Origin of the sequence: Paenibacillus doosanensis (genome assembly GCF_025060755.1) — a bacterium.
Taxonomy (GTDB): domain Bacteria; phylum Bacillota; class Bacilli; order Paenibacillales; family NBRC-103111; genus Paenibacillus_S; species Paenibacillus_S doosanensis.
Map to the genome: position 1 here is coordinate 346,030 of NZ_JANYUY010000001.1, position 57,671 is coordinate 403,700.

A 57,671-nucleotide genomic window follows, 5' to 3' on the forward strand; every position below is an offset into this window, starting at 1 on the left:
ATTGCCTATAGAGTATACATAATTGGAATCGATAAGAGCGCCATCCGTTATTAAAGTTTTCTTATTGAGGCCCATATTTTCGCTCCCCATCGGCAATGAGTAATAGGAAGGGCCTTTTAAGCTATCTTGAGATCGTTTACTGCTCACCAATTCCCCATTCGGACCTACCGACCACGAATTGTACATATAGGACTTGTCCAAGCTGGTATTCGTCCAGTTGACTAAATCGGTCGCTCTAAACCCTGCCACATTAACGGGCATTGGTTCACTGGCCGTCCCGGTTACGGTAAATTCAACATTCGGGTTATCGTTGATAACCTGAACCGTGTAATCCCGGTACGCCGACTTGCCGTACCATTCTGGCTCTTTCGCATAAACGCGGAAGCAGTAATTCCCTACGCGGCTCGGGTTAAACGTAAATTCTTGATTACCGTTGGAGTAGCTTGTCTCATTGACATTGCAAATGCCATTGTTCGACCAATCATACCCGCCTGTTACTTTATAAATTTCAATGCCGTCGCCGTCCGGACTGTACGACTTGTTTTTAAACTGCTGCGGCCCGCGGCTCATCGTGTTTATGTATTGGAAGTCAATGATCGGCGGATCGTCCGGCGTGACCGTAATATAGTGATAATCCGGTGCGATTGACTTGAGCCCCGTATTATCAAAAACATGAAGTGTGACCGTTACTTTCCCTGTCTTTGCGAAGGAGCTGCTGATGCCGTCCCAGGAAGAGGTCGTTCCATCAGTCCACTCAGCGGAGTTCTTCCACTCGTCACGGGCATGATCAATGGTACGTCCCGTCACCGGGGAGTAACTGGCTAACGAATCGAGCGGCGGATTCAGCGGCCGATTCTCTTTGACTACCGTCGCTCCGTTGATAACCGGTATGGGCGTCGGCCCTTTCACTTCCAGAAAGGCGCAAGAAGGTCTTTCGGCCTCATTTCCTCGTATATCTTTAATAGTGGCACATACTTTATGATAACCTTCCACGCTTGCCGTAATATTGCGATACGAATTTGCGTTGTAAGGCTCTTTCCATCCGGATGCTGCCGGAAGCCCTTTAATCCAATCCGTATTCCCTTCACTGAATAACCATGTCCGGAACGTTTCATCGCCGTCCGGGTCTTCTTCTTTTTTGACCTTCAAATCAACGAGATCGCCCACCACTACAGGATCGACAACTTCTTTCCCGTTTTTATACCATGCAATCTCGATGGTCGGCGGTTTGTTATTCGGATCGGTTTTAATTTCGAACGTTTTCGGTCCGATCGGATCGGATGAACCGCAGGTCGTGTTGATTATCATATACACGGTGACAGTCCCTTTCCCGATGCCGCCGCCGTACGTCATATATCCCGAATCGTAGACAAACCAATAATTGGCGTCCTTCGGACTTAACGCCCGCGGATAAAACCTTGAGCTGCCCTGAGTAAAGGTAAATTCGTGAGAAACGTAAGCGCAGCCGTTGCCTCCGGTTACGGAAATATTTTCTGGCTGCACCAGGTTATCGTCGCCAAAGTAAATGATCGGATTCATGATCGTGAAATCCCCGGTGATTTTCAAGTCGGGCGGTTTGGGCTGTGACGAGCCGCAGCCGCCCGCAGGCTTGGCTTGGAAGGTCTCGGTACGAGAGTTGTTGCTTTCGTCATCTTCAGCTATCGCATTGTCGCTATCGACATAGACGGTGATTTGCTTTTCAACTTCGGAGTTGAAGGTGTAGTTGAAGGTTCCTGTTTTCTGTTGTGACCCGAGTCCAGAAAAGGTTTCGTTTTTTATTTCAGTACCATCAACGCGGATGCTTACTTTAAAGGAGCTACTGGTAGAAGGCCCATTATTAACGATGGTATATTCAAAAGGAATGGACTGTCCTACAGTAATACAAACATTTTTGGATATTAAGCTAGTCACTTCAAGGTCGGGTTTACTCGGTGGCGGACTGTCATCGGTATAAGCCACAATTTTCATTTTGGAGTTAAATAGGTACACCTTACCAACGATGTTCATAATCCACTCGTTGTCCCAGCGCAAAACAACACCATTCATTGAATCAGATACTTTATCGTCATACGGAACATCAAAGATTGCTTCATAATCAAATCTATAGTGTAAAGTCACTGGATCAATTGTTTGTGTCTTCATATCAAGGATGTTTCTTTTGCTTAATCCCTGACCATTTGACTTGAATGTAAAATTATCATCAAACTTTAAAGCATCTACGTTTTTAATGTCCACAAGAGGAGTTCCTGGCAGCCCAGGTACCTCTAAAGTATTTGTCCATAGAGTTCCTTCGCGATGGTCTTTGGCTACGTTACAAACAACTCCTTTACCTGTGACTTCATTATCTTTTGGTCCATTGGCCACTTTACAAAAGTCACCGCTGGGTGGCTGGTCATATACATTTGGTCTTGTGCTAATATAATGTCTTTCAGCTTCTCCATCCATATCTTCATCGTAATCATACATCCAAACCAATTTATTTGGATCTCGAAACCAATCGTAGTATCCTTTCGGAATCGCTACTTCCTTTCTAATGGCATCGTATGCAACTCCTTGTATCGATAACCCGTACTTATTGCCGCCTTTATTCGGTAACTCTTGAAGCTTATTACCATTTGAATCTTGCAGTTCAACTCTTGTAATTTTTCCGAGTAAATTCACCTCATAATCAGGGTAGTCCAGCGACTTATACTTCGACAAAAATTTGCCTAATTCTGGCGTATTGTCATTTCCTATCATGTTTGGATCAATGTAAACCTCTCCTAAATCATGTTTGATTTCAGCAGCACTCGCTTGTAAAGGATTAAAATGAGCGGGAAGACTCACAATAATAAAAATGAAAATAATAAAAAGTAATCGCCTCATTTATTCATACCTACTTCAACGTGTAGTCTATATGGGAAGAAAAGACTTCAACTACGTGCGATTCACCAAGTTCCTGGGCCGGATCTCTATAGAGATAAAACTGATCCCCTTGCTTTCTCACTTGTGCTTTAGGTAATAACTGACCTGTTACAAATCTCAAATCGTTTTCTCCAACATTTAGTTTTATACTTGAACCTAAATAAGTTTTATTTCTCTCGTCATAAGAAGAGAACCGAGTTACATCAATAAGGTTTCCTTCCTCATCAACCGTATTTTCACTAAAGAAAGGATTAATATTTAATTGAGCAAAACGAAACGAAATTGGTTCTACCACGCTCACATCAATATGATTGAAAGAAAGTAATGCATAGCTGTTATTTGGATTATCTTGACGCGGGGTACGTTCCGCACCAAAAGCAGCACTCCATCTAAAATCCGTTGGGATTAGTTTTCTGTTTGGGTCCTTCACATTATCCATATCAACTACAATATACTTTTCAATCTCTGAATACCCATTCTCCCCCACATATTTCAATGAACTTTCTTCCAGCTTTTGCCCCCTTTTTAAGTATCCATCCGCAAAATACTGCGGCAGCATAGTAATGATATTCGTCTTATGCCAATAAATCTCCGCCGCCGAAGTAGCATACTTATCCGCCGGCAGGCTGGCCCCTTCCCGAATCTTCATGATCCGCCGGATGACCGTCACGGCTTGAGCTCGCGTCGTCGGCTGATCTTCCCCGAGCGTGCCGGCTTCGTCCATGCCGGTAATGATGCCTTTCGATGTGGCCAGGTACATCCACTTCTTTGCGTCATAGTTCGCTTCCCCTGTAGCGCGGACGGCGATCCGGGCCATTTCCTCGCGGGTAATCGGCTCGTTCAGCTGGTCGGCGGCGAATTCGCCCGTTTGGTGAATCCCGTTCACTTCGGCCGTCTTCACATAAGGCTGGAACCATTCCCCCGCGGCGTCCTGCTTTTTAAACTTGAGCGCATCGACGACCAGCTTCAGAAACTCGACGCGGCTGACGTTCTGATCCGGCCGGAACGTGCCGTCCGGGTACCCGTCGACGAATCCGTCCTTCAAGGCGAATTCGATTTGATCCTTGGCCCAATGGCCGTTAACATCGCTTAATGCCGGAGCGGCGTTTGCGCTGGATATGGATATGAATAGGGATAAGCCGACGATCATACCTGCAATTGTTTTTTTCACTATAGTTCTCTCCTTTTTTATAACAAGCTGTTAGATGGTTATTTGCTCTTTGCGTTTCCTGCGTAGATGATATGGGTCGGGCCCTCCGCTCCGATGCCCTTGAAGACCACTCTGACTTGACGGTTAGGATCCGGGGAAGCCAGCTGCCCTTTGGGCAGCACCTCATAGCTTGTGAACGGACGGATGACCTGCTCCCCTGCATTGCCTGTTACCGCTCCGCCGTATTTTAAGGAAAACCGGTTGTTCCCGATAGGCGTGTAGTGATCGGCCGGAGCCACTTGATACGGATGGCCTTGTGCCTGAAGTTCTCCTGTATCGTCATACAGTTTATCCATGAAAGAAGCATAGCAAGGCTTAACGGCATTAGACTGAGCCGGAAAGCTTTGAATCCGCAGCGTCTGCTCCGATACAAGCACATAGATGCCGCTTTCGCCGACATCTTTTATTTTTTTCTCAGCGGTATCCGCCCATTGCAGGTCATCCGGCACAAGGAAACGGTTCGGATCATGAGGATTGTCCATATCTACGACAACATAGCGGTCGAGGGAGCAGGTCATATTCCCGTTCATGATGGAATGTGTCGACAGCTCTTCGCGGTAATCCGCACCGCCCGTCTCGTCGAAATATTGCGGCAGCGCGGATAACAGATTCGTTCGATGCCAATACATCTCCGCTTCCGCTATGACGTATGCATCCGCAGGGAGGCTGATCCCGGCGCGGAGCTGCTTGATTCTCCCTATTACCGTCACCGCCTGCGCGCGTGTCGTAGGCTCGTCCGGCGCCAATGTTCCCGTTTGATCCAAACCGTTAATAATCCCCTTCAAGGCGGCAAGGTACAGCCACTTTCGAGTATCCGTCTGATCAATCCCTATCGCCCGCACCGCCATCCGGGCCATTTCTTCGCGGGAGATCGGATCTTCGAGCCGATCCTCCGGAAATTCCCCGCTCTTGTAAATCCCTCGAGCCAAAGATGCGTTGAGGTACGGGGTATACCATGCGCCGGTGGCTGCCTCCGGTTGATCCCACTGGAGCGCATCCGCCACCAGTTTAATAAACTCCGCCCGGCTCACATTCTGTTCCGGTTTGAACGTGCCGTCCGGATAACCGTCCACATAGCCCTCCTGAACCGCCGCCGTAATCTGCGGCTCTCCCCAATGATCATGGATGTCGTCGAGACTGCTCGCCTCAGCCGTTCCGCTCCCCGCTTCCTGCAACAAGGCCGCCGCGACGAGCACGGACAAGGTTAGTTTCATCAACCGGTTCAAATGATCTCTCTCCCTTACACTTTGGTGTCTGCTTTTACTGAAAAAAACAAATACAAAAAGCACCTCCAGACATAGGAAAATTCCCTTTGAATGGCGGTGCTTCCGGCTTCTATTATTATGAAATTATAACACATCAATGCCAAAACTTTCCTATGCAGTTCGATTATACTAGATACCCTCCGTTTTTGGCAACCACTATCCGAATAAGTAGTTCTTAAGAACTATTATCATCAAAAATCATAACTGCTGCAATAAAATCAGCCCTACCAAATGATCGGCGCTGTCGTTGATACCGTAGAAAAACAAATCCCTTACCTTCGGACTCGGGGTCAGCAAGTAAGTATCGCGGTACTGCCGGATGGTTTCCCGCTCCCAGCGAATCATTTGCCGTAATCCGTCCGGATATGTGTTGTGAACAAACGGCTCCGGCTGCACAAGCGGTTCCGTGCCTTTAAGCTCGATGTATAACGCCTCCAGCAAAGCAAAATATTTCTTCTCTTCCGCCAGCATCCGCTCCAAGTCCAAGGCGGTCTCCTCGTCAGGAGACATCTTGACCAGCGACGCATAAGCCCGAATTAATGTAGCCGTGCGATTAACGCTCCATTGCAGTTGGGACATAAAACGGCGCACGTCCCGGTACTGCAGCTTCGCAGATAAGGAAAAACTGTCATCGGCAGAGGGGGATTTGATCATCATCCGGCTTCCTCCATTCCCAATCAAAGGTAGGCAAAACGCCATACTATAGCCTATTCACTACAGCTCGCCCATGTGCGCCCCCCTATTATTTATTTGCCGGATTCGCGTTTTCCGCTTCGTTTCTCCGCGCTCAGCAAAGTACGGTTAAGCCAGAGCGCTCCCGGATGTCCGCGACGAAATTTGCGGATTCGGATGCCAGTGAGTTTGACGGCCAGCTGCTTTTGGTAGCGACTGATTGCGTCGATCTGTTCTGCCACGCGTTCGGCGGATGCCGCCGGGATTTCCGAGACATCCGCCATGCTTTCGATGATTCGGGCCAGCGCTCTTTGACTGCGGGCAAGAGAATGCAAAATGTGCAGCTTCAATTTATTTTCTTCATAATGCCAGTTCATTTGGAGCCGCCTCCGAACGGAAACAAATCTCCGACGCCCGCTTCCCCGCCTGAATCTGAGCTTTCTTCGTCGTCTCCTAATAAGACGGACATATTTTTCGACAATGCTTGCTCCATCCTCGTCAGACCCTCGATCACTTCGATCAATTGCTCATGAACTTCGATCGCCCGTCTGACCTGCTTGCTGTGATCGTCAAACTGCTGGGGAGAAACATGGTTGCAAATCCATTGGCAGGAACGGGTCGCTTCCGCCGCTTTGGCTTCCAGAATCAAGGCGATGTTGTGATGAAATTTAACCGCAGCCTGCATCATTTTATAATAGGAATCGCTTCTGCTCAATGTTAGTCCTCTTTTCCGTTAAAAGATGTTCATTCTTCCCCGTCCGGCATGTCAACTTCCTTCATCACATAAGACAAGTTTTCGGCTAAGGCTTCCTCCAAATCGGCCAGACTGCTTAAATAGACTGCGATATTTTTGGCTACGTCCAAGGAATGCTCCGTAAGCATTTCGACGCCATCGACATTTGGATACTGCTCGGCAATATTATGAACCAATTGCGACATATGAACGGCGACATGCCGCTTGGCTTCGAGGATATTGGCCATCTCCATTTGCGAGGAGGCGATATGTTCCAACATTTTCGTAATTTGCTTATGCATCCGATCAACCTCCCGGAGGTATAAAGCTGCTCTCTCACAACATATGCAGCCGAAGATTGAAAGACCACAGCATTAGCCTATACAGACCGTATTGAAGGGGCGTCCGACGCTAAATATGCGCTTGCGGCTCCATGCCCCATTTCTCGATAAACTTTTGGCGATTTTGCAAAATGAGATGCTTAACGGATTGTTCGTCTTCTTTGCGGAAGCTCGCGCTGCCATGATGATAAATAAAGCAATCTCCGGCAATCATCAGCCGGTAACCCGCTTGGCGGGCTCGGTGGCAATAGTCGTCATCCTCATAATGCCCCGGGGAAAAACGCTCATCCAGCAGACCGACCTTATGCAGCAGCTCCCGGCGCAGCAAAAAGCACAGCCCTACAAGCCTTTCCACCTCCATCCATTTCCCGGGGTCCGTCTGATTCATCCGCTCCGTCATATCTTCTACCGTGGTAAAAGTCTCCCCAAGCATCTGCTTGCCGCTTGCATAATTGGTCATCGGCCCGACGATGCCGATATTTTCGCTGCTGTACAAGCATCGCAGCATGTTGGAAAGCCCGTTCTTCGTCATCAGCGTATCGTTATTGAGCAATAGCAGCGCGTCTCCCGTAGCGATGCGCAGCCCCATATTGCAAGCGATCGGGAAGCCGCGATTCCAAGGAAGCGAGATCAGCTTCACATCGTTCTTCAAGCAATAGTCGACCGAGCCGTCGGACGAACCGTTATCGACTACAATGATCTCATAAGGCGTTAGAGTATGCTGGCGGATGGATTGCAAGCACGGCTTCAGCCAGGGGAGACCGTTATAGTTAGGTATAATGAAGCTCGTCTTCTGCATTCCCTTCTACCTCCAAGCATAGGATCGTTTACGCATCGTGTCGGCAAAAGCCATTCGTTCTCCCTTCAAATCGCCGATCAGTTTAAGGGCTTCGAGATGGTCGCCGACGATCAGTTCAGCCACATGGTTCATGGGTCCTATATTGTTGTTCCTCACCCGGTTGCGGCGCACGACATCCACGCTGCACGCCGATCTGATTTGTAGACCGTGATGAACAGCCAAGGCTTGGGCTTTGGGAGGGACCATTAACGATGCAATGCCTATCGTTTCCACTGCCCTCCGGGACAGAGCATGCGGCACCGCCGTCATGGAATTGGCTTGCAAATCATTGCGCCCCAGGGCGACGTTCAAAAACTGCTTCATATACGTAACCTGGTCTCTGTTATAAAACAGCCCCAAAAACGGGGAAATATCGTTCAAGGCCACATCCGTTCCGCGATCGACGGCGCTGATGAAAGGAAGCAGCCGCTCTGCGGACAGCTGAATGTCGCCGTCCAAAAAAAGCAATATTTCGGACTGCGCCATCTTAGCCCCTACGGCGCGGCCTACGTCATGACCGAGCGGTTCGGGATAGAACAGCACGGTTGCGCTAGGATGCTCGCGAGCCTTCTCGAAGCTGCGGTCGCTTGAACCGTTGACAATGACGTAAATCTCTTCGAGCGGAAGCCGCTTCAGCTCGCTCATCACGCTGCCGATCGTCCTTTCCTCGTTCATCACCGTCACTATAGCGGCAACGGATTTGCCCGTCGGCATCATCAGCCAATCCCGCGGAGGCTTTCTCTTGCCCCGGAAATAGCCGTTCACATACCCTTTGGCCGCCTCTTCATAGCGTCTCCAGCCCGCTCCGATCCGGCCCACGCCGTTTGCCCTGCGCAGCCAAAGCCGATTCAGCGCTTGGATCGGATTCGGTTCGTTCTCGACCGTATAATCGGCTGCGTCTTTCCGCCCCGCCCGAAATCCCGCCTGAAAGGCTTGAGAGAATATGCGGGGCCTGAACGGACGGCGCCGCCGCTTTCCCGTTCGCTGGAACCGCAGCGGCTGCGGGTGGGCTTTCGGCTTGCCGCGCTTCCGGTTGCCCGGGCCGGCGACTGGCAAACGCCTTGAAGGAGCCGGCTTCTTCACTATTGCTTTTGAACGCTGCACAAGCAGATCACCTCACCATATTCCGGTTTCTATTCAAATCAGTATGCAGCCCGCGATCGTTCGTAGACTGCGTATACCAGCGCAGCGCCTCCAAGTGATCGCCTACGATCAATCTGCCGAGCGGGTCCGCCCGGTTGCCCCGCCGGCGAACCGGGTTCAGCAAGCCAACGTGAATAAAGTGGACGGCCTCCACCCGCAGCTGCTTTTGCACGGCCATCGCTTGCGCTTTGGGCGGGACCGCAAGATTCTCGATCCCTATGGCGTCTAGCGCTTTGCGGCTTACAGCGTGGGGAATCGTCGTCATCGACGCTCCTCGAAGATCGGCTCTGCCGATGGCCGTATTCAAAGCATGCTTCGCCAGCACTACCGGATGAGCAGAGGAGCGTAAACGAGTCGGGCCTATATATCGGTTTAAGGCAACGTCGACGCCGCGCTCTACCGCATAAATAAAGGGGCGCAGCTTCTGTGCAGGTATGACCATATCTCCATCCAAAAATAGCAGCACGTCGCCGCTGGCATACCGCGCCCCCACGCTTCTGCCGACGTCATGACCGAGCGGCTGTTCATAGAAAATGACGCGGGCGCCCGATACCCGGGCTATGTTCTCCGAGCCGTCGGTAGATCCGTTGACGACGGCTATAATTTCTACGCCGGGCTGCAGCTTCTTCGCTTCCCGGATGACGCGAGCCAGCGTTCTTCGTTCGTTCATGACGGGGATGATGACGGACACTTTCAAGCGGGGCCGCTTGAATCTGGGGGAAGAGGGAGTACGTACTGGTCGCATTCTATGACTCAACTCCAATCGCTGCATTTGTTGTGCAAAACAACTCCACATTATTTTATGTACATTTATTATGAGAGCGAGGGCTAGTGCACATAGCGAAGAAAATTGAGGCTGCGGAACATATGAAAAAGAGAGCCGAGATTTATCGGCCCCCGCGATTCACTATCTTCTGCACATATATTCAAACGCCGCCCGTTCGAAAAGCTCTACGCTTCGCTCCCATGTCCACTTCTCCGCTTCCTTAAGCCCGTTGGAAGCCAGTCTGCGGCGCAGCCCGGAATCGTCGACCAAACGTATAATGTCCTCTCCCAGACGGTTGTCTGTGGCGTAAGAGAGCAGGCAATTGTGCTCATGCCGGCAATATTCCATATTGCCGCCCGAATAGACGGCGGCGAGCGGCGTACCGCATTTCATCGCCTCCAGCGCCGGCAGAGGACACGCTTCGTGCACGGAAGACGTTACGAAGATATGCATTTGATTATAGTGATAGCACAGCTCGGCATCACTGGCCGGCGTGTAGAACCGGAATTGCCCCGTTTCGCGCAATTTCATAAGCGCAGGCGAGGTGAATACGTCGCGCGGAGGACCGATCAGATTTAACTCCACCTGCGGCCGCTGCGCTTTAACGAACAGCATATGGCTAATCAGCGCCTCCTGCTGCCGATGCCAGGCATCCCCCCCGTCCGGCTTGCGAATGACGGCGCCGATCTGCAGCGGCCCGCCGTGATCTCTAATACTGTACGGACGGAAGATTTTGCTTACTCCGATAGGGATGACTTTCGCTTCGACGCCGTGATTCAAGTAGACCAACTCCTGCTGATACCGGGATAACACTAGAAGATTCGGCGTCATCTGATAAGTTGGGAAAGAAACGGCCTGATCCGGCAAAAATAACGGTTCGTAGCATAAACTCAAACGCATATGAATTCCCTTCCCCTGCTCCGACGCTCTCTGCACGGCTTCCACCGTCGTGTAAAAATTTGAGACGAGCACATCCGCATAGGGAAAGTCGTGCTCCGTCATCGTATCGCCGGCGGTACGAATCAACCGGGCGTTCAGCGCAAAATCGATGATTCCGGCAGAAGGCATCACAACCGTCACTTCATGTCCTTTGCGGATCAAGCCCTGCATGATCTCCACAAGCATCCTCTGGGCTCCGCCTTTGGTTAGGGTCATAATCGCAAATGCAAATCTCATCAGGTTACCCTTCTTCCCTATGGTCTGATTATATTCATCCAAAATCCGCTGCAGCAAAGCCTTAGCGGGTATATTGCAGCAGCGGGGGCTCATTGCAGCAAAATTTCGATGTTCGCCCGTCCGGCCGAAGATATTCTAACCGCCCGGGTCTTGAAACCGTAAGCCTCGCTGAAGCAGCCCAGCTCGTAGGCGCCCGGCTGTACGCCCGGCAGCGCGAATTCCCCGTTAGCTCCGCAATGCATGCTTCGGAGAACGACGCCGGATGCGTCCAGCAAATGTACGCGGGCATCGGAGACGGCGTATCCGGAGCTTGCGTCCTTAATGGTTCCTTGCAAAGTCATCGTAGGTACGACAAGAGCTTCCTTCGTTTCCAAGAGCATATCGCGGTAACCGCACTCCATTTTATCGATAAATGGTTCCGCTGCCTTAGGTGCGCGTTTGCCGCCGGCTGCGTCCATGTATGCCCGCACAGTCCGATCGATCATGACCGCATCGTTCCAACGCTGCTTCGAATGCTCTCTGGCCGTCCTTGACAGACGCTCCCGCAAGGCGCAATCGTCGGCGAGGAGCAGCAGCTTCTCGTACAGCGCCTCGGCGTTTCCCGGCTCGACCAAGTAGCCCGTCACCCCCTCTTCGATCATTTCGACGATGCCGCCGACGCTGCTCGCCACCACAGGCTTACCCAGACTTTGCGCCTCGATAACGGAGAAAGGCAGATTATCCTGCAAAGAGGGAAGCGCCACAACATCTGCGCAAGACAGGAGGTTGGGAACATCCGTCCGTTTTCCCAGCAGCTTCACATGATCCCCGAGCCTCATCTGCCTGATTTGCCTTTCGAGCTCTCCTCGCATCACCCCGTCTCCAATAAGCCAGCATACGGCGTCCTTTCTCCGCTCGATCAGCCGTTTCATCGCTTGCAGGAGATGCGTTTGTCCTTTGATCGCAACGAGGCGGGCCGGGCAAGCTATAATGAATCGATGGCCTTCGCGCTCGGGAGAGCGTTCCTGGGCATCTTCCTTCGGCAGCGGATGAAAGTCATGCTGGCTTAACCCGTAAGGAACGATATAAGTATTCGGATGAGCGACCTGAAACGTCGACAAGCACCGGGACAGCCAGCGGCTCGGCAAAATGAGACAGTCCGGCGTCATGGCCCCGTAGTACTCCTCCAGCGCCAAATGATGGCGTTCCAGCCTGGAACGGACCCGAATTTCTTTATTCGCTACCCATTCCGTCGCCAGACATCCGTGAATGGTGGCAACCAGCGGTACGCCGGAAGGCTTCGCTCTGGCGAGCGCGAAGGTCGAAATAATATCCTGGGAGTGAATCACATCGTACCGATCCAACCGCAGCTGCCGGCATGCCAGCTCGAAGGCGCGCTTCTCGCTCTCCCTCCACAGCATCCACGGCGAAAGCACGATATCCCGGTCCTTGTATTGCCCTGCCGTCTGCGCCTCCGCTGCGGCCAAAAGCGGCGCTTTTTCCACTTCCTGGCCGTCCTTGATCAAATAATATTTTGTTAAATCCGGATGCTGGGCGAATATGTCTACTTCATACCCTCTTCTCTCCAGGCCGTCCCGTAAAATCTCAAGATAGGTCCATACGCCTCCAATATGAGGAAGGGGCCAGTAGGTTGCCAACAAGATTTTCATCCGAGTCTCTTCCTTTCATCTCTAATCGTGTCTAAAGGTTGAAGCGCTGCCTTTCAAGCTCTTGATTTACTATATTCCGTTTCTCGCGTCTTGCTTTCCGCTCATTGCTAGAGCCGCTCTCCTATTGCCGATGAAACTTCGGAGGCGCCGGTTGAGAAAACCGCGTTCAAACTTAAAGTTTCCCCTGCGATAAAAAAATAGCCACTAGACTAAAGGTCCGGTGGCTAAAACAAGCTATTTATTTATCTTCCTTCGGCAAGTCGGCGTCGTCATGCTCTTCATCATCCGTATCGTCCAGGGAAGGACCGAATTCGGGCACATCGAGCGAATAGTCATAACCCGCCGGCAAATAAGGAGTTATGTTGTCTCCTAACAATCCGGTTCCCGGGCCGGTTCCAGGACCCGTTCCGGGGCCTGTATACAAGCCGGAGCCGGGAGCTTTGTTCAGCCATCTGAAGTACGGGGCCGTTGCGAAGATCCCTTTCTTCTCTTGTTCCAGTATCCATGCCAGCTTCTCTTCGTCGGTCAAGTCGGAAGGGACCATGCTGTGATAGATAGGAGGAATTTTGGCCATCTTGGCTTCAAGCCGGTTTGCATTATCGTTTTTTTTCACGCGGGACAACTCCTTTGTAATATATTACGATCTTAGTATATTCCCGCCGCAAGAATCGGTATGGACAACTGTTCGAAGGCAATCGTCCGTTTTCTGTCTACTCACACAAAAAATCTCTTATTCGCCGCTTCCTTCCGCCTTCGGCTGTACTTGCTGCGCTTGCGGCATGGGCGGCGTCTCCGGCGGCGACATCGGCTCATAAGACGGAGGAGTGACCTCCTGCGCGATAAAAGAAATCAAACTGGCATCGAGCAGCGGGCCTACGGCCTCATCCGCTTCGACCTGCTGCATCGCAGGGGATGACTCCGGCATCGTCTGCATGTCCATTGCACCGGACAACACATTAATAAATGCCGGGTCGGGTATCAAATAATCTGAGGGCAGATTCTCCCTTACGGCGTCCCATACTTGCGGTTCAACTTTAATTTCCGGCTTGGGAATATCGAAGGAAAAGATCGGATCGTACAATTCTCCCGGCACAAGGCCGTCGCTCTCGACCGGTTGTTCCGGCGGCGCTTGAACGGGAGGATCGGGTATCGCAGGGATTGCCGGCGGCAAGATCAGCGGCGTAATAGCTTTCCGCACACGGCGAACTTTTCGTTTGCCCGCCCTTCTAGCCGGAAGAAGCGATGCTCTTTTCCGCAGTACGGTAGATCTGCTTTTGCGTCTTTTTTTCAATACTCTCTTTTGCGGAGCCTTCCCTAACGCGGTTTTGTTCCTTTTCCGTTTTTTAAATGGCAGCACATTCTTTTTGGCAGTCTTTTTCCCGCTTTTTTTTAGAGCGCCGTTCTTTCCCTCCACAACGCCTTTCTTCACGGCAGCTTGACTGTTGAGAAGAACCGTTCCGCCCGCCGCTCCGGCTTTGCCGCCTTGCTTTCGGAGCTTTCCGTTCTGGAGCTTTCCGTTTCGGATCTTTCCGGCAGGCGGGGCAGCCGCATATCCGTTTCCTTTTCGCAGTGAAAGTTTATCTGCCATGGGTGTTACCTCCTCGTTTTAATATGCGTCCATGGGTCGCCGATTCGTAAACGTCCAATGTCGCATCCATCATAACCGGCAGCGACCAATGATGCAGAGCCCACCGCTTAGCCTGTTCGCCCAGCCGCCTTCTCAGCACATCGTCTCCGAGAATCAGGTGCAGATTGTTGAACATGGCCTCGCTCTGGCCAGCCGGAGAAACGAGCCCCGTCTTGCCGTGAGCCACCATTTCGGGTATTCCCCCGGCATCGGAGACGACAACGGCTTTCCCCGCAATTTGTGCCTCCATGACCGAGAAGGGCAGATTGTCCTGCAAGCTGGGCAGCACGAAGACATGAGCCTGTTTGAGCAGCGCAGGCACGTCGGATCGGGAGCCCAGAAACTGGACATACGGGTCCAGACTCAAGCTGCTGCTTTGCTGCCGCAGCTCATGCATTAACGGTCCGTCGCCCACAATCCAGCATACCCAGTCGCTGCGGACTTGCTTCAGCCTTGCCAAAGCCGTCAGCAAATGCTTATGCCCTTTTACCGGCACCAGGCGCGCGGGACATATGATCACCTTTTTATCCTGCGGTCCCCTAAAGGCCGTCCACTGCTCCATCCGCTCTTGAAACGCCCCGATATCGATGCCGTACGGAATGATTCGCAAATGCTCGCCCGGCACTTTAAATTCGCTCATGGACAATCGTTTCAGCCATCGGGTCGGAACGATCGTAGCGTCGCTCGATATCGCCCCGTACAGCTCCTCGGCAGCTGCATATTTCCAGGGCAGGCTTTGCTTGCTCGTAATCTCCCCGGAATAAATGAATTCCGTCGCCAGACATCCGTGAATGGTTGCAACGAGAGGAGTTCCCTTCGGCTTGGCGCGCCAGAGCGCCCTGGCGGATACGATATCCTGAGCATGGATCAGATCGTACTTATTTAATCCGAAGGCGGCGGCGGCAGTTTCGAAGCAGTACCGTTCGATGTCTCTCCACCGAATCCAGGGATCTACATGGGGCATGTACTGTTCGTAATAAGCGTATACCTTCTCGTAAATCAGATTTTTGATCTTGCTTTTTTCCAAAACCCTGCCGTTATTCGGCATATAGTACTTTTCCATGTCCGGATGATGAGCAAACACATCGACCTGATGCCCCATCCGCTCCAGCTCTTTCTTCAAATTGTCAACATACGTCGACACCCCTCCCACATGCGGGAGATAAAAATAAGTGGTTAGCAGTATATTCATATCCCCATCCCTTCCTCACGAAGAAGCCCGATGTATTCTATGTTCCGGCCCCTGTATTCGAAAGGTACAAACATCCAATGCGCTAGGATAATATCTTTGCCTGCCGGGTAACAGGCGAAACACTATGCTGCGACGCTGCCGGCGCATAGACATTCTACTATTTTTTCATCTAGGAGATATTAATCTATTACCGGAAGAAGCTCATATACGTATGCTATACAAGAAATGACGAAAGGAGTACAGAGATGAATCAGAAGCGATTTCATATTGCCATTGTCGGATTAGGCTACGTCGGACTTCCTCTGGCGCAATTGTTTTTGGAAAAGGGGCATACCGTCTACGGTATCGATGTCGACTCAAGCAAGATTCAGAAGCTGCAGCATCGGCAAAGCTATTTATCCGATTTTTCCGCAAAAGAGATTCGAAGGTTATTTGCCGACGGTACCTTTCACGTAAGCGAATCTTTCGATGCGGTCGGCCAAGCGGATGCGGTCATCATTTGCGTTCCTACCCCGCTGGATCAAGACAGCAAACCCGATTTAACCTATGTCAAACATGCGGTCCGCAACATTATGCCCCATTTGCATAAAGGACATTTGGTCGTGTTGGAAAGCTCGACTTATCCGGGAACGACGGAGGAAGAATTGCAGCCCCTGATAGAATCGACAGGAATGGTTGTCGGGGTGGACGTGCACTTGGCCTACTCGCCGGAGCGTATCGATCCGGGAGCTCGCCGGAGTCCCCTGCATGAAATCCCCAAAGTGCTAGGAGGCGTATCCGGCCAATGTACTTCTTACGCCAAACAAATCTATGAGAGTGTTTTCCAAAATGTTGTCGTCGTCTCCTCTCCGAGGGTCGCCGAATTTACGAAAATACTTGAAAACTGCCAAAGACTCGTCAATATTTCTTTCATGAACGAGCTGGCGATGATGTGCGAAAAAATGAACATTAACCTGTGGGAAGCCATCGACGCCGCAAGCACCAAGCCGTACGGCTTTACCCCCTATTATCCGGGCCCCGGAATCGGCGGTCACTGCATACCGGTCGACCCGCTCTATTTGCTGTGGAAGGCTAAGCAATATGATGTGGACCTGCAGTTTATCGAAGTGGCGCATAAGGTGAACGAAGGGATGCCCGAATATGTCGTGCAGCGGGTGACGCACAGCCTTGCAGGTAAACCGCTAAATGAGTGCGGCGTCTTGGTTATCGGAGTAACTTATAAAAAAGACGTCAACGACCTGCGCGAATCCACGGCGATTCCGATTATAGAGAAGCTTATGAAGCTAGGGATCAAGGTCAGCTTCCACGATCCGTATATTCAGGAGATTCGCGTCGGCGGACAGCTCTTGAAAGGAAGTTCGCTGACCAAACGAAATATCGAGCAGCAGGATTGCGTCCTGATTCTAACCGATCACTCGGCCATTCCTTATGAAGGGGTTGCGGCTCACGCCAATCTGGTTATCGATACCCGCAATGCGATGAAGCATGTCAGCGAACGCGATCATATCGTCACAATCTAAGAAGAAAGCAAACGGAAGAGGTGATAGAGCGAAATGAATATTCTTGTAACGGGAGGGGCCGGATTTATAGGTTCTCATCTAGTGCATCGTTTAATAGAGTTAGGGCATCATGTATGGACATTAGACGATATGTCGACAGGCCGGCTGCATTTTTTGGACGAAGCGACGGAAAGCAATCGGCACTCGATGATCCACGGCTCGGTCACCGACAAAGAGCTGCTTAAGGGACTGATCGAACGCTGCGATGTCGTCTTCCATTTGGCCGCCGTTCTCGGGGTCAAAAACACCGTCGAAAATCCGTTGAAGGTCATTGAAGGCAATATCGACGGTACGCGGAACGTTCTTGAGCTGGCCATGAAATACGGCGCGAAGGTCGTCTTTGCTTCGACATCGGAAATTTACGGCAAAAACAGCAAGCTGCCGTTCAAGGAAGATTCGGACCGGGTGCTTGGCGACCCTTCGATTCACCGCTGGTGCTATGCGACGGCCAAAGCGATCGACGAGCATCTGTGCTTCGCCTACGCGGAGCAAGGGCTTCCGGTCACCGTCGTCCGCTATTTCAACGCGTACGGCCCGCGGCAAACCTCCTCGCAGTACGGGGGCGTCGTGCCGCGGTTTATTAAAGCAGCTCTCGCGAATGAGCCTTTGGAGGTTCACGGCGACGGATCGCAAATCCGCTGCTTTACCTTTATCCGGGATACCGTCGAAGGGACTGTCGCCGCAATGGAACCTGCAGCTAACGGCCTGGCGTTTAATATCGGCTCGGAACGCCCGATCGCGATCGTCGATTTGGCGCACCGCATCGTGAAGCTGGCAGGCTCGTCTTCTCCCGTCGTATTTATTCCTCATGCCCAAGCATACGGTCCCGGCTTCGAGGATATGGCCGCCCGCATTCCGGATATATCGCGGGCCAGACGAATACTTCAGTACGAACCGTCCGTATCGCTGGAGGAAGGTCTGCAGCTGTCGATCGATTGGTACAAACGGCAACAGAAAGCGGGAGGATGAGCTATGAAGGCTATCGTTACCGGCGGAGCCGGGTTCATCGGTTCTCATCTGGTCGAAGCGCTACTCGCGGAAGGGATCAACGTGCAGGTCATCGATAATTTAAGTACCGGGAATGCCGATTATTTGCCCGCCGGCGTTCCCTTGCATCGCATGGATATTCGGAGCGAAGAAGTGCGGGAGCTCTTGCTGCGCGAGCGCCCCGACGTCGTCTTTCATCACGCGGCCCAAGTCGACGTCCAGCGTTCCGTATCCGACCCCGGAGCGGACGCCTCGGTCAACATCGCAGGAACCGCCAATCTGGTTCACGCCTGCGCGCAGGCATCCGTGCAAAAAATCATCTACGCTTCCTCCTGCGCCGTCTATGGAGATTTGCAAACGGTGCTCGTTCATGAAGACGACCCTACGCAGCCGATTTCCTTCTACGGCATATCCAAGCTGACGCCCGAATCGTATTTGCGCGTATTTCACAGGCTGTACGGATTAAACTATACGATCCTTCGGTATGCCAACGTGTACGGCCCGCGGCAAACCCCCAAAGGAGAGGGCGGCGTCGTTGCGATCTGCCTCGACCGTCTCCGTAAGGGGCTTCCTCTTATCGTCTACGGAGACGGAGAGCAAACGCGCGATTTCGTGTATGTCAAGGATGTAGTTAAGGCCAATCTGGCCGCCATGCATCGGGGAGATTGGCAAACCGTTCAAATCGGAACCGCTGCGAGCGTCTCGGTAAACCGGCTGGTGGAGCAGCTGCAAGTTTTGCACGGGGCTCCGATCGCCGTTGTGCACAGGCCGGAGCGAGCCGGAGATATCCGGCACAGCTGCCTGAGCAATGCGAAAGCGTATGAGCAGCTGGGCTGGACGGCCGATTACGATCTTGTTCAAGGTCTCAAGAGCACGTACGAATATGAAATGCGTTCCGCAGAATAACACGCTAAGCCCGGTCCCGTCAGTAAAACCTCCTGACAGTGCCGGGCTTAGATCGTTCTGCCGCTTAGCTAGACTTGCCCGCCAAGCTTATGAATATAGTCGGTCATCGAGCGGCGATAGCGCTCGCGGGTCTGCTCGATCTCCAATTGGATGCTCGGCCAATGCCGCACCGTCCCCATCTGGGGATGCCACCGGTAACCGATCAGCGGTTCGTCTACAAAAGCAAACCGGTAACCGGCCAGCATGATGCGAAACCACAGATCGTAATCGTGTGTATATGGCAGCGCTTCGTTGAATAAACCGATCTCCTCCAATAATCGGACAGACATGACGACCGTGCAGCCGTTAATCGGATTCAAGGTCAGCATGGCAGAGCACAATGCGGCTTCATCCGCAAAACGCGGCGTGACATCGGTCTGTGTCACCAGACCGTTCTCATCCATCAAGTCGAACGAGCAGAAGCTGATCTCCGCTTGGCGTTCAAGCATAAAAGGGATTTGCACGGCCAGTTTATGCGGATAGAACAGATCGTCCGAGCTCAGCCAGGCGATATAGTCTCCGGAAGCCCGGCGAATGCCGTAATTTAATGCGCTGGCCGTGCCTCCGTTCGGCTTGCGCATATACAGGACGCGGTTCATCAAAGGGACAATTTTTCCGATCTCGCCGTACCGGTTCGACCCGTCGTCCACGACGATGATTTCGACGTTCGGATATGTCTGCGCAAGCGCGCTGGATATGGCCTGATAAGCGTACGGATCGTTGTAGAAAGGAATGACGATCGTCACTTTGGGATTCATCGGGCCCATTCCCCTTCCTGCGCATGCCCGTCGATCCAGTCGCGCAGTTCCTTCAGCATTTCGGGATAACCCGGAACCGGGTACTCCAGATCGGCGCGTGTGCTGCGCAGCGTCCGGTCCAGCGATTTGGCGCCGCGAGGCTCAAGGCAAACATCCCTCTTGCCGAAGACGTCTTGGATCAGCTTCAGCAAACCGTACTTGCTGATTTCGTACGGAGCGGTCAAATGCACAAGTCCGGTCAAGCGATCTCCGCGCTCCAGCGCATGGCGGATGAATTTGGCAAGCTCCAGCGTCGTCACGCCGTTCCAGCGCACCCGAACGAAGCCTTGTACCGTCCCGCGCTGCTTCATAAACCATTGCATCAGCCCGATCCCGTTCCGGCGAATTTCCGGTCCGATGATCGACGTGCGCACGGTCAGATGCGGAGCCCGCAGCACCTCGCCGAGCGCCTTCGTTCTCGCGTATACCGTCGTGCCGTCGGGCACGCGGTCTTCCTCGTAGGCCCCGGCCCCGGAAGCATCGCCGGAAAATACGCAGTCCGTGCTTATATGAATCAGACGCCCGCCAACCCGCTCCGCAGCTTCCGCGAGCAAATGCGGCAGAAGACCGTTAATACGGTACGCTTCCGTCACCTTTTGCTCGGCGTTATCGTTCAATATGCCGATGCAGTTGACGACGACATCGGGCCGCACGGCTTCTATCAGCCTTTTTACGGCTTCGTCGTCGCTCGCTTCCAAGTACAAACCGCTCCCCGGCCTATCCCGCAAAAGCTGTTCCCGGATCGTATAGAACACGTCGCAGCCGGTACGCTCGGATAAATATCGAACGAGCATATGGCCGGCCATTCCGCCGCCTCCGGTCACAAGAACTCTCATGGCAAAAAACCTCCCTTCAGCAGCATCCGTTCAATCTCGTGAAGGTTCATCAGACTTTGTCCCGAAGCGTAGCTTCCCGCAGCCGCCCGCGGAAATCGGGAGTAATATTTCTGAAGCCCCGGGATATCCAGCGGCGGCAAAATGACCATGTATTCGTCATCGTATAAAACCGTGTTATGCGACTCGTATTCGGAATACAAAATTTCTTCTATTTTCTCCCCCGGGCGCACCCCCAGCTCAACCATATCGACGTCCTTTTTGCCCAAAGCCTCGGAGAGCACCGCAGCTAAATCGACAATCCGGCAGCTGGGCATCTTCATCACGAACGTTTCCCCTCCGAGACCTTTTTCCGCGGCATGCAGCAGCATCGCTATCGCTTCCTGCAGCGTCAGGAAAAAGCGGGTCATCGCCTTGTCGGTGATGCCGATTTGATTTTTCTCCACGATCTGCTTGCGGAACACATGAATAACGCTGCCGTTCGTGCCGAGCACATTGCCCCCGCGGACGCAGACGAATTTCGTATCGGCGCTCGACAAATTCGCCTGCGTTATCAGCTTCTCGCCGATCGCCTTGGTCATGCCGTAGAAATTGACCGGGCTCGCCGCTTTATCCGAGGACACATAGATTACTTTCTTCACTTTCGCTTCGATAGCCGCCTCGATGACGTTTTGCGTCCCGGTCACATTCGTCTTCAGCGCTTCGAACGGCTGGTCCTCGCAAACCGGTACATGCTTGAGCGCAGCAAGATGAAACAAACAATCGACGTCCCGGCATGCTTTAAGCAGAGCCTGTTTATCCCGAATATCGCCGATGCAAAAGCGAAGCCGCGGATCGGAGAACGTATTCTTCATCGCCACCTGGTTCGCTTCGTTGCGGGTAAATACGATAATCTCCAGCGGATCGTATTTGCTAAGAAGCTGGGCGGTCAGCTCATATCCCCACGAGCCTGTACCGCCGGTAATTAAAATTTTGCGGCTGTCAAACATCGCTACATCCCTCCCAGTACAAATTTGACGACTTTATCGGATACGGCGGCATCCAGATAACCTTCCGGGCATACCCAATTTCTGGATAGGCGAAGCGCCAGCTTCACCGCGCCGACAATATTCGCGGCATCGACGCCGGCGACGATATTGCTGCCGCAATCGACCGTTTCCGGGCGTTCCGTGCTGGTGCGGATCGTTACGGAGGGAACGTGGAATATGCAGCATTCCTCCTGCACCGTGCCGCTGTCGGTCAAGACGCACAGAGCATGCTTCTCCAGATGCGCGAAATCGATAAATCCGAACGGTTCGTGAAATTCGACCAGCGGGTGCGTCGCAAGCGGGACGGAGCCGCCGATTCTCGCCCTTGTGCGGGGATGGGTGCTGCAGATCATGCGGTATCCGAACGACTCCGCGACCCGGTTAAGTCCGTCCATAATCCCTTGCAAGCGAAACGGATTGTCGACATTCTCGGCTCTGTGGATCGTGACGAGAAAATAAGGTTCGCCTCCAAGCCCCAGCTGCTCGCGGATGCGGCTTGCTTGAATTTGCGGCTCGTAATGCGTCAGCACCTCATAGATCGGATTGCCTGTCACGACGATGCAGCGGGCGGGAATTCCTTCCCCGAGCAGATTTTGCTTGCTCTGCGAAGTGTAGGGCATATTGACGCTGGAGACGGCGTCGATGACACGCCGATTTTTCTCCTCCGGCACATTCCGGTCGAAGCAGCGGTTGCCGGCTTCCATATGGACGACCGGAATATTCATCCGCTCGGCCAGGATGGCGCATAACGCGCTGTTCGTATCCCCGAGCAGCAGCACCTTATCCGGCTTTTCAGCCAGCAATATCGATTCGACCTCCCCGAACATCGCCGACAGCTGGCTGCCGAGCGAGTATCCCTGAGGCTTAATTTGGTAGTCCGGGTAACGGATGCCCAATTCCTGAAAAAAAATATCATGCAGCGTCGGCGTCAAATTTTGCCCGGTATGCACGACGGCATGCCGGTCCGCCAACTGATCGAGCTTGCTCATAATAAGGCTAAGTCGGATCATCTCGGGTCTGGTGCCGAGAATGGTGACGATGTTCACGGCAATCCCCCTTTCTGTTCGAATGTTGCGCCTGATGCCGGCAGATGCTCCGTTAACGGCTCTCCCCGGGGCATGAGACGCACTTGTTCATCGTCAAGCGTTACCGTCCTGCCAAGGTCAAAGCCCCGTATTTGCGCGCTGAGCGGCGAAGTAAACGGATAAAGACAGCCGTCCCGCAGCAAATAAATCGTCGCTTCGGTGCCGCGAACCAGCATGACCGAAGGACGATAGAGATGCCAAGGCGAATCCGTGCTGACGGGCGCGCCGGTCGGAAAGCGATGCAGCAGCTCATCCGGCACGAACCGGACATCCGACCATCTATATTGATAAAATTGGAACGCTTCTTCCGAAACGAACGGCCGCTTCCTGCCGTGTTCGAGAAGAAATACCGTCGGCGCGGTCTCTCCGCGATAGACGGCATTCATCTGCAGCTCCGGCAGAGAAGCGCATTGGCGCGAAGCCGCCGTTTCCTTCAGCTTCGCATGAAACCGCTGCAGCAGTCCGTCCAGCCGCCTCCGGTACGAGCGGATGCCGAACGCCGACTCCACCGCTCGCCGGATGTCCGCTTGCGCTCCCGCCTGCGCTTGCATCCGCTCCCGAACTTTGGCCGTCAGCCCGGCCACATCGCCCGCTTCCGCCAGCCATTCCCCGTATCCGGCGGCATTCAATATTTCCTCCAGTCCTCCCGACCGGTAGGCCACTACGCTTTTGCCGAAGACAAGTCCTTCCATAGCCGTCATCCCGAAGCCCTCCGGAACGAGGCTCGGCACAACGACGATATCCATAGCCGGGAACAGCGCCTGAATCCGCGCTTCAAACGCGATGTGATGAAACCGCTCGCCGCAGCCCGATTCGTCCATCAGCCTTTGACACCGCTCCATATACACGGCGTCCGTCGGCGTCCCGACGATCAGGAAGCGAACATGGGACGCTTGCTCCGCCAGCAGGACAGCCATCCGGATGAAATGGTCCAAGCCCTTCTCCGGATGCAGGCTCGCGGCGATATAACCGATAAGAAATTGGCGCTCCCGCAGTCCGAGCTCTTTCCGCTTGTCTCGGCGATAATCCCTCCATTGCTCCGGCTGCAGTTCATCCTGCAGCCACGTCGGCGGCAAGTAAACCAATTTATCGCTGAGTCCAATGGCGCGGAAAGGACGCAGAGCCGTTTCCGAAATACCAACGATCCAATCGGAATAGTGGTGAATAAGCTCTGCGGCTTCCGTAGAAGCGCTGTTCGCCCCGACAACCTCCGTAATCAGCCAGGCGACGGGAATTTCCAGTCGTTTGGCTGCGATAGCCGGCAGCGCATTGACGCAAGTGCTGACGGCTACCAAATCGGGCTGATGCAGCAGAAGCAGGTTCGTCAGAAGGGCATGCCGCTTCTGCTCCAGCATTCCCTGCACCTCCTGCGTCAGGCCTGCTTCCGATTCGTATACCGGCCACACGAGAGGAATATCGCATACGAGCGCAGACAAGCCTCTGCGCGCCGCCTCTTGGTACAAACGGCCTTGCTCGGGAACGACCAGCGTACAGTCAAAGCGCCGATTCGCCTCGGCCGCCAGCATCAGCAAATATTTCTCCGCACCGGTTATAAAGCGGCTTCCGCCAATATGCGAGAAAAGCATCATCTTCGGTCTGCCCATCCGCTCACCCCTAAATGAAAACAACCGTTTGCATGGCCGTCCCGATCAGACCGCCTCCTGAAGCCCCGCAGCGAAACCGGCATGAAACCCTTCGTTATAGGCCTGATCGAAGGCTTTATTGAAGGCTTGCGCATAGCTTTGCGTCTCCTGCGCTCCGCCCCTCCGGCGTTTGCCGGACCGTCTAACCGTCTTTCTCTTGCTTAACCGCGACATGGACTTGCGTGGCAGCCTGCCTGTTTTGCTGCGGCGGGATTTCGGCCGAACTCGCGCCTTCGCTTTTCGCTTGCCTCTTCCTGCCGCCGCTATCGTCACAGTCGCAGTCCGTTTTTCCGCTGAAAGCATGTTCATCCCTCCCTGAACAATTTGCATTATCCGAACAATATTTGCAGCAGCTGCGCCACGCGGTGAGGATACGTATGCTCCCGTATCGTTCGCCTGAGCGCGTTCAGCGCGATCGCCCGGCGCTCTTCTTCGTTGCGCAAATAGTAATCGATTTTGTACTTGAGCTCGTCGACGGAAGAGTAGGTGACAATTTCCGTACCGGGCGTATAAAACCGGGCCAGATCGTGGCGCACATCCGTCAGCTGCAGCGTTCCGCAAGCGGCGATTTCGAACGTGCGCGGATTGGGCGAAAGCGCCCCGATCAGCCGGCTGTTATTGTTGAAGCTGGCGTCATCCGTCGCCCGATGCAGATTAATGACGATTTTGCTGCCGTTATAGAAGCTCGCCGTTTCATCGGCATTCATCCATTTGTTCAAGTCGATTTTCGAAGCAAGCATCCGAAAATGACGCAGACGATCCCACCATATCCCCGATATATATACATGCTTATCCTTCAAATAAGGCGCCATCCGGTCGAAATAAGCGACCCGGTTCCAATAAGCGGACCCGATAAAACTGATGTCCCGGCGAAATGAGGTCGGAATTGGCTTCGGTCTGAACAGCCTGGTATTGGCCGCAAAAGGCAAATAATGAACTTGCCTGCAGCCGTTTTGCTTATAGAAGCCGACACATTGCAGCTCCAGCGTAAAAACATGATCGTAATGCCTCACCATTTGTATCGTCATATCGGTATAATAAGGGTCATCCGTAAGCCATATCGCGGTGCTAATTCCTGCGGAACGTATCCGGTCGAGCTGCACCCCCGGAACGTTCATTCCTTCCAATACGATGACGGCGTCCGCTCCGCTTTGAATGGCAACGGACGCAAAGTCCTGCCCCGGCTGCACGACGATCAGCTCGCGTACCAGCCCGCGAAGCGCTTCGATCACCGATTCGTCCAAAGGGGAGTACGGGAGTCCTTTCCCGGACGTAACGAACGTCACCCTCTTATCCCACCATCCCAGCGAGGGAAGCGGATGTTGTCTGATGATCGCCTCGCAGCGTCCCAGATGATAACCGTAATCCGAGCCGGTACGGTAGCCCTCGGCCCAGCCGCTGCTCCAGCCGGCCCGCAAGTGATCAGGGCTCGGAGCAAGCTTCTTCGCTGCACGTTTGGCCATACGTTTGCTCTCCTCCTCCTTCCAAACGGGGTTTTAGTAGCCGAGCATGCTCAGCAATTCATCCATACGGGTCATGAACGAATGATCCCGCAGCGTCCGCTTGAGCGCATTATAGGCGATTGCTTGACGCTCCGATTCATGCGACAAGTAATACTTCAATTTGGCGATCAAATCTTCCGGAGAATGATACACGTTAATTTCCTGGCCCGGCACGTACAACCTGGGCAAGTCGCTTCTTCCGTCCGTCAGCTGAAGCGCGCCGCAGGCCGCCATTTCATAAGTGCGCGGATTGACGGAATGAGCCGGTATATTCCGGCTGTTCCTATTATCCGTTTCATGAGAGTGAAACCGGTGCAAATTGATGACGATCTTGGCTCCGCTGTAATATTTGACCGTCTCCTCTATCGGCACATACCCGTCGCGTATGCGATGCCTAAGCAGCTTATGCTGAACAAGCCGATCCCACAGCCCGCCGGCAATGACAAAGTCGGTTGTCGCCAAGAACGGCGCGATACGGTCGAAGAATGCCGCCCGGTTCCAGAATGCCATCCCGATAAAGCATATATCCGAACGGTATTCCGGACCGCTGTGCTGCGGACGGAACAGCTCCGTATCGGCCGCCAGCGGCAAATAACCGACCTGCCTGCAGCCTGCGCCGGCGTAAAACGAAACGCAGCTCTGCTCATGCGTAAGCACGACGTCGTAAAACCGAGCAATAGCAGCCGTATCATCCGTAAAGTAAGGATCGTCGACGAACCAGATGACCGTCCGAATCCCGAGCTCGCGAATCCGGCCGACCTGATACCCCTGATCGTTCGGGAATACATGAAGACCGTTTAAAACCAGCAGCACATCCGGGCGCTTCTCCTCGGCAAGCGACAGCATCTGCTGCGGAGTCCCGACGATCAGTTCGCGGACGCAATGCTGGAGTCCCCCGATAATCCCGTGATCGATAGCATGAAAGCCTTGCGGGATGTACAGCACGCGCAAGTTTCTCATCGCCGGCACGGCCGGTCTTACTTGAGCGCGTATCGCTTCGCAGCGTCCCAAGTGGTATCCGTGCGACCATCCTAACTGTCTTCCCGCTCCTCTGCCCGCCTTTGCGCCCGCAGCCGTTCTGTCTGCATCAGGCGAAGCGGTTGCTGCGGCCGGCGTTTGTTTTTTTCCACGACGCAAGCGGGCTCACCTCCCTCCTGTCATCGAAACTTGGTAGACCAGTCGAAGCCTATCGCAGGGTCGTCGTAAGCAATCCGGTATTCATCCGGATGATTCGCGTCGTAGGCAAGATTGGTAAAATAGAGAATGGTTGCCGGCCCGCCGCCGAGCACCCGGTATCCGTGAGCGACTCCTCTTGGAATAAACAAGAGATACGGCTGGTTTTCCCCCATATAGTAAACGTCCGTTTGCCGGTACGAGGGCGAATCCGGGCGCATGTCGTGAAGCACGACCTGCGCATGGCCGCTGGGGAAATACCAGATATCATCCTGCAATTGGTGGTAATGAAACGCTTTGATGACCCCGGGAAACGACATGGACATCGATGCCTGGCCGAACCGCTCGAACATTTCATCGTCATTGCGCAGCAGCTCCATAAAGTATCCTCTGTCATCGGAATGTCTGACCAGGCTTTTGGTGTACACACCGTTAATCTTGTTCATTCCTCTGTTCCTCCTTTTCTTTATCCGGCAAATCATGCAATAAAAAGCTTTGCAGCGCATCTTGCCATAATCGGAATCGGGGGAATCCTTTGGTGCGAATGGAGATATCGTCCAGCGCCGAGTTTTCCGGCCTCGCCGCAGGAAGCTTGAACTGGTCGGCGCAGACCGGCTTCAGCCGAACATCGCTGTGCCCCAGAATTCGTATGATTTCCTGGGCAAATTCGAAGCGCGAGCACATCCCCCGGTTGGAAGCATGATAGACGCCGTAGTGTTCCGTCGCTATCAATTGCCCGATAAACGCGGCCAAATCGCGCGTATACGTCGGCGAGCCGAACTGGTCGCTCACCATGGTCAGCTCGCTGCGCTCCTTGGCCAGCGCCATTACTTTAGTGACGAAGTTGCTTCCGTAGACGCCGTACAGCCAAGAGGTGCGGACGATAAAATAGGAATCGCAAATGAGCTGAACGAACTTTTCTCCGTGCAGCTTGGAGTGTCCGTATACGCTGAGCGGATTTGTCCGGTCCTTCTCACCGTACGGTGAGCCTTTGGTCCCGTCAAATACATAATCCGTGCTTATATATACCATCTTGGCTCCGGTTTGACGGGCAGCCATCGCCACATTGCGCGAACCGTAGGAGTTAACCATATAAGCCTCTTCCGTCCGGCTCTCCGCCAAATCCACCTGCGTGTAGGCAGCCGCATGGATGATGGCATCCGGCCCGATCTCGCATGCTGCGGCCAGCACGGCGGCTTCGTCGGCAACGTCCAGCTCTTTGCGTGTTAAGGCAACCACTTCATGCCGATCGGAAAGCACGCGGATCAAATCGCGGCCAAGCTGCCCTCCTGCCCCTGTAATGAGCAACTTCATCCGCCGTCCCCCCCGTTCGTGCGCTGTGAAGCGCTGTTTGGCCGGGAACCCGACAGCTTGCTCCACCAGGCTTCATGATGCAGATACCATTCCACCGTCCGCTTCAATCCTTGATCCAGCGTACATTGCGGGTGCCAGCCTAGCTCTCTCTGGATTTTTCCCGAATCAATGGCATATCTGCGGTCATGTCCGGGGCGATCGGCAACGAATTGAAGCAATCTGTCCGGCTTGCCCAGCTCCGCCAATATATGACGGGCGATTTGCAGATTCGTCCGCTCGCTGCCGCCGCCGACGTTATACACTTGACCGGGCCGCCCTTGGCGGATCACCCGTTCGATAGCTGAGCAGTGGTCTTGAACGTACAGCCAGTCGCGGACATTCAATCCATCTCCGTACACGGGCACCGGCTCATCGCGCAAGGCTCTTGTGATAATGGTAGGAATCAGCTTCTCCGGGTACTGATAAGGACCGTAGTTGTTGGAGCAGCGCGTAATGACGACGGGCATTCCGAATGTTTCGTAATAAGCCCGTGCCAGAAAATCCGCTCCGGCTTTGCTCGCCGAGTAAGGGCTGTTAGGGGCAAGCGGCGTCGTCTCCGTAAACAAACCGGCGCTTCCCAGTGTGCCGTATACTTCGTCCGTAGACACCTGGATGAATTTGGATACCCCATGCGTACGCGCTGCTTCCAGCAACGTCTGCGTTCCCAGCACATTGGCGCGCACAAATGACTGCGGATCGGCAATACTGCGGTCGACATGCGATTCCGCCGCAAAATGAACGACGATATCGATCTTTTCCTCTTGAAACGCTTCGTTTACCTTCATCCGGTCGGCCACATCTCCGCGAATGAACCGGTACTGCGGAAGGCCGCTTACCGAAGCCGTATTCTCCGGATTGCCCGCGTAAGTCAATGCATCGTAATTCATGATGCGGTCTTCCGGATGTCTCTCCAGCCAATACAGCACAAAGTTGCTTCCGATAAACCCCATGCCTCCGGTTACAAGCAGCGTGCTCATAGGCGGTCACGCTCCAGTAATTTCATTCCCGCGTCGAGCAAGGACCGATGCGTCCCGGCATCGACCCACCATCCCGATAGCAGGCTGTGCGATAAAGCGCCTCGCTCGGCATACACATTGTTCAAATCGGTAATTTCAAGCTCCCCTCGGGCGGAAGGCTGCAAGGTTCGAATAATATCGAATACTTGATCGTCGTATAAATAAATTCCCGTGACCGCATAATCCGAAGGCGGGTTCGCCGGCTTTTCCAAAATTCGTGCGATACGTCCCTGATCGAATACGGGCACTCCGTACCGCCTCGAATCCTTCATTTGCTTCAAAAACACATGCGCTCCCGTGCCCTGGCTCTCGAATTTTTGTACCTGCGCGTTCAAGGAATCCTCGAATAAGTTGTCGGCCAAAATAAGAAGCAGCTTCTCTCCGGGCAGCGTGTATCCTTCGGCCAAGGCCAAGCCTTGAGCAATGCCTCCGGCATTTTCCTGAATTTTGTAACATATTTCCACTCCCCACTGCTGTCCGAGGCCGATATAATCCATGTACAATCCTGCCGATTGTTTCCCGATAATAAGCAGCACTTGTTTAATACCGGCTTCGGCCATTTTTTCGATGGCGTAATGAATCATAGGATGCTTACCGACCGGCAGCAGATGCTTGTTAACGATGCTCGTCATCGGCCGCAACCGCGTCCCGGTCCCGCCTGCCAATATAACACCTTTCAATATTGCTCCCTCCTTCGCTTATTCAGCTTCTGGATGAATTGCCATGCTGATATCATATGCTCTTGCCGATATACACTAATGGACTTATACCGCATTACCGTAAAAATTGGCTGCTGTCCATCTTGGACAAACGCCAAAACCGCCCGTAAATGACGGACGGTTCTTTGTATAATTTCAATTGGAATCGATAGGATGTATTTCCTGACCGGACAAATACTGCTCGATAACGGCGGGATGCTTGCTCTGAAAAGGCTCCGTTCGAATCTCGTACTGCTGCGTTCGAAAGTTCCAGTCGGGCTCTCCCGTGTTATCGTACCGATTGACATCTCCCCTGCGGTTATCGTTAAATTTAATGCGGGGGCCGATCGCGTAATGGTAGTGATAAAGCGGAATGTCGACATGCGCGCGCGGGAGATAAAAGATTCTTCGCCCGTTCAGCTCCATAAAGCAATGTCTTTTCTTATCCTCGTAGCGTATCCCGATATGATGGCGCCACATTCGAATAATGGTGTTGGACCAACGCTCGTCTCCTGCAGTATTGACGCGAACGGTATACGGGTCCTTCCAAAAGTTAACGAACGGAAATTCGAAGACATCGACGTCCGTGCGCTCCATCATTTCGGGAAGCGCTTCGCAAATCCGGTCGTCGAATACTTCATCCGCATCCAAATTCATTACCCAATCCCCTGTCGCCTGCTCCAGCAAAAAATTGCGCACCTTCGGCTGATCCCAATCCTGATACGGCAACCCGGTTTGAGGCAGCGAAAATACTTTAATGTTATAGTGCTGCTGGAACCGTCGAATCCATTCCATGCTCCGGTCCGTGCTTCCTCCGTCGGCAATCAAAATTTCGTGGGCGTACGCCGTAGCGCTTTTCAAATACATCGGCATAAACGTCTCTTCGTTTAATATAGGCACAATAATGCTCAACTTCACCGTCATCACCCCTGCTTGATCATTGTCCCTTATTATTCTATGATCTTGCATCACGAACGGAAGGGCTGACGTTCGGAAATGGAATTAAAGGCTGCCCCCATCCTCAGACTTGTCTCCTGGAGATGATCCGCTCCAGCAGGAATTGTTCCCCGGGATCGAACTTCCGCCCACTCTTCTCGACAACGGCGTAACCGTCAAACACCTGCAGGCTCGAGATATAGGCGGAGCTTGAGCTCCCGACGGCTTCCGCCAGATCGAATATAAGTCTTGTCAGCTCGATTTTATCCCGCCAGATCGAGTCCTCCCGTTGGCAAGCGGCGCTATGCGACCAGTTCCAATCCTCGATAATATATAGTCCTCCCGGACGGAGAAGCGGGAACAGCGCTTCGAAGCTTTGCTTGGTCGCCTCATACATATGCGATGCGTCGTCAAAAACGAGATCGATGCCTTCCGGCAATTCGGCCAGAGCGATTTGTCTTAGCCGGGCGGTATCGGCTTGGTTCGTTTTCCAATACGTTTTGATCCGGTCGCTCAGCCCATTTTGGGCGATATAGCGTCTGAAATAATCATTTTCCTTGTTTTCCCGAAGATCGGCGCCGACGATTTTTTTCGGTTGAAAAATTTCATGCCATAAGGCGATGCTCCCTCCCGAAAACATGCCCAGTTCGAAAATATAGCTGGGGGTAAAGCCGCTTTTTTGCCCGAAATACGCTTTATAGCTGTCCATTAGCAATTTGTTTTTAATTAGTAACAGACAGTCGTCTCCGAGCTCCCACGTCGCGTCATTTTTATAATATTGCAGACGAAACACAAGATCGTTCATCAGCATTCTGTCCGGAAGCCATGACATCTTATCGAAGTATGCACCCATTTGCCATCCCCTCTCTGGAACTATTCCCAGCAGTATATGACGAAACTATCGATTCCGAAATAAACTATCAACCTGCACATCCGTAATCGGGCGCGCAATCTAGTGATACTTGCTGTTCCTTCCTCATCGTTTCCTTGTATATAGTAAGTAGAGAACATATTTCAGGAGGGAAAAACAATGAATCAGCTAGAAAAAGTATCCTTTGCGGATTCCAATACTGCTTTTTATGTGAATTCCGGGGAGCATCGCGGAAAACATTTGGCGAAAATAGGCGGGATCTCTCAGCCTGCCGTAACCGGCTTCTGGAGAAGAGCCGTCCGGCAGTGGAAGCCGACGATTTTACTGGACATCGGGGTCAATTACGGAGAAATTATTTTTTCGACGACTTATCCGGACCATGCTTTGATCATCGGGATTGAAGCGAACCCGCAGCTTGCCCCCATTATTGAGAAATCGCGGCAAGAGCATCCGAATCGCGGGCAAATCCGGATGATCTACGCCTTGGCCTCAGACTGCGAGACGGAAGGGCAAAATTTTTATGTAGATAAATATTGGTCGGGAACCTCGTCGGCCGTTCCGAATGTGAACCAGCATTTATTTGAGGTTCATAAAGTGAACAGTATTAAGGTAGATTCACTGTTTCTAAACCGTCCGCTTGCCGACGAACGGCTGCTTTTCAAGATAGACGTCGAAGGCTATGAGGGACATGCGCTTGCAGGGATGAGCCGTCTGGTCAGCGAATGCGGAAGCGTGTTAGGCAACATCGAGTTCAACAACAGCTTCCTAGAAAAAGCCGGCGTCCGCATCGAGGAGTTTTTCGCATTTTTGAATGTCCATTTTCATGTTTACATTCATACGAAGGGAGACAGCTTCATTACACTAAACCGGTTAAATATGCAAAGCCTTCAATCCTTCTTCAAAAGGGAGGATATCGACACTCATCTTCTGTTAGCCTCGAAGAACGAAGATGTGCGGCAGCTCGGTTTCCACATCACGCCGGTCGATTTGTAAAAACGCCCAAAAGCCGGCCTCCCGATGCATGATCGTCATCCGGGAGCTGCCGGCAGCTTTATATTTATAAAGGCTCACTTAATAGTGCAGTTATTTGCCGCATCAGCTTCGCCATATTATCCTCGCAATAGACGAAGGAATCCGGAAGCCTAAGGGTCATCCCCGGGTCTTGACCATGGTAAGAAGTTCCATCCACGGCATGGAAGCGCGAAGTCCAGGACAGGCCGGCGGGGTTCGTATATCCGCAGTACACGATCAGATCGAACATCGTCTCCCGGAACAGATCGATCCGGTTCGTTAAATAAAAGGACGGCCCGACTTTCCGCGTACCGACAAGCGGCTTGTCATGGTACGTGTCTGCATAGGTAATGACCAAGTAGCTATCATCCTCGATCAACGCTTCCGCCATATACTGCCAGCGCCTTTTAATGACCCGCCACTGTCCGTCCCCCAGCAGCAAAATGCTCTTCTTCCCCGACTGACGCACTTTCTCGGCGATGGCCGCCGGCTCGAAGATCTCATGGAACGGCGTCGCCGGAGGCTTCGGCGGTACCCACGTAAGCCCCCATTTTTGCTCGAAGTATTGCTTGTTTTTATTCCATAAGGCGGCGTAGCGCTCACTTTCCATTTTTTTGAAGGAGATGCTGCCGTGATGATATACGAAGGCATCTTCGATTATCGCCAATCGATACCCGGCCTGCCTCGCTCGGACGCAATAATCGTCATCCTCAAACATCCCGATTTCATACCCGCAGTCCAGCTCGCCTACCGTTTCGTACACCTCTCTCTTCATCGCCACGCAAAAAAAGCCGAGCAAATCCGTATAGCGGATACGTCCTTTATAGAAGTAATAAAAATCGGCCAGCCAATGAGGATCGGCTCCGTGAATACGATCTCCGACAAAATGATCGAGCATCTGGTCGTTCCCCACATGATTGGACATGGGAGCGACCATGCCCAGGTCCGGGCGATCCCGCAAAGGCTGAATCAAGCGGGGCAGCCAGCCGGGCGGGACGATCGTGTCGTTGTTAAGCAGCACGATGTATTCCCCCGTCGAAGCATTGCAGCCCAGTCCGTTTCCTCCGGCAAATCCCTTGTTATCCCGAGAATGAATAATTTTGAGCAGGGGATGGGTCATCCGGGACAGCGCGCTTCGCGTTTCGTCGTTGGAATTATTGTCCACTACAATAACTTCCAGATTCGGGTAATCGGTGTTTTGAAACAGACTCTCCAAACACTGCTTCGTATAAGACCATTGATTATAGCTGACGATGACAATGCTCACTCTCGGATAAAACAGCCGATGAATCGCCTTATCGAGCTCCTTGTATCTGGTATCCCAAGTATTGGCTTGGGCGAATTGCTTTCTTCCCGCAACATGCGTTCTCTGGTTTTCGGACAAAGCTTGAACGACGGCCTGTTCGAACTGTTCCGGAGTTTCGGCGGTGTAGACCAGCCCGCCCGCCGTTTCCAGCTCCGGCAGCTTTACGGAGACGACGGGCTTACCGGCTGCTAAATATTCATACATTTTTACCGGGTTGGTGGCCAGAGTCAAATTGTTCACGAGAAAAGGAATTAGGCATACGTCGAAGCGGTGCACATACCTCGGCAGCTCATGATAAGGCTTCTCTCCCGTTAAGATCACATTATCCAAATGCTGAACAACCGAGACGTCGCAGCCGAACGTATGGCCGATCAGGACAAAGGTCCAATCCCGGTTCCGGCTCGCCAAATAAGCGATTAAATGAATATCGAACCAATCCGCTATAGCTCCGTAATAGCCGATCACAGGTCCCGCGAGCCCCGCGACTTCAGGAGCCGGCCGTTCCGGAGCCCGGGAGAAATGGCGGTAATCCACCGCATTTCGTATAAGCGTCGTCGATCGATTAAGCCGGGCGGCATAGTCGAACAAACGCTGCGACGAAGTGACGACCATATCGGCTTCTCTGGTCAACTGCTCCTCGGCAAGGAGCATCTCCGAAGAATTGCTGCTGAACCCCGCATGATCGTCCATACAATCATAGATGACCTTATTGCTCTCTAAACTGAAAGCAAGAGGCGCCCAGAAGGGCAGATCAATGATCGAAACCGTATCGTTCATTTGAAACAATTGCCGCAAATATTCGATGGACCACCTTAAATACCGCAAATCGGCCGGATCTTCTATTTTATCCCGATACAAATTCAACGGATGACGGCTACAAAGCTGTACCCGCCAAATCTGCTCGTCAAGCCGTTGAATCGTAACGGCCCTGGATATGTCCTCGAAGGAGGCGTCCTCTTGCTCCAAGGCGCGCATGACGGTGGAAAAATAAAACACCCGATGGCCTTGACGGGCGAATTGAACCGACAATTGTTGAGGTCTCTGCCATCTGAAATTCCAATCAATGACCGGAAATCGTAAAACATCGTAGACCTTCCCGGAATGCTCATCATTTCTCGCTAAGCTTTCACCCGCCTCCGTCTGTTTTTGCGAAAGAGGGCGATCCTCGTGCATGACCGATTGGACAATCGCCGGACGGCCGTTTTGGTCTTGGTTCATCAGAGAAACATTCCTTCCTTTAGCAAAATGTGACGCCAGACTTCTCCCGCATCCAAACGCGCCGAGCTTTGACGCTTTTCCTCGGGAAAACTAGGCTGGGGGATTTTGGGGTCACTCTAGTTTACATTATGTTAGACTAAACCGGTTTGTACATTTGCTTGGCAAAAATAGTCAAACCCCCTCTCTCCTCGGTTTGTCCGGTCCGCTGTCCGCTTGCAAATTCAAGCGACTACATTAACGCTTTCATGAAAAAATAGGTTGAAATCCGCTCAAAAAAATAGGTAGATTCATTATCTTTGAAATAGATAAGGTACCTTGCCAACACAAAGGACATAACGTAAACATGTAAAGTCATTTTATTTAAGGAGAGTGAGTGTCATTGTCCCTCGTAAAAAGATGCATCGTCATTACCAAGAAGTGCGTTACGAAGGTACAACCGCGAAAAAAAAAGCCGCATAAACCCTCAAAGCCGCTTCTTCAACGGTTCAGGGAACTCAGTAGACGGTTTAGGCTGTTTAGACTGCTGGTCATCCGCAGAATTAATCGGCTTACCCGCGCAGTGAACCGGGTTACCGCAGCGGTCAACAACTTGCAGGAAGAAGTTTCCGCTTTAGTTGCTTCTAATGAATCAATCAAAAACCTTCTACTGTCGCGCGTCGGCACAACGGTTTCCATCGAAACGATTTCCGGTCCCGTTTCGGGCAAACTGCTTGGCGTCGGTAAAGATTTCGCTCAAATTCTTGAGCCGACAGGGGATAATGTTTTGATTCCGATCATCAACATTACTTCGGTTAACTTATAAAAAGGAAGTGAGAATATGGATTTTTTTGAGGCTCTGACCGGAGCCATCGGTGCGACCATAGAAGTTTTTTCTCCGAATCGATTTATCGAGGGTACGCTGGTTCGATCTGGAGAGGGTTCATTCGACGTGCTGGTCACTAGCGGAAGCTACGCTACGCCTACAACGACGGAAAGATTTTTCATTCAAAATGTAAGTTATGTAAGAATACACTCTTAAAATCGGCAAGCCAGGCGGGAAGAAGCTTACTCACTCTTCCCGCCTGCTTTCCATTCAGCCTGCTTCATCCACGCTTTCCACGCTTCGTACCGTCCGCTCATGCGGTGAGTTATGCTTCCCCTTCTAAGCCTTCGATGATATAGGGGCGTCCGGACATAACGGACAGGATACCGGAAGGAGATGCGCAGCAATATTTGAAAATCTTCGTACAGCCGGCCTTCGAAAGGATCTGTCGTTAACCAGCCTCCTAGCTCCTTCAGCACTTGCACGCGATAGAGCCTCGGGGCAAGCGGCCTGGCGGTCGTCAGAAGGCCGCTCGCGGAAAATACCGGCATCGACCCGCCTTCCCGTCCGTAGACGAGCTCCTGATTAGCCCGCTCATGCCATTCAACATGATCGGCATACCATGCTCCTGCGCCGGGCATGCCTTCCGCATGATCCATAAGCCTTTGCAGACATTCGGGCGCCAGCCAATCGTCCGCATCCAGCTCCAGCAGCCAATCCCCCCGGGCTGCGGATAAAGCAAGATTAAGACAATGCGATTTGCCGCGATTGCCGTCGTTGCGAATAATCCGCACATTCGGAGCGGTTAACGGCTCAAGCCGGCTTTGGGTCTGATCATCCGAAGCATCGTCGACGACGATTAATTCCCAATACGGGTAAGTTTGGGCAAACACGCTGCAAATTGCCCAGCGAATATAATCGCCGTCATTATAGGTGCAAATCACGACAGTTACGGTCGGGTGAATATGTTGGCTCGGACAAGTCCGCTCTCGGGCAGTCAATGCCGGATACACCCATTCCCATTCTTTCTCGGGCCGCCGCCATCCGGGTATGCTCCGCCGATGAGGATGCCAGCCGTCGCCGGACAATTCTTCCCAATCCCAGGCTGGACTCAAGCGATGCTGCTTTTCCAGCAAAATAAACGATTCAAAAGGAAATTCTTCCTTCGCGGCAAAACCGGGAGAAGCGTCCGATCTCACTGCATCGGTTCTCCAGACTAGCGGCCCCCTTGGAATATCCGGCAGGTGCTTGCCTTTGACGGTCTGCTTCACCAGCATGCCTGCGGTTCGGCCTGGGCATCTCTCCATTCGCCGCTCCATTTCATGCAGAAGCACAGGACTGAACGTTTCTCCGGCGTATAATGTTATAAAAAAAGGATCGTCTGATGCAGCGATAACTTGATTCATGACCGTCGCCGGGTTGGCGTCGAGGAATATCGTCTGACAGCCGTCGGGACATACGGCGTCAAGACTTCTTTGCGTATGCTGTGCAGCCGGGTGGTGACGGGAATCCAGAATGAAGACGATCATGGGAAGCCTGCTTTCCATAGAAAGTTACCATGTATCTTATGATTCCCGATAAGAAGTGGTTCCTTCGGCATATGCATATAAGAGGAGATTTATGAAAGGAAGGGGCGATCGTTCGTGAGCATCATTATTTATCCTCCTACTATCGACTGGGGCTGGATGAAGCAGAGGCCTCAGCATTTGATGAGCCAGTTGGCGAAGAAGGGACATCATGTGTACTTTTGCAATAAAACCCAGACGAGGCAGGCCATGCAGGAGATCGAGCCGAATTTATTTCTCGTTCACCATCATCGGGACTGGCTGGAGCATACTTGGCCCGGACTCCGCCAAACATACGGAGAAACGGTTGGCGTATGGTCGACCCTCCCCTCTCAAGCTTCGGAAATAACTATATATTCGCCGGATTGGGTCGTGTACGATTGCGTAGATGAATTTGCGGAGTGGCATCGTTATGAACAGGACATGGTCCGGCTCTCCACCTGTATTGTTTGCACTTCCGAGCGGCTGTACGAACGTCTGCGCCGAACTTATCCGGGCATGCGCATCGAAATGATACGAAACGCGTACGACGAGCAAATGAATCTTCATCTCCCTCCCCCCGCTCTCGGCGGGCAAGAGGAAGAATGCCGAGAGTGGAACGAAGACAAGGAGCTGATGTCCTCCGATACGAAACGGATCGGATACATCGGCGCTTGGGCTCCTTGGGTCGATGAATTGCTGATTAAAAAGCTATCGCTTCTCGGCAATGCGCAAATGATCGTCATCGGCCCGGAATACGGCAAAAAATACGACATCATCGGCCGCTCCCACCATGTTCGCTTTCTGGGTCTTAAGCCGCATTGCCTGCTGCCCGGCTATATCCGCCGCTTATCCGTATGTATCATTCCTTTCCTAATAACGCCGGTGACGCTCGCCACGAACCCCGTCAAAGCCTATGAATATTTGGCCGCCGGAAAGCCCGTGGTGAGCACCAACATGCCGGAATGCCGTCTGATGAGCCCGCATATCGACGTGGCCGACAACCACGAGCAATTCATCGACGCCGTCATCCGCCGACTGCGTGACCCGGGGGATGGCGCTGCCAGAACCGCCTATGCGCTCGAACATACTTGGACCCGCCGGGGAGAGCAGGTTCAGCGGCTGCTGGCGACATTCTGAACGATTGCCGGAAGCGGATGCGCTTCACGCTCTACAGCTTTTGCACGGAAGCGAGCACCTGCTGCAAGCAATCGCTCAGCTCCTGCAAAGCGCGGTCCATCTCCCCTGCGGCGGCGGCGGCCGCCAGATCCGGGCTCGCCGCCGCCCGCTTCAGCGCCGATTCGACCTCTCCGGCCGCCGCGTACAGCCTCGCCGCAGACAAATTGCCCGCGGCTCCCCGAAGCGTATGAATGAGCCGCTGCGCCTCCTCAAGCTCCTCGTCCTCCAGCGCCTGCTTCAGCTTCCGGGAGAAATCGTGGTAATCCCGCTCGAAAATTTTGATCATTTGCAGCAAAATGCCCGGTTTGCCGCTCAGGCGGGCGAGCGCTCTGTCCACGTCGATTCCTTCGAAGCGGGGGAGCGGCTCGGCAGTCTCGGATGCGCTGTCCTTGCGAGGCTGCTCTTCATCCGAGTCGCGCAGCCATTTGCGAATCGTTGCGAACATCGCCTCGGACTCGAGCGGCTTGGTGATAATGTCGTTCATTCCGATGCGCAAATACGTTTCGTGATCGTGACGAATGACATTGGCGGTCATTGCGATAATCGGAATATGGCAAAGCCGGGGATCTTTGCGGATGATTCTCGTCGCCTCCACACCATCCATCTCCGGCATATGAATATCCATCAGCACCAGATCCCATTCCGACTGTTCCAGCTTCTTAATCGCTTCCTTCCCGTCCTTGGCCATTTCCACGATGTAACCCCGCTGCCGGAGCATTTCGCAAGCGACCTGCTGATTGATTTCATGATCCTCCGCAAGCAGAATCCGTTTGGACGAGGTAAAAGGCTTCTTCGTCTCGATACTTCGCGTTCTTGTACCTAGCTTCAGCGGGGCGGCATGGCGTTCGAGCGCCGCTTCGATGGCGCGGAACAGCTCCGGCCTGCTGAACGGCTTGACGATGATGCCGTCCGGCCTGTCTTTAGCCGGCATGCCCAGCATCTCATCGCGCCCGAAGGCCGTCGTCATGACCAGCGTCACAATGCCGAGTGCCGCCGCCTCCCTCTGAAACGCCGCCCAAGTTTGCGGCCCGTACATGTCCGGCATCTCCATATCAAGCAGCGCGATTCGGCACGGAGCCGTCTCGTCCCCTGCGGGCGGGACCGCAAGAGCGCCGTATGCTTCCTTCCAAGAGAAGAAGGAGCTGGACTTCAGACCGAAAGAAGCCAGCACGGTACAAAGATGCTCGCGCATCACCTCGCTATCCTCTACAATCCAAACGTTCTGGCCCTGGTAAGCTTCCTGTACCGAGTAACTGCGAATTTGCGATTGTTCGGACAAAGGAAACGCAAGCTCGAACCAAAACTCGCTGCCGACGCCGGATCGGCTCTCAACCTGAAGAGCTCCGCCCATCATTTCGAGCAAATGGCTGGAGATGACGAGCCCTAGACCAGTGCCTCCGTATTTGCGGCTCGTGGAACCGTCGGCTTGAGTGAACGGCTCGAATAGATGCTCCATTTGTTCCGGAGATATACCGATCCCGGTATCCTTGACGCTAAACCGCAGCTTGACCGCTTCGCCCCGGTTTTCCAGCAGCTGCAGACTGACGACGACCTGCCCCTTGCGCGTAAATTTGACCGCGTTGCCGCACAAATTCAGAAGCACCTGCTCCAGTCTCAACGGGTCGCCGATCAAGGCGTTCGGCATATTTTCCGGCGTTTCCATAATCAGCTCGAACTGCTCTTTTCCGCCCAGAAACACGCTGAGCGTTTCCGATAGCCGGTGAATAATATCTTCCGGATGGAACACGACCTTCTCCAGCTCCAGCTTTCCCGCTTCCATTTTGGAGAAATCCAGTATGTCGTTAATAATCCGCAGCAGCGTCTGCGACGACGTCGTCATATTCCGCAAGTAATCGGCTTGCACCTCATTTAACGGCGTTTTCTGCATAAGCTGGGACATGCCGATGATTCCGTTGAGCGGAGTGCGGATTTCATGGCTCATCCGGGCAAGGAAAATTCCCTTCGCCTTATTCGCTTCCTCCGCTTCGAGCTTGGCCTGAACGAGCTGCTCTTGCACTCGCTTCTGCTCCGTAATATCGCGGGCGATGGCAACCACGCCGATGAAATGTCCCGCATGATCCCGCAAACCGTTGGAGTTGAGCGTAACGTCGACTAAGGAGCCGTCCTTGCGGACAAATATCCATTCCCGGTCGTAAGAGAATTGAAGACTGCGCAGCTCCTTGAAGACGGAAAGATCGGGCTCCACTCGCCGGCCCAGCTGCTCGGTCAGCTGCGCAGCGGCCTCCTCAAGCTGACCGGGTTCGAAAAATAGAACGGGCGTCTCCTTGTATAATACTTCATCCGCCGTATAGCCCAGCAGCTTTTCCGCCGATTTGCTGAAATAATTGATCGTGTAATCCGCGTCCAGCGACATGATGGCAAAGTCGTTTTGATTAATAATCGCCTCAAGCCGCTCGAACATTTTGCGCAAATGCTCCATCATGCCGTTGACCGATTGCGCCAAAGTGCCGATTTCATCTTCTCCCTGAATCGGTATCGGCTTCAGATTAAAGTGCCCTTCGGCTACGAGGGAAGTCACCTCGGTAATTTCCTTAACCCGCTTGATCTCCCGGTTGAACAGCACCGTAATAAGCCAGAGCATGGTCAGCTCCGTCACCATAATCGTCAACATCGTCGACCACAATAAGGAAGCCAGCGGCTTCTCGAACTCTGTCAGAGGAACCATGAGCGCCAGATACCACGGCGTCCCCGCGACGGAGGCGTAAAACACCAGCTTCTGATTTTGTCCCAGCATGATCTTGCCCGAGCCGCGGTCGTACCGGATGATTTCTCCGGCCATCGCTTTCAGCGGAGATCCCTCGTCCCGAATGTTTTTCTGCGCGATCCGATTGCCGTCCGCTTGATATATGACCGTTCCGTCCTTAGAAAAGAACAACATCGTATCGTCCGCGCTTACGCGAAAATCCGCATACTGACGGAAAATATCGTTCGCCAGCATCGTCACATTGATCGCTCCGACCAGTTCGTCACGACTCCCGTATACCGGAACCTGCAGCGTGAAAATCCGGTTCGAGCCGTCCTGCGCCTCAAATACGTCGGAGATCGCGCTGTGGCCCTCCAGCACCCGGGCGAAAGCCGGATCGCTGCGAATATTCATCGTTCTGCCGGACGTAAACGTGAGATTCCCGTCCATGTCGGAGAACCCGACATAACCGAAAACTCCTTTGGACCGCGCGGCTTCCTTCCTCAAATAGCTCAACCGCTCCTCCATCGTTCCGAAGCGGATTTGCTCGGTTCTGCTCATCAGTTCGACTTCGGCAAGCTTCGTCTCGATCCAGGAGGACAAGTTGTAAGCGCGGGTCGTCATATTGGCGCTGGCGTTGTCTTCCAGCGAAGCGATGATTTGCTCTTTGGCCGTGCGGTAGTTGGTCATCCCGATTAGCAGCAGCGAAATACTGGTAATCAATGAAACGAGAACCATCATTTTATGACGAATCGACAGCTTCTTCATCGGCAGTTCTCCCCGTTCATTTCAATATGCGCGGCAAAAACTCCTAAGGGTTTCCTTAAGAGTTGCCCATATATTTATATCCGATTCCCCAAACCGTTTTTATTAACTTCGGCTCCTTCGGGTCTTGCTCGATTTTTTTGCGCAAATTGGCGATATGCACGTCGATAGAACGGTCGTTAATGAAGGAATCGATCCCACGCAGCGCATTGATCAGCTCGTCCCGGCTGAACACCTTCTCCTTATTGGCGACGAACAGCTTCATAATTTCAAATTCGGAATACGTCGTATCCACATAAGAAGAGTTAACATAAATAGCTCTCCGCTCGTAATCCAGCTTGACCGGCTCCCCGTCGTCCAAGTCGATATTTGCTTGCGCCGGGCCCGGCATCGGATTGAGTATGCTCATATGCGAGCGGCGGATCAAGGCGGCGACTCTGGCGGTGAGCTCTCTCATGCTGAACGGCTTGCACAGGTAATCATCGGCACCTGCCACCAGAGCGTCGACTCTGTCCAGCACCTCGGTTTTCATCGATACGGCCAGAATGGGAACGCAGGACCGTTTACGCAGCTCCAGGCATAAATCGATACCGCTTATATCCGGAAGCATGATGTCGAGGATGACCAAGTCCGGCGCAAACTGCTCGATCATTTGCAACCCATGGCTGCCGCTCTCGGCCCGCTTCACGGAGTACCCTTCTTCCGATAAATACATCGTTGACATTTCTCCGACCATATTATCGTCTTCGATAACCAGCACCTTGTACATCCATGAATCACCTATTCTGCATGATTGTTAGAAAATAGTTAAAAAATTTAGAATGGTTTTAACATTTTCTTTGTATTTATCATATATTTTTTTCGTATTCTGGATGTTTGCCAGGAAAGAATTGTATCCTCCTATAAATATACTATATTAAGGAAAAGCTCGTCTATCATTCGTTAAAAAAACTAATAAAAGTGATACCGGTTCCACATCGGACAAAACTTCAACATGGATGCCGGCAATTCGCCAAGGATGTTCCCGAACATACAAAAAATACCGTCCGGCTCAATAGCCAAAACGGTATCTTCGGTCGCATGGATGATGTATTCCAGGCAGCCGGTTTTAAACGGCCTCGCCCCGCAATTCTTTTAACCGCCGCCCCGCGGCCAACGCGCTGCCGACGATTCCGGCGTCGTCGATCATCTGTGCCGGCGCGATCGTCAGCCTCTCCCAGTATCCTTTATAAACCGAGCGCTGCAGCTGCTCCCGCATCGGTGCGAACAGCCTCTCTCCGGCCAGTGCCGCGCCGCCTCCGATAACGATAATATCCGGACTGTACAGGGATACGGCATAAGCCAGTCCTTTGCCGAGCAGTTTGCCGGTATGGTTCATAATCTCCACCGCCAGCGGATCTCCTTCATCGTAAGCTTTGGAAACGTCCGCCGACGTAATCCGATCGACCGGATCGCCGTTCAGCCAATCGTTCATAATGCTTGCCCGTCCCGCTTCCAATTGCTCTCTGGCCTGTCTGGCAATCCCCGTCGCCGAGACGAGCGTCTCCAAGCATCCCTGCAAGCCGCAGCCGCAAGTGTACGGGATTTCCGGCATCGGGATATGTCCGAGCTCTCCGGCCATATATCGGCCCCCGTAATAAAGCTCGCCGTTATTGACTACCGCAGCCGCCAAACCGGTGCCTATCGTAATGCCGAGCACATGCTCATAGCCTTTGGCGGCCCCGGCTACCGCTTCGCCGTAAACATACATTCTGACATCGTTATCGATGAATGTCGGAATGTCCGTCCGCTTGCCGATTTCTTCGGCGGTAGGCACCTGAGTCCACTGCAGATTGCTGGCGAAAACCGTAATGCCGCGAACCGGATCGATGAACCCCGGAGTGCCGACTCCGATCGCCGCCACGTCCTTGCTCTCCACCTGCGCCGTCTGAAGCAGTTCTTGGATCATCCGGCTAATTTTATCGAATACGTATCCGCTCCCCATATGAGCTTCCGTCGGCTGTTTGATCTTAGAAATCAGCTTGCCGCCTTCATCGACAAGACCGCATACGATATTGGTGCCTCCAATGTCCATTCCGATCAAAAAACTCATCGTTTCTCCTCCAACCCTTCTCTTATCGGCTTATCTGGGCCTGTCTGCAACATATACTTCAATCTGCGCTTCCTTCAGCGCCGCCGCCATCTCCTCGTCGAGCGGATCGTCCGTGATGCATCCGTGCAGCGATGATAACGGCGCGATGCCGAACAAGGAAGCTTTGCCGATCTTCGAATGGTCGATAACCGCGAACGTCCGACTCGAACGTTGGATCAGCAAGCGGGCGATTTGCGCCTCAAGCTCGGAATACGTCGTCACTCCCTGCTCCAGAGCGAAGCCGTCGGCGCCCATAAACATTTTGCCGATATTCAGTCCTTCAACGACTTTCTCCGCTAACGGACCGCACAGCTCAAAGCTGTTTTTACGCATAACGCCGCCGGTCAACACGACTTGAACCCCGTCGCTGTCGGCAAGCTCCATCGCGATATTGACCGCGTTGGTAACAACGGTAATGTTTTTGCGTCCTTTAATCTGCTTGGCAATCAAATACGTCGTCGTACCGCCGGTCAAGCCGACGACATCCCCTTCTTCGATCAGCGAGGCCGCTTTGGCTGCAATCGTTTCCTTTTCCACCCACAGAAGCTGCCTTTTTTCGTGAAACGACGCCTCCTTAATACCGGGAATGCCTTCGAACTGCGCGCCTCCGATCGTGCGGATGACGGCCTCCGTCTTCACCAAATGATCCAGATCCCGCCGGGCCGTCGCCTCGGAGCAGCCGAACTTGTCCATAATATCCTGGATCGTAATGCGCCCCTGCGTCTTTAACATATTCATTATTTTACTGCGTCTTTCTTCGCCTTTGGACAATTCCTGACCACCCATCATCGCTTCACTCCAACTGCCGATTCCTTTTTTGAGTACCGCTTAAAAGAGTGGCGAAAATCGCCGACTGCGCATGCGAAAGCAGCTTCCGGTCGCTGTTGTCCCCTGATTTTTTTGATGATTAATCCGCTGCTCTTCTCCAGATTGTTCTCGCTTGCTCCATCTGCTTTTTCACCACGGCTACTTATGGTTATGTTGATTATTATATGAGCTTATTATGACAATTTCAATCATTTATTTGATTTCTTCTTGCATATTATATGAAAAGCTCACATTCGCCCACAGGTATGAACCAATCCCCCAAAAGCCATCCATGCCGCTACGCGGCACCACAGACAATGGAAATGGGGTACCAAGAGTAATTTCCAGGGTAGTGACGTGATACTCTGAAGCTTATTCCGTCCGCATCCAGCTTCAGCTGGATCGGCGTCTAACCATTCCGCTGGGTTCGTTCTATGGGTAGACATTCCTTTCGGGGGAGAACCCGGATTTCCACAGGATATGGCTGCGCATCATTTCCTAAACAAAAATAAAGCGCGGAAGTCCGTAAGGACCGCCGCGCTTTCGGCAGCTGCAAGCCGTTGAAGAGGCTTGGGCCGTGTATTAGTTGTTATAGCCGTTGTCAACCCATGTTCTGATCTGCTTAGCTGCTTGTTCCTTGGCTTTCGCTTGTTGGTCGGGATCATTAGTCATCGTTTCGATCATTTGATTGACTGGCGCGATCAAGCGGTCGAACAGTTCTCCTCCGGAGATGCCTGTAGCAGCCGACAAGCTTGCTCCAGCATTCACCTTATCTTCTACTTCATAATATTTTTTATCGGCGATCAAGGCCGCGTCCGACACGATCCCTTTCAATCTTTCCTGCACTAGAGCGCTAATATTGCCCGCCGCTTGGGTTTCCTTCTCCCCGGTATAGCCGCCTTCGGACAAAATCTCGCTGATTCTCAAGCCTGCGCTGCTTTTGGCGCTCTCGATGGCGTTCGTATCGAAGGAGCCTTGCTCGGCGGCATGATCGATATCCTGTTGAACGATCCGGTTCAGCTCCGAAGACAAGAGTCCCGCTGCTACGCCGGTTGCGTCTGGCAGCGTTTTGCCGCTCTTCAGATCCTGCAGCACATCGTTATAATCTTTATCGGCAATCGTTGCGGCGTCGCTGATGATGAAAGCGATGCGGCGCTTCACAATATTATCAAGGCTTGCAGCGCCCTGGTCTGCGGAAACGGCTTTATAGCCTCCTGCCGTATTGATCGCTTCTCTGATTTTATCGGCTGCTTTTTCTTTCGCTTGTTGAACCGCATCGGAGGAAACCGGAGTTTGGCCTACCGCGTTGTCGATGGACAGATTCATCAAACCTGTCAGCGCTTCGAACAATGCCTCTTGAGACAGCCCGGATGCTTTCACCAGCGTTGCCCCCGATTCCAGTCGGTTCTCGATGTCATCGACATCATCGTTCGAGATCGCAGCGACGTCGGAGACGATCAAGTTCAACCGCTGCTGAATAACCGAATCCAGATTCATGCTGGCCTGGCTTACAGGCGCCTTGTACCCGTGTTCCATAATCGCATCGTTGATCAGGCTAGCGGCTTCATCATGCAGCTTCTGAATTTGATCGCCGGACAAGTTTTGGCCTTGCGCATTCAGGCTTACGTAAGTATCGAAATTGCTCACCAGCTTGTCACGCAGCAGCGACGCAGAAAGACCGGAAGCGTCGGCAAGCGTTTTGCCGTACGACACGTCGGACAGAACATCGTCTTCCTCCCTATCGGATACCCAAGCGGTGTAAGTAGCGAGATTTTGCAAATATTTGGCCACCAGCGGGGAGCTTACCGCCGGCTGCTGCAATTCTGCCGCATATGCGGGCTTTGCTTGAGGGGCATAGGCAAAGCTGCCGATCAGCAGCGCTGCCGCAACGCCTCCGGTAATCGTTTTTTTACTAAACAGTTTGGTTTTCATGATTCTTTCTCTCCATTCCTTTAATCTCTATACATTTCGTATGAGAAATATTTCTATACGAAATATATCACAATTAAACTTGTCTGTGAAGCTCTTGTTTCGGATATTCTTGAACGATTTATGAACATCTTTTACATTTTCTTAATATGACGTTTTTCGACGCCCGCAAAAAAGCGGCCGAACACGAACGGTTCAACCTTAAGACGGATCAGCGGCCCGCTTCCCGGCTAGGCCCGGAATGCGTCTGTCGGCTTTTTCTTTATATTTTCTCTGATCTGGCGCAGCACATTGTTGAATTGCTGTAATTCTTCTATGGAAATTCCCGACAGCCAGCGGGTAACGACTTCTTTTTCTTTGTCCAGCAGTTCTTGAAGAATTTCCCGGCCATGCTGGGTAATCACGAGACAGACCACCCGCCGGTCATCCACACTGCGTTCTCTTCTAAGATAGCCCTGTCGAATCAATTTATCGCACAGCAAAGTAACCGCGCTGGACGACAGGGACAAATGCTCGGCCAACCGCGATACTTTTAACATGCCGCTTGCTTCCACACTTTGCAGTGCGCTGACCTGAGAGCCGGAAAACCGCCGGTCGACATGCTTGCTATAGGTAACAAACTTCCTCATAACGCGCCTTGCCGACGTCTCCAATTCTTCGATCAGTATGAATTCCTGTTCCATAACCTCGGCTCCCCGCTACATTTGAGAACTCCCGCGCATCCATACGAGGAAACGCGGGAGTAGTCTTTAGCTTATTTGAATACGGCTACCAAGCGTTTGGCTTCGCCGAACTCCGTTTGAATCGATTCGTATACCTGGATCGTCAGATTGTTGTCCTGATAGTCGGCGCGGACTTTGTTAAAGTCGACGATCACTTCGCCGGATACCAGCTTGTCGATGCCGGCGCTGTCGGTGAAGGACAGGTTTTCTTCGGAAAGCGTACGGCCGGCCGAATCGACCAGAGCCACTTTCATTTTGGAGAAGTCCTGATCTACTACGACATTGTCGGTTTGCTTGACATCCACGTTCATTTTCAGCTTATAGCCGTAAGTCAGCGTCGGATTCGCCGCGCTAATCAGATTCGTGTAAGCCTGGATGCTCCAGTTTTCCACTTTGACCTGGAACGGATAGAACGATAATACGTCATCCGCCTGAGCGAGCGGCTGCATCGTCACGTTCAGTGCGGCGATCGCCGATTTGTACGGCGCGGCAGCCTGCGTATCGGAAAGCTTGAGCATCATTTGATCGCCCTCCTCCGTATTCGGAACGGTGAAGGAATACGTCACGATATGGCTCAGCTTCGGCATTAGCTGCTTCGGCGGGTTGATTTGTCTGCTGCCGGCATAGCTTACTCCTTGCGGAGTATCCAGCTCGGTGCCGAAGGCGGGAACCGGAAGCGGCGTGTCGCTCTTGTTGGTCAGCTTGAACTTGGCCACCGCCGTTTTATAACCGATGCCTTGGTTTTCATGCATGCTGAGCTCGACAAGCGAAATATCCACATCGGAATTAACCGATTTGTTGACCGGGTCTAGAGCTATGACATCGTTGTAGCTGTAGTTAACCGGCTGCAGGCTGGACGGAATGCGCCCTTCGGGAAGCACGATTTGCACGCGTCCGATCGTATAATCGTACGCTGCGCTTTGCCCTTTCGCATCCGTTTGCACGAAGCTCTCCGGCGTCAGCACGTTGATCGTCTTCAGCACGGTATCCTGGTTCGTCTCGATCGCATAGTGAACGTATTTTTTCTCACTCGGTTCGATCGTCACTTTATCTTTCTCGACCTGCTTGCCTTGGAACGAAGACGTGCCGTCTTTGCCTTCCAGCACCAGATCCGGAACGGTAATCGTGCTCGAGCCGGTATTTTGCACCAGCAGCTTCACGACATAAGCCGTTTTTTGCTCGTTATTTTGTTTGTCCATATCGACCGGAGTATAGGTCAGCGGCAGATTGCTCGACGGGATCGTAAACGTTTGACCCCAGTTTTTGATCGCGGCAGGATCGGTAATAACCGCGTCGCTGCCTGCCCAGCTGAGTCCATCCGCCGGTACGGTCAATACGGCCGTCTCCGTCTTAGGATATACGTCCCAGTCCACGTCGATCCATTGCAGCTCGGATAATGCGACCGCGTCCTTATTATCCAGCTTGATCATATAGCTCAGTTCGGTTTCCGACATCGGTAAAGCGGAATGAGCGTTCGCCGAGCTGCCGAGCAGCGTGTAGACCGTGCCGTCCGACGTTTTGACGCGCAGCTCGTAATCCGGAATGCGCTTCGTTTCCGACGTATTGTTTTTCAAATTGACGACGACGCCGATGTTGACGCCGGCGGCTGTTTTTTCGTTAAGCACGCCCTTGACCTGAACACTCAGCGCGTCGGTCAGCTGCCGGTATACCGGCGCGTTCGCGGCGGCGGCTTGATCCGAAGGATCAGCCTGCTCCGCCGCGTCGGCCCATACGGAAGCCACAGGGACAGATGCTGTCGACATAACTAAAGAGAGCGCCAATGCTGTTTTTCCCCATACGTTTTTCATTGATGGTTTCCTCCAAATTGTTTAACAAAGTATAAGTGCACAGAATACGACGGGTGACAAGCCGCTGCTTACGCTTTGACGGGCTCGACCGCGGCAACCCCGGAGCCGGCGGAAGCAGGCGAGGACGAGGCTTGAGCCGGCTCCGAAGCAGGCTGTTCCTTCGGCTTTTTCTTTTCTCTCAGCAAAAAAATGAGCGGTATGCATATAAATGCCGGAATTGCCGAAATATAAAACGTATCCGCGATACCGCGAACGAGCGCTTCCTTCTGCATAATGCCGGCCAAGTAGCTGGCAGCCGTGCCGCTGCCGGTCGCATTATCGACCCCGCCTTGGAACAACGCCCCGGCTAAAGCCGAAATAAACGAGGTCGCGTTGTCCGAATAGCTCGGCACATCCTCCGAAATACGGTAATAATGCAGATACTGCCGCGAGCTCATAATCGTCGTCAGTATAGCGATCCCCATCGAGCTCATAACTTGACGGAATACGTTGGAAAGCGGCGAAGCATCCTTGATTTGCTCTTTGGGTACGCTGCTCATACCGACGGTAGAGATCGGCATCATACATAATCCGATACCGAAGCCGCGAATCGTCAGCACGACATTGATCCAAATATGCGATGTATCCGCCGTCAGCACATGAAGCTCGTAAGTCGTCACACCGAGGATCAGCAAACCTGTAATGCCCAGAGGCAATATGCCGACTTTCTGCAATAGCTTCCCGCTGATCGGCATCATCAAGGCCATGGCTACCGACTGAGGCAGGAGCAGGATACCTGAATCGAGCGCCGTCATGGACTGTACGTTCTGCAAATAAATCGGCATCAGGAACGTGCCGCCCATCATAGCCATCATGACAAGCCCCGAGGTTAGCGTACTGGCGCTGAACTGGATATTTTTGAACACCTTCAAATTAAGAAGCGGTTCCTTCACCGTCAATTCCGCCCACAGCAGCAGCGCGAAGCTCACCGCGGAAAGGAAGAACAACGATACAATATACAGCGAAGTCCAGCCTTCGGTTTGTCCTTTACTCAAAGCGAGCAGCAGCGATCCGAAAAAGACGACCGAGCATACCGCTCCGACAATATCGAACTTCAGGTTTTTCTGCTTGACGCCTTCCTTCAGCAGGAAGTAACTGGCGGCGGCGGCGATGATCCCGATCGGCACGTTCAGGAAGAACAGCGTTCTCCAGCTGTAGTACTGAATCAGGTAACCGCCGAGGGTAGGACCGAGCGCAGGTGCAACCATCGCCGCGATTCCCCAGATCCCCATCGCCAAGCCGATTTGCTGGCGAGGCACGATCGTATACATAACCGTCATGCCGACCGGCATGATGAAGCCGCCAGTCAAACCTTGAAATATCCGGAACGCAATCAGACTCGAATCACTCCAAGCAAGACCGCATAGGAACGACCCGATCGTAAAGCCGGCAACGGACAGGACAAGCACCTGCTTGCTGCCGAAGCGCGAAGCGAGAAAGCCGCTCGCGGGAATAACGACCGCCGACGCCAGCATGAAGCCGGTGACGACCCATTGAATCGTTGATGTCGGCACTCCGAATACGGTGGACAGCTTGGGAAGCGCAACGTTCACCAAGCTGCTGCTTAATACCGACACGAAAGTAGCCAAAATAATAGCAATCAGAGGCAGCCAGAAGCTGGGCTCATCCTTGTGGTCGAGCGGAGGAGCTGATGCTGTAGTTTGAGACTGGTCAGCCACGTTAAACGCCTCCTATTCCACCTTCACCTTACTGCCGTCCGCTAATTGGTCCGATGGATTAATGACGATTTGAACGTTGGCTTTCAAGTTTGGATTGTCTTTCACGTAGACCCAATCCGCGTTTTTGTCCGTTGTCGCGACTTCGATCATTTTCGCCGTACCGTCTTGGACAGTGTAAACAAAGGTTTTATTGTCTTTTTGAATGAGTGCGGTCTTCGGCACTTCCAGGCCGTTCGGCGCGGAATCCTTCAGATGCACTTCCGCAAGCATCCCCGCCAGCAGTACTCCGTCCGGATTGGCGATCGTCACTTTAACCGGGAACGTCGTGCTGTTCGCGTTGGAAACGGGGCTTACGAACGAGATTTTGCCTGCGAACGTTTTATCCGGCAAGTTGCCGACCTTCACTTCAACGTCGGAGCCGGCCTTCATTTTGCCGATCTGCGTTTCCGGAACGCTGAGCTCCACCTGCACAGGGTCCATCTTCACAATGGACAAGAGCGTAACTCCCGGCTGGGCCATTTCTCCCGGCTGAATGCTGCGTTTGGATACGACGCCGTCGATCGGCGAAGTAATAGTGGCATTGGCGAGGGCGTTGTTAGCCAGCTCCAATCCCGCCGTCAGCCGGTCCACGTCAGCCTGCAGCGCTTCGAGCGTATTGCCGGTAGCGCCGCTTTTCGTCAGTTCCAGCTTGGATTTCGCAGCGGACACTTGAGCCGCTGCCGCCTGCTGCTGAGCTACGGTCTGATCGTAAGCAGCCTTTGCTTTTTCATACTCGAACGTGCCTTTATCCATATCTTCTTTAGTAACGGTAGAAGTGCTGTCATACATATTTCTCAACCGATTGTACGTTTTTTGCGACAGATCGAAGCCGGATTTGGCTTGATCAACGGCGGCGTTGACCTGGTTCAGAGCGGCCTCGGCGCTTTGCACCGCGCTCTCCAGACCTTGGATTTCCTGACTGCGCGCGCCCGCCTGCGTATCGGCAAGCTTAGCCTTGGAGGCGATCAGAGCCGCTTCGGCCTGCTTCACCTGCGAAGTCAGATCGTCCGTCTCCAGTTGAACGAGCACATCGCCTTTCTTGACAACCGCGCCTTCGTCCACTTTCACTTCGGACACTTTGCCGCCCGCTTTGGCTACTACTTTATTTTCCTGATCCGGAATAATTTTACCGCTGAGGCCCGAATCGGCAGGCTGGCCGAGCTTAATCGCTTTGACTGCAACAGCCTGCGCCGCGCTTGCGTTATTATCGGCTCCGCCGCAGCCAGGCAATGCAAAAATAACGGCTAATGAAAGGATCGCCGGGATCCATGTCATCTGTTTTTTTCTCATGGTTGTTTCTCCCTTACCCTTTCAAATGAATTTTGATCGTAGTGCTCATGCCCGGAGCTACGGCTAGGCCCGCTTGATCATCAATCGAGATTTTAATCGGAATGCGCTGCGTAACCTTCGTAAAGTTGCCGCTTGTATTGGTAGCCGGGATCAACGAGAAGGTCGCGGCCGTCGCTTCGCCGATTTCGCTCACTTTGCCGTGCAGCGTCTGGCCAGGGAACGTATCAATCGTGAAATCGACCGGTTGGCCGACCTTCACGCGGTTAATGTCGCCCTCTTCAATGTTGGCGGAAACGTACAGCTTACTTTTGTCGACGATCATGGCGACGGTTTGCCCTGGCGATACCACTTCACCGACTCTGGCCATCGTCTTGATGACCGTTCCGTCGATCGGCGAACGAAGCGCCGCCTGATCCAGGCTGCTGGTAGCCAAATTCGTATTGTCCTGCTGTCCGACGATTTGATCCGATAACACCGTGTCGCCTTCCGCGATAGGCAGGGAAGTGATTTTAGCCGAAATGCGAGGCATCACGCGAAAAATATCGCCGGTAATTCGCGAATCCTCTGTTTTAATGTAATAATGCCCTTGATACCAGAACGAATACCCGCCTCCGGCGGCAACGATCACCGCTACCGCGAGGATGATATACAAGACTTGTTTCCTCTTCATGGTTTCTCCTCAACCTTCTTTTCCAAATAAGTAGTCAGCAGATCCAGCGAGCGAACAATGTTATCGAGCTCCTCCGGGCTTAAGTCTGCCAACAAATTCTCATAAAAGCTTTCTTGAAAAAAGTGCAGCTTCTCCTTCTCCGCTTCGATCTTGCTCGTTCGCTTGATCCATACGATGCGCCGGTCCGATTCGTCTCGAACCCGCTCAAGCCATCCGTCCCTCTCCAACCGGTCGATAATTCCGGAAACCGTGCTGTAGGAAAGCTGCGTGCATTCCGAAATTTGGCCGATCGTCTTACGTTCAAAATACACCTGCCCGATCGTAGCGATTTGAGGAGTCGTCAGGCCGATCTCCTTCAGATCCTTCCCCATGGTGGTATTAAAAATTTTAGTCAGTTTTCGTATAGAATTGCCGATTTGCATTGCTCTGCTCATGTTTGTCAGCCCTCCGAATTTATTTCGCAAGCGAAATATTTATATACAAAAATATACCACACCGGAGAAAGCTGAACAAGGTAAGGTTCGCACGGCTTCAACCGCAATCATCCATCTACAGCGGAACGAACTTTAAATGAGCTTCTTGCCGGCTATGCAAAGAACAGAAACGAAAATCCGCGCGGACACAAAGGTTATATTCATAGCTGCCAAAAAGAAACGTCGTCGCCTGCGCCGCCATCGTGCAAGGAAGCGGCATTCCGTCTGCGGAAAAGCGGTTGGACTTGCACGTCATTGTTGTTCTGTCATCCGGCATTTCTACACGTTATGTAATCGCCCCTTTCCCGCTCCAAAACTTATTACAGCTTGAAACTATTTCGCACAAGAAATATTTCTATACGAAATAATAGCACGATCTAACTATTTTGAAAAGAATTATTTTTTTCTTACGGATATGGGACGGATGAGCGGAACAAATCCCCCCAAAGTGACGTGATGCGCTGAAGCTATTCCGTCCGCATCCAGCTTCATCTGGATCGGCGTCTAACCATTCCGCTGGGATCGTTCTATGGGTAGACTTTCCTTTCGGGGGAGAACCCGGATTTCCACAGGATATTGCTGGGCATCATCTCCTAAACGCAAAAAAGGAACCTCCGCGAGAAGGTTCCCCTTTGCCTTTCATTAAAGATACTATGATTTCCGTCCGATGGCAATCCAGTTTATCATTCCTTCCAGCTGCGGCGCGAATTGACTGCGGACGATTTGAATGACGGCGCCGTCCCGCCACTTCTCCCTGACGACCGCAAAGCATGACGGATGACTGGTCGTAGCGACAAACACGTAAGCGTCATCGGCGAATTCCTCATCGAAAACGACGACCAGATCCGCCGATTCTTCCTCGACCTTGAGCGTGAAGGAAGACAGTCCGAACTGCTGGAGCGTGCCGCGCTTCACAGTCTGCACCGTTTCGTAGGCATGGTGCCGCGGCTGCGCCGAAGCTTGCTGCAGCGGCTCGCCGTCTACCGGCTCCGCGGCCAGCGCCGCCGTCTGAACGTCCGCTTCAGCGTCCTCCACCGTGGACGGTACCGGCTGCTCTAGTCCGTCGCCTTCCTGCTCCGCCTGTGCGGCCGCATCCGGCTCATCCGGCGTTATATCCGGTTCTTGCGGCCGCTGCACCGCTGCGGAAGCTGCGGCGCTGATCTGCTTCATCAAACCGGGTTCCAAATGCAGAAGCGAGATGCTGCCGGGAAGCAGATGATACCCGGATATCGATTCCTGTTTAATATGAAGCCCGTCGATCGAATCGACCGTCAAGTGCTCCGTGCCGACCGAGCCTTGAGCCAGCTTGCGCCCTGTAACGGAACCGTCTTCCAGCTTCTGCTCCGTTACGGAGCCGTTCTGCAGCTTTGCAGCGCTCACCGCGTCTTGCGATAAATGCCGGCTCTCTACGGCGCCCAGCGCCAGCTTCGCGGCGGTGATGGACAAATCCTGCAGCTTTACCGTGCCGATCGCCTCCATCGCAATATGGCGGCTTTCCACGACGCCCAGCGCCAGCTTCGAGCCTGTTACCGAAGCGTCCTTCAACGCTGCGATATCCACCGAATCGGCAGCAAGCTGCTCGGCTCCGACCGCGCCCGCCGCGATATGCCCTCTCTGCACAGCGGCCGCGCCGAGCTTCGCAGCCGTCACCGCTCCGTCCTCCAGTTGGCCGGTGCCGACCGAACCTTCGCTCAGCGCCTCGCGGCCTACAGAGCCCGCAGACAGCTTCGACCCTGTCACCGCTCCGTCCTCCAGCTGGCCGGTGCCGACAGAGCCTTCGCCGAGCGCCTCGCGGCCTACAGAGCCCGTTGACAGATGCCTTGATTCCACCGCGCCTTCCGTCAGCTTCGAGCCCGTCACCGCTCCGTCCTCCAGCTGGCCGGTGCCGACAGAGCCTTCGCCGAGCGCCTCGCGACCTACCGAACCCGCTGACAGATGCCTCGTTTCCACCGCGCCTTCCGTCAGCTTCGAGCCCGTCACCGCTCCGTCCTGCAGCTGGCCGGTGCCGACAGAGCCTTCGCCGAGCGCCTCGCGGCCTACCGAACCCGCCGACAGATGCCTTGATTCCACCGCGCCTTCCGTCAGCTTCGAGCCTGTCACCGCTCCGTCCTCCAGTTGGCCGGTGCCGACAGAGCCTTCGCCGAGCGCCTCGCGGCCTACAGAGCCCGCCGACAGGTGTCTTGATTCCACCGCGCCTTCCGTCAGCTTCGAGCCCGTCACCGCTCCGTCCTCCAGCTGGCCGGTGCCGACAGAGCCTTCGCTCAGCGCCTCGCGGCCTACCGAATCCGCCGACAGATGCCTCGTTTCCACCGCGCCTTCCGTCAGCTTCGAGCCCGTTACCGCTCCGTCTTCCAGCTGACCGGTGCCGACAGAGCCTTCGCTCAGCGCCTCGCGGCCCACCGAACCCGCCGACAGATGTCTTGATTCCACCGCGCCTTCCGTCAGCTTCGAGCCCGTCACCGCTCCGTCTTCCAGCTGGCCGGTGCCGACAGAGCCTTCGCTCAGCGCTTCGCGACCCACCGAACCCGCCGACAGATGCCTCGTCTCCACCGCGCCTTCCGTCAGCTTCGAGCCCGTCACCGCTCCGTCTTCCAGCTGGCCGGTGCCGACAGAGCCTTCGCTCAGCGCTTCGCGGCCTACCGAACCCGCCGACAGATGTCTTGATTCCACCGCGCCTTCCGTCAGCTTCGAGCCCGTCACCGCTCCATCCTGCAGCGTGTCGGCGCCGACGGCCCCCGGGGCCAGATGAACGGCGTTCACGACGCTTTCCGCCAGTTTCTCGGCCGTCACGGCATTCTCCTGCAGCTGCCGCGGCCCGATCGCCGCGTCGGCGACATGCGCTTCGCCCACGGCTCCTGACGCCAGCTCGCGCGGCCCAACTGACCGTTCAGCCAGATGTTCTCCTATGACCGCCCCGGACGCCAGCTTGCTTGCAGTGACAGAACCGTCCTTCAGCTGCGCGTTTCCGACGGATTGAGGGGCCAAATGATTTGTTCCGACGGCCTCCCAATCCAGCTTTGAGCCGGTAACCGCTTGATCCTGCAGTTGGCTCGTGCCGACCGCGCCCTCGGAGATTTGCCGCGAGCCTACGGCTTGATCGGTGAGATGCGCCGAACGTACGGCGCCGTATGCCAGCTTCGCCGCCGTCACCGACTCATCCTGCAGCTGCTCGGTGCCGACCGCTCCATCCCCTATTTGCTCGCGGCCTATCGCCCCTTCGGCCAAATGCGCGGACTTGACGGCGCCAAGCGCCAGCTTCGCCCCCGTTACGGCCTGCTCCTGCAGCTGCGCCGTCCCTACGGAGCCTTCCGTCAGATGATCCGCTACGACGGAGCCCGCAGCCAGTTTCGCCCCCGTCACGGCCTGCTCTTGCAATTGCTCGCTACCGACGATGCCAGGCGACAGATGAATCGCCTCCACCGCCCCCGGCGCCAGCTTCGCCGCCGTCACCGACTCATCCTGCAGCTGCTCGGAGCCGACGATTCCGGTAGACAAATGCCTCGCTTCTACCGCGCCTTGCGCCAGCTTCCAAGCCGTGACGGACTCTTCCTGAAGCTGCGAAGATCCGACCGTACCTGCCGCCAAGTGTCCGGCTTCCACCGCTCCCGGTGCC

General features: G+C 53.4%; 49 protein-coding genes (2 of these 49 only partly in view). 6 read left to right on the top strand and 43 right to left on the bottom strand.

The annotated features are described in order from the left end of the window. From N0M98_RS01555 to N0M98_RS01625, 15 genes are all read right to left on the bottom strand, one after another. On the bottom strand, window positions 1-2,865 hold the 5' end (the start) of the coding sequence (locus N0M98_RS01555) for a CARDB domain-containing protein (RefSeq protein WP_259616741.1). Its footprint begins 3,474 nt before the window's first position; the window shows 2,865 of its 6,339 coding nt (coding positions 1-2,865); the start codon lies at window positions 2,863-2,865; its stop codon lies beyond the left edge, outside the window. Between the two features lie 10 nt (window positions 2,866-2,875). After that, window positions 2,876-4,075 (bottom strand): S-layer homology domain-containing protein, encoded by a 1,200-nt coding sequence (locus N0M98_RS01560; RefSeq protein ID WP_259616742.1) that lies wholly within the window; start codon window positions 4,073-4,075, stop codon window positions 2,876-2,878. 38 nt (window positions 4,076-4,113) lie between these two features. After that, a complete protein-coding gene (locus N0M98_RS01565; RefSeq protein WP_259616743.1) occupies window positions 4,114-5,340 on the bottom strand; it encodes an S-layer homology domain-containing protein in 1,227 nt (408 codons plus the stop codon). A 237-nt stretch (window positions 5,341-5,577) separates the two neighbouring features. Then, window positions 5,578-6,036 (bottom strand): ferritin-like domain-containing protein, encoded by a 459-nt coding sequence (locus tag N0M98_RS01570; protein ID WP_259616744.1) that lies wholly within the window; start codon window positions 6,034-6,036, stop codon window positions 5,578-5,580. A gap of 89 nt (window positions 6,037-6,125) precedes the next feature. Further along, entirely contained in the window at window positions 6,126-6,428 is a 303-nt protein-coding gene (locus N0M98_RS01575) for a hypothetical protein (RefSeq protein ID WP_249862175.1), read from the bottom strand. Then, window positions 6,425-6,766 carry an alpha-helical endospore appendage domain-containing protein gene (locus N0M98_RS01580; RefSeq protein WP_249862174.1) on the bottom strand — a complete coding sequence of 114 codons (342 nt, stop codon included), beginning with the start codon at window positions 6,764-6,766 and terminating at the stop codon, window positions 6,425-6,427. The genes N0M98_RS01575 and N0M98_RS01580 overlap by 4 nt, the downstream gene beginning before the upstream one ends. A 29-nt stretch (window positions 6,767-6,795) precedes the next feature. Then, window positions 6,796-7,086 (bottom strand): nucleoside-diphosphate sugar epimerase, encoded by a 291-nt coding sequence (locus tag N0M98_RS01585; RefSeq protein WP_249862173.1) that lies wholly within the window; start codon window positions 7,084-7,086, stop codon window positions 6,796-6,798. Between the two features lie 109 nt (window positions 7,087-7,195). Then, window positions 7,196-7,924 (bottom strand): glycosyltransferase family 2 protein, encoded by a 729-nt coding sequence (locus N0M98_RS01590; protein WP_249862172.1) that lies wholly within the window; start codon window positions 7,922-7,924, stop codon window positions 7,196-7,198. Between the two features lie 6 nt (window positions 7,925-7,930). Then, a complete protein-coding gene (locus tag N0M98_RS01595; protein WP_249862171.1) occupies window positions 7,931-9,067 on the bottom strand; it encodes a glycosyltransferase family 2 protein in 1,137 nt (378 codons plus the stop codon). A gap of 7 nt (window positions 9,068-9,074) precedes the next feature. Then, on the bottom strand, window positions 9,075-9,851 hold the full coding sequence (locus tag N0M98_RS01600; RefSeq protein ID WP_249862170.1) for a glycosyltransferase family 2 protein: 777 nt from the start codon (window positions 9,849-9,851) through the stop codon (window positions 9,075-9,077). Between the two features lie 162 nt (window positions 9,852-10,013). Then, on the bottom strand, window positions 10,014-11,048 hold the full coding sequence (locus tag N0M98_RS01605) for a glycosyltransferase family 4 protein (RefSeq protein ID WP_249862169.1): 1,035 nt from the start codon (window positions 11,046-11,048) through the stop codon (window positions 10,014-10,016). Window positions 11,049-11,137: 89 nt separating this feature from the next. After that, the gene (locus N0M98_RS01610) at window positions 11,138-12,697 is read right to left on the bottom strand and encodes a glycosyltransferase (protein WP_249862168.1); all 1,560 of its coding nucleotides are present in this window, start codon (window positions 12,695-12,697) and stop codon (window positions 11,138-11,140) included. A 238-nt stretch (window positions 12,698-12,935) separates the two neighbouring features. After that, window positions 12,936-13,310 (bottom strand): hypothetical protein, encoded by a 375-nt coding sequence (locus N0M98_RS01615; RefSeq protein WP_249862167.1) that lies wholly within the window; start codon window positions 13,308-13,310, stop codon window positions 12,936-12,938. Between the two features lie 117 nt (window positions 13,311-13,427). Next, a complete protein-coding gene (locus N0M98_RS01620) occupies window positions 13,428-13,895 on the bottom strand; it encodes a hypothetical protein (RefSeq protein WP_249862166.1) in 468 nt (155 codons plus the stop codon). A gap of 379 nt (window positions 13,896-14,274) precedes the next feature. Further along, the gene (locus N0M98_RS01625) at window positions 14,275-15,516 is read right to left on the bottom strand and encodes a glycosyltransferase family 4 protein (RefSeq protein ID WP_249862165.1); all 1,242 of its coding nucleotides are present in this window, start codon (window positions 15,514-15,516) and stop codon (window positions 14,275-14,277) included. A 245-nt stretch (window positions 15,517-15,761) separates the two neighbouring features. On the opposite strand from N0M98_RS01625, the gene N0M98_RS01630 reads away from it, so the two are divergent. The 3 genes from N0M98_RS01630 to N0M98_RS01640 are packed head-to-tail and all read left to right on the top strand — an operon-like array spanning window position 15,762 to window position 18,968. Next, window positions 15,762-17,036: a nucleotide sugar dehydrogenase gene (locus N0M98_RS01630; RefSeq protein ID WP_259616745.1), complete on the top strand. Its 1,275-nt coding sequence runs from the start codon at window positions 15,762-15,764 to the stop codon at window positions 17,034-17,036. A 33-nt stretch (window positions 17,037-17,069) separates the two neighbouring features. After that, window positions 17,070-18,044 carry an NAD-dependent epimerase/dehydratase family protein gene (locus N0M98_RS01635; protein WP_259616746.1) on the top strand — a complete coding sequence of 325 codons (975 nt, stop codon included), beginning with the start codon at window positions 17,070-17,072 and terminating at the stop codon, window positions 18,042-18,044. Between the two features lie 3 nt (window positions 18,045-18,047). Next, on the top strand, window positions 18,048-18,968 hold the full coding sequence (locus tag N0M98_RS01640) for an NAD-dependent epimerase/dehydratase family protein (protein WP_259616747.1): 921 nt from the start codon (window positions 18,048-18,050) through the stop codon (window positions 18,966-18,968). Between the two features lie 68 nt (window positions 18,969-19,036). Here the strand turns inward: N0M98_RS01640 and N0M98_RS01645 are convergent, their stop codons facing one another. The 14 genes from N0M98_RS01645 to N0M98_RS01710 all read right to left on the bottom strand — a co-directional run bounded on the left by N0M98_RS01645 (window position 19,037) and on the right by N0M98_RS01710 (window position 31,924). Continuing rightward, on the bottom strand, window positions 19,037-19,765 hold the full coding sequence (locus N0M98_RS01645) for a glycosyltransferase (RefSeq protein WP_259616748.1): 729 nt from the start codon (window positions 19,763-19,765) through the stop codon (window positions 19,037-19,039). Beyond that, window positions 19,762-20,640, bottom strand: a complete 879-nt coding sequence (locus N0M98_RS01650; protein ID WP_249862160.1) for an SDR family oxidoreductase — start codon at window positions 20,638-20,640, stop codon at window positions 19,762-19,764. The genes N0M98_RS01645 and N0M98_RS01650 overlap by 4 nt, the downstream gene beginning before the upstream one ends. Next, window positions 20,637-21,626 (bottom strand): polysaccharide biosynthesis protein, encoded by a 990-nt coding sequence (locus tag N0M98_RS01655; RefSeq protein WP_249862159.1) that lies wholly within the window; start codon window positions 21,624-21,626, stop codon window positions 20,637-20,639. The genes N0M98_RS01650 and N0M98_RS01655 overlap by 4 nt, the downstream gene beginning before the upstream one ends. Before the next feature lie 2 nt (window positions 21,627-21,628). Next, entirely contained in the window at window positions 21,629-22,711 is a 1,083-nt protein-coding gene (gene wecB / locus N0M98_RS01660) for a non-hydrolyzing UDP-N-acetylglucosamine 2-epimerase (protein ID WP_249862158.1), read from the bottom strand. Beyond that, the gene (locus N0M98_RS01665) at window positions 22,708-24,354 is read right to left on the bottom strand and encodes a glycosyltransferase family 4 protein (RefSeq protein WP_249862157.1); all 1,647 of its coding nucleotides are present in this window, start codon (window positions 24,352-24,354) and stop codon (window positions 22,708-22,710) included. The genes wecB and N0M98_RS01665 overlap by 4 nt, the downstream gene beginning before the upstream one ends. A gap of 45 nt (window positions 24,355-24,399) precedes the next feature. Further along, window positions 24,400-24,696, bottom strand: coding sequence for a hypothetical protein (locus tag N0M98_RS01670; protein ID WP_249862156.1), 297 nt, complete (start codon window positions 24,694-24,696; stop codon window positions 24,400-24,402). A 26-nt stretch (window positions 24,697-24,722) separates the two neighbouring features. Further along, window positions 24,723-25,856: a CgeB family protein gene (locus N0M98_RS01675; RefSeq protein ID WP_249862155.1), complete on the bottom strand. Its 1,134-nt coding sequence runs from the start codon at window positions 25,854-25,856 to the stop codon at window positions 24,723-24,725. A gap of 33 nt (window positions 25,857-25,889) precedes the next feature. Further along, window positions 25,890-27,032, bottom strand: coding sequence for a CgeB family protein (locus tag N0M98_RS01680; RefSeq protein ID WP_259616749.1), 1,143 nt, complete (start codon window positions 27,030-27,032; stop codon window positions 25,890-25,892). Window positions 27,033-27,052: 20 nt separating this feature from the next. After that, window positions 27,053-27,514, bottom strand: a complete 462-nt coding sequence (locus N0M98_RS01685; RefSeq protein WP_249862153.1) for a dTDP-4-dehydrorhamnose 3,5-epimerase family protein — start codon at window positions 27,512-27,514, stop codon at window positions 27,053-27,055. Then, window positions 27,501-28,382: a dTDP-4-dehydrorhamnose reductase gene (rfbD, locus tag N0M98_RS01690; protein ID WP_259616750.1), complete on the bottom strand. Its 882-nt coding sequence runs from the start codon at window positions 28,380-28,382 to the stop codon at window positions 27,501-27,503. The genes N0M98_RS01685 and rfbD overlap by 14 nt, the downstream gene beginning before the upstream one ends. Further along, window positions 28,379-29,398, bottom strand: a complete 1,020-nt coding sequence (rfbB, locus tag N0M98_RS01695; RefSeq protein ID WP_259616751.1) for a dTDP-glucose 4,6-dehydratase — start codon at window positions 29,396-29,398, stop codon at window positions 28,379-28,381. Before rfbB ends, rfbD begins: the two co-directional genes overlap by 4 nt. After that, on the bottom strand, window positions 29,395-30,117 hold the full coding sequence (locus N0M98_RS01700) for a sugar phosphate nucleotidyltransferase (RefSeq protein WP_249862150.1): 723 nt from the start codon (window positions 30,115-30,117) through the stop codon (window positions 29,395-29,397). Before N0M98_RS01700 ends, rfbB begins: the two co-directional genes overlap by 4 nt. A gap of 174 nt (window positions 30,118-30,291) precedes the next feature. Further along, window positions 30,292-31,053 (bottom strand): glycosyltransferase family 2 protein, encoded by a 762-nt coding sequence (locus N0M98_RS01705; RefSeq protein WP_259616752.1) that lies wholly within the window; start codon window positions 31,051-31,053, stop codon window positions 30,292-30,294. Between the two features lie 103 nt (window positions 31,054-31,156). Next, window positions 31,157-31,924, bottom strand: a complete 768-nt coding sequence (locus tag N0M98_RS01710) for a class I SAM-dependent methyltransferase (protein WP_259616753.1) — start codon at window positions 31,922-31,924, stop codon at window positions 31,157-31,159. Between the two features lie 177 nt (window positions 31,925-32,101). Here N0M98_RS01710 and N0M98_RS01715 point away from each other — a divergent pair, with 177 nt between their 5' ends. Further along, window positions 32,102-32,935 carry an FkbM family methyltransferase gene (locus N0M98_RS01715; protein ID WP_259616754.1) on the top strand — a complete coding sequence of 278 codons (834 nt, stop codon included), beginning with the start codon at window positions 32,102-32,104 and terminating at the stop codon, window positions 32,933-32,935. Between the two features lie 64 nt (window positions 32,936-32,999). On the opposite strand, the gene N0M98_RS01720 is transcribed toward N0M98_RS01715, so the two are convergent. Further along, complete coding sequence (locus N0M98_RS01720) at window positions 33,000-35,477, bottom strand: glycosyltransferase (RefSeq protein WP_259616755.1); 2,478 nt, start codon at window positions 35,475-35,477, stop codon at window positions 33,000-33,002. A gap of 379 nt (window positions 35,478-35,856) precedes the next feature. On the opposite strand from N0M98_RS01720, the gene N0M98_RS01725 reads away from it, so the two are divergent. Next, window positions 35,857-36,279: a hypothetical protein gene (locus N0M98_RS01725; RefSeq protein ID WP_259616756.1), complete on the top strand. Its 423-nt coding sequence runs from the start codon at window positions 35,857-35,859 to the stop codon at window positions 36,277-36,279. A gap of 242 nt (window positions 36,280-36,521) precedes the next feature. Here the strand turns inward: N0M98_RS01725 and N0M98_RS01730 are convergent, their stop codons facing one another. Next, window positions 36,522-37,808: a glycosyltransferase family 2 protein gene (locus N0M98_RS01730; RefSeq protein WP_259616757.1), complete on the bottom strand. Its 1,287-nt coding sequence runs from the start codon at window positions 37,806-37,808 to the stop codon at window positions 36,522-36,524. Window positions 37,809-37,922: 114 nt separating this feature from the next. Between N0M98_RS01730 and N0M98_RS01735 the strand changes: the two genes are divergently transcribed. Continuing rightward, a complete protein-coding gene (locus N0M98_RS01735) occupies window positions 37,923-38,963 on the top strand; it encodes a glycosyltransferase (protein ID WP_259616758.1) in 1,041 nt (346 codons plus the stop codon). Between the two features lie 31 nt (window positions 38,964-38,994). Here N0M98_RS01735 and N0M98_RS01740 read toward each other — a convergent pair whose 3' ends face one another. The 12 genes from N0M98_RS01740 to N0M98_RS01795 form a co-directional block, all read right to left on the bottom strand. Further along, a complete protein-coding gene (locus N0M98_RS01740) occupies window positions 38,995-42,474 on the bottom strand; it encodes a response regulator (RefSeq protein WP_259616759.1) in 3,480 nt (1,159 codons plus the stop codon). A gap of 55 nt (window positions 42,475-42,529) precedes the next feature. After that, window positions 42,530-43,240 carry a response regulator transcription factor gene (locus N0M98_RS01745; RefSeq protein WP_249862141.1) on the bottom strand — a complete coding sequence of 237 codons (711 nt, stop codon included), beginning with the start codon at window positions 43,238-43,240 and terminating at the stop codon, window positions 42,530-42,532. Window positions 43,241-43,579: 339 nt separating this feature from the next. Next, complete coding sequence (locus tag N0M98_RS01750) at window positions 43,580-44,563, bottom strand: ROK family protein (protein ID WP_249862140.1); 984 nt, start codon at window positions 44,561-44,563, stop codon at window positions 43,580-43,582. A gap of 30 nt (window positions 44,564-44,593) precedes the next feature. Then, window positions 44,594-45,388, bottom strand: a complete 795-nt coding sequence (locus tag N0M98_RS01755; protein WP_259616871.1) for a DeoR/GlpR family DNA-binding transcription regulator — start codon at window positions 45,386-45,388, stop codon at window positions 44,594-44,596. Between the two features lie 603 nt (window positions 45,389-45,991). Continuing rightward, window positions 45,992-47,341, bottom strand: a complete 1,350-nt coding sequence (locus N0M98_RS01760; RefSeq protein WP_259616760.1) for a hypothetical protein — start codon at window positions 47,339-47,341, stop codon at window positions 45,992-45,994. 227 nt (window positions 47,342-47,568) lie between these two features. Next, on the bottom strand, window positions 47,569-48,021 hold the full coding sequence (locus N0M98_RS01765) for a MarR family winged helix-turn-helix transcriptional regulator (RefSeq protein WP_249862138.1): 453 nt from the start codon (window positions 48,019-48,021) through the stop codon (window positions 47,569-47,571). Window positions 48,022-48,092: 71 nt separating this feature from the next. After that, on the bottom strand, window positions 48,093-49,868 hold the full coding sequence (locus N0M98_RS01770) for a hypothetical protein (RefSeq protein ID WP_259616761.1): 1,776 nt from the start codon (window positions 49,866-49,868) through the stop codon (window positions 48,093-48,095). Between the two features lie 68 nt (window positions 49,869-49,936). Further along, on the bottom strand, window positions 49,937-51,586 hold the full coding sequence (locus N0M98_RS01775) for a DHA2 family efflux MFS transporter permease subunit (protein WP_375295433.1): 1,650 nt from the start codon (window positions 51,584-51,586) through the stop codon (window positions 49,937-49,939). 12 nt (window positions 51,587-51,598) lie between these two features. Continuing rightward, the gene (locus N0M98_RS01780) at window positions 51,599-52,915 is read right to left on the bottom strand and encodes an efflux RND transporter periplasmic adaptor subunit (protein ID WP_259616762.1); all 1,317 of its coding nucleotides are present in this window, start codon (window positions 52,913-52,915) and stop codon (window positions 51,599-51,601) included. A gap of 13 nt (window positions 52,916-52,928) precedes the next feature. Next, window positions 52,929-53,585, bottom strand: a complete 657-nt coding sequence (locus N0M98_RS01785; protein WP_249862135.1) for an HlyD family secretion protein — start codon at window positions 53,583-53,585, stop codon at window positions 52,929-52,931. Further along, a complete protein-coding gene (locus tag N0M98_RS01790; RefSeq protein WP_249862134.1) occupies window positions 53,582-54,019 on the bottom strand; it encodes a MarR family winged helix-turn-helix transcriptional regulator in 438 nt (145 codons plus the stop codon). The genes N0M98_RS01785 and N0M98_RS01790 overlap by 4 nt, the downstream gene beginning before the upstream one ends. Window positions 54,020-54,709: 690 nt before the next feature. Then, window positions 54,710-57,671, bottom strand: the 3' portion of a protein-coding gene (locus N0M98_RS01795; RefSeq protein ID WP_259616763.1) for a WIAG-tail domain. Its footprint extends 2,171 nt past the window's final position; 2,962 of the gene's 5,133 nt are visible here — the last part of the coding sequence; its start codon lies off the right edge, out of view — the gene reads right to left on this strand; it ends in the stop codon at window positions 54,710-54,712.

Bases quoted from the DNA above. Each gene is read 5' to 3' on its own strand.
- N0M98_RS01715 (WP_259616754.1), top strand. From the start codon at position 32,102: ATGAATCAGCTAGAAAAAGTATCCTTTGCGGATTCCAATACTGCTTTT.
- N0M98_RS01600 (WP_249862170.1), bottom strand. From the start codon at position 9,851: ATGCGACCAGTACGTACTCCCTCTTCCCCCAGATTCAAGCGGCCCCGC.
- N0M98_RS01770 (WP_259616761.1), bottom strand. From the start codon at position 49,868: ATGAAAAACGTATGGGGAAAAACAGCATTGGCGCTCTCTTTAGTTATG.
- N0M98_RS01675 (WP_249862155.1), bottom strand. From the start codon at position 25,856: ATGGCCAAACGTGCAGCGAAGAAGCTTGCTCCGAGCCCTGATCACTTG.
- N0M98_RS01665 (WP_249862157.1), bottom strand. From the start codon at position 24,354: ATGGGCAGACCGAAGATGATGCTTTTCTCGCATATTGGCGGAAGCCGC.
- N0M98_RS01625 (WP_249862165.1), bottom strand. From the start codon at position 15,516: ATGAATATACTGCTAACCACTTATTTTTATCTCCCGCATGTGGGAGGG.
- N0M98_RS01745 (WP_249862141.1), bottom strand. From the start codon at position 43,240: ATGTACAAGGTGCTGGTTATCGAAGACGATAATATGGTCGGAGAAATG.
- N0M98_RS01755 (WP_259616871.1), bottom strand. From the start codon at position 45,388: ATGGGTGGTCAGGAATTGTCCAAAGGCGAAGAAAGACGCAGTAAAATA.
- N0M98_RS01585 (WP_249862173.1), bottom strand. From the start codon at position 7,086: ATGCATAAGCAAATTACGAAAATGTTGGAACATATCGCCTCCTCGCAA.
- N0M98_RS01655 (WP_249862159.1), bottom strand. From the start codon at position 21,626: ATGTTTGACAGCCGCAAAATTTTAATTACCGGCGGTACAGGCTCGTGG.
- N0M98_RS01605 (WP_249862169.1), bottom strand. From the start codon at position 11,048: ATGAGATTTGCATTTGCGATTATGACCCTAACCAAAGGCGGAGCCCAG.
- N0M98_RS01575 (WP_249862175.1), bottom strand. From the start codon at position 6,428: ATGAACTGGCATTATGAAGAAAATAAATTGAAGCTGCACATTTTGCAT.
- N0M98_RS01710 (WP_259616753.1), bottom strand. From the start codon at position 31,924: ATGGGTGCATACTTCGATAAGATGTCATGGCTTCCGGACAGAATGCTG.
- N0M98_RS01750 (WP_249862140.1), bottom strand. From the start codon at position 44,563: ATGAGTTTTTTGATCGGAATGGACATTGGAGGCACCAATATCGTATGC.
- N0M98_RS01765 (WP_249862138.1), bottom strand. From the start codon at position 48,021: ATGGAACAGGAATTCATACTGATCGAAGAATTGGAGACGTCGGCAAGG.
- N0M98_RS01630 (WP_259616745.1), top strand. From the start codon at position 15,762: ATGAATCAGAAGCGATTTCATATTGCCATTGTCGGATTAGGCTACGTC.
- N0M98_RS01650 (WP_249862160.1), bottom strand. From the start codon at position 20,640: ATGAGAGTTCTTGTGACCGGAGGCGGCGGAATGGCCGGCCATATGCTC.
- rfbB (WP_259616751.1), bottom strand. From the start codon at position 29,398: ATGAGCACGCTGCTTGTAACCGGAGGCATGGGGTTTATCGGAAGCAAC.
- rfbD (WP_259616750.1), bottom strand. From the start codon at position 28,382: ATGAAGTTGCTCATTACAGGGGCAGGAGGGCAGCTTGGCCGCGATTTG.
- N0M98_RS01785 (WP_249862135.1), bottom strand. From the start codon at position 53,585: ATGAAGAGGAAACAAGTCTTGTATATCATCCTCGCGGTAGCGGTGATC.
- N0M98_RS01730 (WP_259616757.1), bottom strand. From the start codon at position 37,808: ATGATCGTCTTCATTCTGGATTCCCGTCACCACCCGGCTGCACAGCAT.
- N0M98_RS01645 (WP_259616748.1), bottom strand. From the start codon at position 19,765: ATGAATCCCAAAGTGACGATCGTCATTCCTTTCTACAACGATCCGTAC.
- N0M98_RS01590 (WP_249862172.1), bottom strand. From the start codon at position 7,924: ATGCAGAAGACGAGCTTCATTATACCTAACTATAACGGTCTCCCCTGG.
- N0M98_RS01790 (WP_249862134.1), bottom strand. From the start codon at position 54,019: ATGAGCAGAGCAATGCAAATCGGCAATTCTATACGAAAACTGACTAAA.
- N0M98_RS01740 (WP_259616759.1), bottom strand. From the start codon at position 42,474: ATGAAGAAGCTGTCGATTCGTCATAAAATGATGGTTCTCGTTTCATTG.
- N0M98_RS01720 (WP_259616755.1), bottom strand. From the start codon at position 35,477: ATGAACCAAGACCAAAACGGCCGTCCGGCGATTGTCCAATCGGTCATG.
- N0M98_RS01570 (WP_259616744.1), bottom strand. From the start codon at position 6,036: ATGATGATCAAATCCCCCTCTGCCGATGACAGTTTTTCCTTATCTGCG.
- N0M98_RS01640 (WP_259616747.1), top strand. From the start codon at position 18,048: ATGAAGGCTATCGTTACCGGCGGAGCCGGGTTCATCGGTTCTCATCTG.
- N0M98_RS01685 (WP_249862153.1), bottom strand. From the start codon at position 27,514: ATGAACAAGATTAACGGTGTGTACACCAAAAGCCTGGTCAGACATTCC.
- N0M98_RS01670 (WP_249862156.1), bottom strand. From the start codon at position 24,696: ATGCTTTCAGCGGAAAAACGGACTGCGACTGTGACGATAGCGGCGGCA.
- N0M98_RS01760 (WP_259616760.1), bottom strand. From the start codon at position 47,341: ATGAAAACCAAACTGTTTAGTAAAAAAACGATTACCGGAGGCGTTGCG.
- N0M98_RS01610 (WP_249862168.1), bottom strand. From the start codon at position 12,697: ATGAAAATCTTGTTGGCAACCTACTGGCCCCTTCCTCATATTGGAGGC.
- N0M98_RS01635 (WP_259616746.1), top strand. From the start codon at position 17,070: ATGAATATTCTTGTAACGGGAGGGGCCGGATTTATAGGTTCTCATCTA.
- N0M98_RS01780 (WP_259616762.1), bottom strand. From the start codon at position 52,915: ATGAGAAAAAAACAGATGACATGGATCCCGGCGATCCTTTCATTAGCC.